This window comes from Streptomyces sp. MMCC 100 (assembly GCF_041538145.2).
GTDB lineage: Bacteria > Actinomycetota > Actinomycetes > Streptomycetales > Streptomycetaceae > Streptomyces.
The window spans coordinates 5027252-5083902 of sequence record NZ_JBGORK020000001.1 but is presented as its reverse complement, the minus strand read 5'-3'; the positions used below and the strand labels follow the sequence as shown (position 1 = coordinate 5083902).

Below are 56651 nucleotides of genomic sequence, written 5' to 3'. Positions count from 1 at the left end.
TCCCGCCGGAGGATCCCGTCGCGCTCGCCGCGGAGCTGCGCGGCTGGTTCGGCGAGGCGGACGTACGACGCCGGCTGAAGGCCGCCGCCCGCGGTCGCCGCGCCGCCCTGAACGGCTGGGCGAGCACGGCCCAGAGCCTGGCCGGCGTACTGCAGCGGCTGCCGGGGGAACCGAGGAGGGCCGCATGAGCACGAGGAAGCCCTCCGCACCGACCGCGGGCGTCATCCCGGCCCGGCCCGGCCGCCAGGACGCCCCCGACTCCGTGGACGCCGTCGTCCCCGGTGCCGGCCCGGCAGGGCGGTCCTCCGCCGAGCGGGCCACCGTCCGCCTCCGTGGCGCAACGGCGCGGGAGGACACCGACGACCCCCCGCGCTACGCCCCCGAGTGGCTGCGCCTGCGGGAGCCCGCCGACGCCGCCGCGCGGGCGCACGACCTGCTCGACCCGTTGCGGATCAGGCTCGCCAACCTGCCGAGGCGGGCGGACGGGCTCGTGGTGCACGACCTGGGCTGCGGTACCGGGTCGATGGGACGCTGGCTCGCCCCGCTGCTCGACGGCTCCCAGCACTGGGTGCTGCACGACCGCGACCCCTACCTCCTGCACTTCGCCGCCGTCGCCGCCCCGCGCACCGCCGCCGACGGCAGCCGCGTCACCGTCGAGACGCGGCGCGCCGACCTCGCCCGCCTCACCCCGGACGCCCTGACCGGCGCCGCGCTGGTGACCGCCTCCGCGCTGCTCGACGTCCTCACCACCGAGGAGGTCGGCAAGCTCGCCGCCGCCTGTGCCGCGGCCGGCTGTCCGGCGCTGCTGAGCCTCTCCGTCGCCGGGCGCGTCGACCTCGCCCCCGCCCACGCCCTGGACGCCGAGATCACCGAGGCGTTCAACGACCACCAGCGGCGCACCGGCATGCTCGGCCCGGACGCGGTCACCGCGGCGGCCGAGGCCTTCGCCGGGTACGGCGCCACCGTACGGGCGCACCCCAGCCCCTGGCGGCTGGGCCCCGACGAGGCCGACCTCACCGCCCAGTGGCTGCGGGGCTGGGTCGGCGCGGCCGTCGAACAGCGCCCGGCACTGCGGGAGCGGGCCGACCGGTACCTGGACGAGCGCCTCGCGGCCTGCGCGGCCGGGGAGTTGCGCGTGGTCGTCCACCACACCGACCTGCTGGCGCTGTGCCGGCCGACGGGCGGGGCCTCGTGAGCGCGCCGACGGTTTCGACCGTCCCGACCGTACCGTCCGCACCGGCGCGGGAACTGCCGACGGACGTACGCCAGGACACCCGCGTCGTCGGCGGCGCGACCCCCCGCCGCCGCGCCCTGCGCACCCACCTCGGCACCCTCGCCGGGACCGCCGTCCTCGCCGTGCTCCTGTGGCGGCTGGGCACCGGCGCCTTCCTGGACGGACTGCGCCGGATCGACGCGGTCGCGGTGCTGGCGGCACTCGGGATCGGGCTGGTCACCACGGTGTTCAGCGCCTGGCGCTGGGCTCTGGTGGCCCGGGGCCTGCGCATCCGGCTGCCGCTCGGACCGGCCGTCGCCGACTACTACCGCGCGCTCTTCCTCAACGCCGCCCTTCCCGGCGGCGTCCTCGGTGACGTGCACCGCGCGGTGCGGCACGGGCGGAGCGCCGGCGACCTCGGGCGCGGCGTGCGGGCCGTCGTCCTCGAACGGGTCGCCGGGCAGCTCGCGTTGTTCGGTGCCGGGGCCGGCGTACTGCTCACGATGCCGTCCCCGGTACTGGCCGAGGCCCGGCACCTCGCACCGCTCGTGGCCCTGGCCCTGCTCGGTGCGCTCGCCGTCGTCCTCCCCCTGCGCATGAACCGGGCGCCCGCACGCCGGGGGCGGGCCCTGCGGGCGGCGCTCGGCGAGGCACGCGAGGGGCTGCTGTCCCGGCGGAACCTGCCGGGCGTCGCCGGCTCCTCCGTCGTCGTACTCGCCGGGCACCTCACGATGTTCGTGCTCGCCGCCCGGGTGGCCGGCAGCGGGGCCTCCGTCGCCGTGCTCACGCCGCTGGCCGTGCTGGCCCTGCTCGCCATGGGGCTGCCGCTGAACGTCGGCGGCTGGGGCCCCCGGGAGGGCGTCACCGCCTGGGCGTTCGGCGCGGCGGGGCTCGGCGCGGGCACCGGGCTGGGCGTGGCGGTGGTGTACGGGGTGCTCAGCCTCGCGGCGAGTCTGCCCGGCGCCGTCGTCCTCGTCGCCCGCCGGCGCACCGTGCGCTATGCGCGCTCGTCGTCGGAGTCGCCAGGGTCGCCGGACACGCCGGACACGCCGGACACGCCGGACACGCCGGACTCGGCGGACGCGGTCACCGTCACCGCCGTATCGGTCACCGGCGTATCGGTCACCACCGTCTCGGCCGTCAGCAGCGCGAAATACTCCCCGAAGGAATCCGCCAGGCTCGCCAGCAGTTCCTTCCCCTTTTCCGCCGATCCCAGTGAAGGACGCCCGATGACACCGGAATCGGTATAGGCGGACATACCGAGGGAGAGCAGATGACGCCGGTCGTCCGCGACGAAATCGGCGGCCTCGTAACCGGGCCGGACCAATTCGGGGTGCGTGTGCAGCAGAATGGAGGTCTCGATTTCCCCCGCGTGCATGTCGGTGAGCAACGAGGTGACCACTCCCGCCCGTTGCCGCGCCGTCTCCCAGTCCTCCGCGGCCGGGAACAGCGCCAGCCGCTCACCACGTGCCGAGGACTCCTGAACGATGTTGCCCAGCACGTAGTTCCCGCCGTGTCCGTTGACCACGACCAGGGACTCGACACCCGAGCGACGCAGGGAGTCCGCTATGTCCCGCACCACGGCGTGCAGGGTCACGGAGGAGATGCTGACGGTCCCGGGCCAGTCCGCGTGCTCGTGCGAGCAGCCGATCGTCACCGGCGGCAGCAGGTGCACCGGATACGCGGCGGCCAGATGCCGGGCGACGGCGCACGCGACGAGCGTGTCGGTCGCCAGCGGCAGGTACGGGCCGTGCTGCTCGTAACTGCCGACCGGCAGTACCGCGACCTGCCGCGGAATCCCCGAGGCCCGTTCGCACACGTCCGCGCTCGTGTCCGCCGGCACCAGTGAAACGTCCATTTCCGCACGGCCTTTCGTCTCTGTTGAGCAATCTGTTGAGCAATCCTTTGAGGAACGCGAGAATCATGACAGAAAAAATCGGTGTACTCGGCAAGAAGGCATCACAGCGTACGGACGTGGAGCGGATCGTGGTGACACCGCTGCCCACCGTCTACGGAGAATTCCGGGCGTACGGCTATTTCGACCACGAACGCGGCGACGAGCAGGTGGCCCTCGTGCACGGCGACCTGGACGCCACAGGCGTGCTCACCCGGCTCCACTCCGAGTGCCTGACCGGCGACGCCTTCGGCTCCCAGCACTGCGAGTGCGGCGCCCAACTCGCCACCGCGCTGCGGCAGGTGGCCGACGCGGGCAGCGGCGTCGTGGTCTACCTGCGCGGCCACGAGGGGCGCGGCATCGGGCTGCTCGCCAAGCTGCGCGCGATGGCGTTGCAGGCGGAGGGACTGGACACGGTGGAGGCGAACCTCGCCCTCGGCCTGCCCGTGGACGCCCGCGACTACGGCGTCGCCGCCCGCATCCTCGACGACCTCGGGGTGCGGTCCGTGCGGCTGATGTCCAACAACCCGCGCAAGCGGGAGGCGTTGGTGCGGCACGGCATCCAGGTCGCCGAGCAGGTGCCGCTGCTGATACCGCCGTGCGAGTCCAACATCACCTACCTGCGCACCAAGCGGGAACGGCTCGACCACCACCTGCCCCACCTGGACGCGATGGCGCACGTGCCGTAGTGACCGCCGAGGCCGTCGGGATCAGTCCGCGACGGCCTCGTGCACGAGCCTCTTCAGGTCCGGGTAGACCGTGTGCGAGGACCTGGGCCGCACCTGGGTCATGAACTGCACCGTCAGATCACGGCCCGGGTCGACCCAGAAGGTGGTCGTCGCCACTCCGCTCCAGCCGTACGTGCCGAGCCCGGAGGGCGACCGCGTGCGGCTCGGGTCGGTCACCACGGAGACGCCGAGGCCGAAGCCGACGCCGTCGTTGCCGGGTTCGTCGTGCGCGGGGCGGCTGCCGAAGGAGCGCAGGTCGGCGTCGCCGGGGAGGTGGTTGCGGGTCATGAGGTCCACCGTCGCCGGGGCGAGCAGCCGCACCCCGTCGAGTTCGCCGCGGCGTCGCAGCAACTCCGCGAAGCGGTGCACGTCGTACGCGGACGAGACCAGGCCGCCGCTGCCCGACAGGAACCGCGGCCGCCCCCGCAGCGGCAGCCCGGGGACCGGTGCGATGCCGCCGTCCTCCGTCTCGCCGTACAGTTCGGCCAGCCGGCCCGCCTGCGCGTCGGTGACGTGGAACCCGGTGTCCGTCATGCCGAGCGGCCCGAAGATCCGCTCGGCGCAGAACACGTCGAGCGGCTGCCCCGACACCACCTCCACCAGCCGTCCGAGCACATTGCTGGCGACCGAGTAGTTCCACTCGGTACCCGGCTCGAACTGCAGGGGCAGACTCGCGTACAGGTCGACCGTCTCGGCCAGGTCCGCACCCGGCCGTACCGACGACTCCACACCGGCCGCCCGGTACAGCGCGTCGACGGGGTGGGAGCGGTAGAAGCCGAACGTCAGCCCCGCGGTGTGGGTCATCAGGTGCCGGACGCGGACCGGGCCGGCGGCCGGCCGGGTGACGACGTCCTCCCCGGTCCCCTCGACGTACACCCGCGGCTCGGCGAAGGCCGGCAGATACCGGTCCACGGGGTCGTCCAGCGACAGCCGGCCCTCCTCCACCAGAGTCAGTACGGCCACGGAGGTGACCGGCTTGGTCATGGAGTAGATCCGCCACAGGGTGTCGGCCGTCACCGGGAGCCCGGCCGCGACGTCCCGCAGCCCGTGCACGGTCAGATGGGCGACGCGGCCGCCGCGCGCGACGGCCACCAGGAACCCGGGCAGCCGGCCCTCGTCGACCTGCCGGGCGAAGTGCAGGTCGAGCCGGTCCAGCGCCTCGGGGTCCAGCCCGGCCGCACCCGCGTCGACCTCCTGCCGCAGGGGTGGCATCACCATCGTTCTCCTTGATCGTTCGTCGGACGGGTCCGGCATACCCCGAGCGGACCTCGTCGGAACTCACGGTCGTCCTCGTCGGAACTCACGGTCGTCCGAGTTCCGCGGTGCGCGCCTCCAATGCGCGGAGCACCGCCACCATGTCCTCGCCGCCGTGCCCCAGGGACACCGTCTCCTCGAACAGGGCGTGGGCGGCGTCGAGGAGGGGAGAGGCGAGGCCGGTGGCGCGGGCCGCCTCGGCGATCAGGCGGTTGTTCTTCAGTACGTCCGACGCCGCCGCCTGCGCCGTGAAGTCGCCGGCCAGCAGTTTGGGGGCCTTCATGCGGGAGACGGCACTGGCCATCGGGCCGGCGTCGAGGACGTCGAGGAACCGGCGCCGGTCGATCCCGTGGCGTTCGGCGAAGTGGAACGCCTCGGTCAGGCCGGTCACCAGGGTGATCAGGAAGAGGTTCACGGCCAGCTTGGTCACCAGCGCGTTCGGTACCGGACCGCAGCCGAACGTCTCCCGGCACAGCGGGGCCAGCACCGGACGCACCCGGGCCACGGCGCTCTCCTCCCCGGCCAGCATCGCCACCAGCCCACCGGTCTCCGCCGGCACCCGCGAACCGGAGACCGGGGCCTCCACGTACCGCCCGCCCGCCGCTCGGACGTCGGCCTCCAGGACGCGCGAGTAACCGGGCGAGGTGGTGCCCATGTGGACGACCGTGTGCCGGGCGACCCGGGCGGCGAACTCCGGGGTGCCGCGGGCCAGCACGGCGTCGATCGCCGGGCCGTCGGCCAGCATGAGGATCACCGTGTCCGCCCGGTCGAAGACCTCGCCGGGGCCGCCCGCCACCTTGGCCCCGGCGGCGCGCAGGGGAGCGGCGCGGTCGGGGGTGCGGTTGAACACCACGAGCGGGGTGCCCGCGCGGGCCAGGCGCAGTGCCATCGGCTGGCCCATGATGCCGAGACCGATGAAGCCGACGAGCCGCATGATGCACCGTCCGTCCGGGAGCGCGTGTCCGGGAGCGGGACACGCCGCAGGGGGCAGGGGGTATGACGGTCGTCATAGTAGCCCGGATCATGACGACCGTCATAGAGTTGGCCGGGCAAGTGACGGCCGGGCAAGTGACGGCCGGGCAAGTGACGGCCGGGCAAACGACGGCCGGCCAAACGACGGCCGGGCAAGCGAGGGAGCGGCGATGGCAGCGTCCGGACGAGGACCGCGCGAGCGGATGGTCTTCAGCGCCGCCCAGCTCATCCGCCGGGACGGTGTGGACGCCACCGGTATGCGGGACGTCGCCGCCCACGCCGGGGCTCCCCGGGGGTCGCTCCAGCACTACTTCCCGGGCGGCAAGGAACAGCTCGTCGGCGAGGCCCTCCAGTGGGCGGGGCGCTACGCGGCCGGGCGCGTAGCGCGTTTCCTCGAAGGCATGGACCGTCCGACGCCGAGCGGACTGTTCGCCGGGATGGTCAAGCAGTGGACCGACGAGTACGAGGCGATCGGCTTCGCCGCGGGCTGTCCCGTGGCCGCGGCGACGGTGGACTGCGCCGAGAGTTCCGAGGCCACGCGGAAGGCGGCAGCCGACGCCTTCGCCGCCTGGACGCGGCCGGTCGCGGAGGCGCTGGTCGGCATGGGTGTGCCCGAGGCGCGGTCCGAACCGCTGGCCACGTTGATGATCAGCTCCCTCGAAGGAGCGATCCTCATCGCCCGGGCCGAATGCGATGTGCGGGCCCTGACGACAGTCGCCCGCGAACTCGGACCGCTCCTGGACGCCGCCGCCCCCGGGTCCTGATCCGCGGCGCGCCGGATCACCGGCGGCTGACCGTGCGGGTCAGGCCGATGATCACCGTCGTGGCCCCTCGGCGTCCGGCGCCTCGATGCGGGCGCTCTCCAGGTACAGGCCGCCGGTGACCTCCGCGCCGCCGAGCCGCACCGTCCCGCCGAGCCGCACCGTCCCGCCGAACCGGGCCCTCCAGAAGCAGGAACCGCAGTACACGCGCGCGCACGGTCCGTTCGGGCCCCCAGGCGTCGCCGTCGGCGGGGTCCTCGTCGTCCGCGGCACGGAAGCCCACGGCCGTGCCGGAGGCGAACGCCCGCCGGACGCGCGACTCGGCCGGTGTCAGGTCGTCGATCTCCATCAGGGTGGGGGACTCTGACCCGAACCGGCCGATCACGTCAACGCGCTCTCGGCGCCGCCTACTTCTTGGCCGACTCCACGGCGTGCCCGCCGAACTGGTTGCGCAGCGCGGCGATCATTTTCATCTGCGGCGAGTCGTCCTGCCGGGACGCGAACCGCGCGAAGAGGGAGGCCGTGATCGCGGGCAGCGGCACCGCGTTGTCGATCGCGGCCTCCACCGTCCAGCGGCCCTCGCCGGAGTCCTCCGCGTACCCGCGCAGCTTCTCCAGGTGGTGGTCCTCGTCCAGGGCGTTGACCGCCAGGTCGAGCAGCCAGGACCGGATGACCGTGCCCTCCTGCCAGGAGCGGAAGACCTCGCGGACGTTGTCCACGGAGTCGACCTTCTCCAGCAGCTCCCAGCCCTCGGCGTAGGCCTGCATCATGGCGTACTCGATGCCGTTGTGGACCATCTTGGAGAAGTGCCCGGCGCCGACCTTGCCCGCGTGGACGTAGCCGTAGGGGCCGTCGGGCTTGAGAGCGTCGAAGATCGGCTTGAGGTCGTCGACGTGCTCCTTCTCGCCGCCGACCATCAGCGCGTAGCCGTTCTTCAGGCCCCACACGCCGCCCGAGACACCCGCGTCGACGAAGTTGATGCCGCGCTTGCCCAGCTCCTCGGCGTGCTTCTCGTCGTCGGTCCAGCGGGAGTTGCCGCCGTCGATCACGGTGTCGCCGGGCTTGAGCAGCGTCGCCAGCTGGTCGATGACGTGCTGGGTGGCGCCGCCGGCCGGGACCATCACCCAGACCGCGCGCGGCCGGTCCAGCCGGTCGACGAGCTCGACCAGGCTGTCGACGTCGGCCCGCTCGGGATTGGTGTCGTATCCGACGACGGTGTGGCCGGCGTTGCGCAGGCGCTCGCGCATGTTGCCGCCCATCTTGCCGAGACCAACCAGACCGATCTGCATGTCAGTGCACTTCCTTCAGTTCACGGTAGGCGGCCACCAGCGCGGCCGTGGACGGATCGAGGCCGGGCACGTCGGCGCCTTCGGTGAGGGCCGGTTCGACGCGCTTGGCGAGCACCTTGCCGAGCTCGACGCCCCACTGGTCGAAGGAGTCGATGTTCCAGATCGCGCCCTGGACGAACACCTTGTGCTCGTACAGCGCGATCAGCTGGCCGAGGACGGACGGGGTCAGCTCGGCGGCCAGCACGGTCGTGGTGGGGTGGTTGCCGCGGAAGGTCTTGTGCGGNCCTCGATCACCGCGTCCCGCGGGGCGCGCAGCGCGGTGTGCAGCACGGCCCGGTCCTCGGTGATGTTGATGCGCTCACCGCGGAACATGGCGTCGCGCAGCCCGAACACGTCGGTGGCGGCGGCCAGCTCCTGCAGCAGGGCGAGCGTCTCGTCGGTGACGAGGTTCTTCGAGTAGTCGATGCGCAGGTCGCCGACGCGCACGACGTACCGCTCCGCCCGCCCGGGGTCCTCGGCGAACAGCTCGCGCAGGTCCGGGTGGGGCAGCGTGCCCTTGGCGTGGTCCGCGAGCGCGGTCCACTGAGGCCGCTGGTCGAGCTTCGGGGTGTCAGACATGGACAGGGGTCTCCTTGCCGGCCTCGCCGCGCAGGGCGACGGCGTACATCTCGTCGGCGTCGAGGCGCCTGAGCTCCTCGGCGATGAGTTCGGAGGTGGGGCGCACCTTCAGCGCGAGGGAGCGCGGGGGCTGCCCGGGCAGGGTCATCGTCGCGAGGGGGCCCTCCGGACGGTCGATGACGATCTCGCCGTTCGCCGTGCCCAGGCGGACGGCGGTGACGACCGGCCCGTCGGTGATCACGCGGTCCACGCGGACCGCGAGCCGGGCCTCCAGCCAGCGGGCCAGCAGCTCGGCGGCCGGGTTGTCCGCCTCGGCCTCCACCACCGCCGAGGTCACCGGCACCCGGGCCTGGTCCAGGGCCGCCGCCAGCATCGAGCGCCACAGCGTCAGCCGGGTCCAGGCGAGGTCGGTGTCGCCGGGCGCGTAGGCGCGGACCCGGCGCTCCAGGACCTCCATGGGCCGCTCGACCGTGTAGAGGTCGGTGATCCGGCGCTGGGCCAGCGCGCCCAGCGGGTCCTTCGCCGGGTTGTCCGGCGCCTCCACCGGCCACCACACGACGACCGGCGCGTCCGGCAGCAGCAGCGGCAGGACCACCGAGTCGGCGTGCTCGGACACCTCCCCGTACATGCGCAGGACGACGGTCTCGCCGGTTCCGGCCTCCGAGCCGACCCGGACCTCGGCGTCCAGGTGCGAGCGGGTGCGGTCGCGCAGGTTGCGGGGGTGGCGCTTGATGACGACCAGGGTGCGCGAGGGGTGCTCGTGCGAGGCCTCCTCGGCCGCCTTGATCGCGTCGTAGGCGTTCTCCTCGTCCGTGACGATGACCAGCGTGAGCACCATGCCCACGGCCGGGGTGCCGATGGCCCGGCGGCCCTGCACCAGCGCCTTGTTGACCTTGCTTGCCGTGGTGTCGGTCAGGTCGATCCTCATGGCCTGCGCCAGCTCCGTCCGTCTCGTGCGAGCATCTCGTCGGCTTCCCGCGGTCCCCAGCCGCCCGACGCGTACTGCGCCGGCTTGTCGTGCGAGGCCCAGTACTCCTCGATCGGGTCGAGGATCCGCCAGGACTCTTCCACTTCCTGATGGCGCGGGAACAGGTTGGCGTCACCCAGAAGGACATCCAGGATCAGCCGTTCGTACGCCTCCGGGCTGGACTCCGTGAACGACTCGCCGTAGGCGAAGTCCATGGACACGTCCCGGATCTCCATCGACGTGCCCGGCACCTTGGAGCCGAAGCGCACCGTCATGCCCTCGTCCGGCTGGACGCGGATGACGATCGCGTTCTCGCCCAGCTCCTCGGTCGCGGTGGAGTCGAAGGGGGAGTGCGGGGCCCGCTGGAAGACCACCGCGATCTCCGTGACCCGGCGGCCCAGGCGCTTGCCGGTGCGCAGGTAGAAGGGGACGCCCGCCCAGCGGCGGTTGTCGATCCCCAGCTTGATGGCCGCGTAGGTGTCGGTGGTGGAGGCCGGGTCGATGCCCTCCTCCTCCAGGTAGCCGGGCACCTGCGCGCCGCCCTGCCAGCCGCCCGCGTACTGCCCGCGCACCGTGTGCTCGCCCAGCTCCTCCGGCAGCCGCACGGCCCGCAGCACCTTCAGCTTCTCGGTGAGCAGCGACCGCGCGTCGAAGGCGGCCGGCTCCTCCATGGCGGTGAGCGCCATCAGCTGGAGCAGGTGGTTCTGGATGACGTCGCGGGCGGCGCCGATGCCGTCGTAGTAGCCGGCCCGGCCCCCGATGCCGATGTCCTCGGCCATCGTGATCTGCACGTGGTCCACGTAGGACCGGTTCCAGATCGGCTCGTACATCTGGTTGGCGAAGCGCAGCGCCAGGATGTTCTGGACGGTCTCCTTGCCCAGGTAGTGGTCGATGCGGAAGACCTGGTCCGGATCGAAGACCTCGTGCACCAGCGCGTTCAGGTCCCGGGCGCTGTCCAGGTCGTGACCGAACGGCTTCTCGATGACCGCGCGGCGCCAGGAGCCGTCCGGTGCGTCGGTCAGCCCGTGCTTCTTGAGCTGCTGCACGACCTTCGGGAAGAACTTCGGCGGCACGGAGAGGTAGAAGGCGTAGTTGCCACTGGTGCCGCGGGAGGAGTCCAGCTCCTCGACGGCCTTGCGCAGCTGTTCGAACGCGTTGTCGTCGTCGAAGTCGCCGGGGATGAACCGCATGCCCTCGGAGAGCTGCTGCCAGACCTCCTCGCGGAACGGCGTGCGCGCGTGCTCCTTGACCGCGTCGTGCACGACCTCGGCGAAGTCCTGGTCCTCCCAGTCCCGGCGGGCGAAGCCGACCAGAGAGAAGCCCGGCGGCAGCAGACCGCGGTTGGCCAGGTCGTACACGGCCGGCATCAGCTTGCGGCGGGACAGGTCGCCGGTGACGCCGAAGATGACCAGACCGGACGGACCCGCGATACGGGGCAGACGGCGGTCCTGGGGATCGCGCAGCGGGTTGCTCCAGTCGAGCGGTGCCACCGGCTCGACGCCCTCCGCGGCCGCGCCCTTGCCCTTCGCTCCCTTGGCGGCGCGGTCCGTCGCGGACTTCTTCGCGCCCCTGGGAGCCTTCGCCCGCCCGGCCGCCTTCGCCGCCTCGGCGGCGCGGTCCTCCTCGGCCTCCTCGGCGTGCAGCGGACCCGCCGCCTCCTGGGCCGTCCGGGCCTCCTTGGCTTCCTTCGTCGCCTTGTTCTCCTGGACCGCCGTAGCGGGAAGCTCCTCGCTCATTCCCCGTCAACTCCCTTGCTGTCGAGGGACTTCGTCACGGCGGCGAGCAGGTCCTGCCAGGCCGCCTCGAACTTCGCCACGCCCTCTCGCTCCAACTGCTCCACCACTTCGTCGTACGACACGCCGAGCCGCTCCACTGCCGCGAGGTCGGCCCGGGCCTGGGCGTACCCGCCGGTGACCGTGTCACCCCGTACGTCTCCGTGATCGGCGGCGGCGTCCAGGGTGGCCTCCGGCATCGTGTTCACGGTGCCGGGAGCGACCAGCTCCTCCACGTACAGGGTGTCCCGGAATGCCGGGTCCTTCACCCCGGTGGACGCCCACAGGGGACGTTGCGGGTTGGCGCGGGCCCCCGCGAGGGCGGTGAAGCGGTCGCCCGCGAAGACGTTCTCGTACGCCTCGTAGGCCAGTCGCGCGTTGGCCAGCGCCGCCCTGCCGCGCAGCGCGAGCGCTTCGTCCGTCCCCAGCAGCGTCAGGCGCTTGTCGATCTCGCTGTCGACGCGGGAGACGAAGAACGAGGCGACCGAGTGGGTGCCGGCCAGGTCGATCCCGGCCGCCCGGGCCTTCTCGAGGCCGGCGAGGTAGGCGTCCATGACCTCGCGGTAGCGCTCCAGCGAGAAGATCAGCGTGACGTTGACGCTGATGCCGGCGCCGATGACCTCGGTGATCGCCGGGAGGCCGGCCTTCGTCGCCGGGATCTTGATCATCACGTTGGGGCGGTCGACCAGCCAGGCCAGCTGACGCGCCTCGGCGACGGTGGCCCGCGTGTCGTGGGCGAGACGGGGGTCGACCTCGATGGAGACCCGGCCGTCGCGCCCGCCGGTGGCGTCGTACACCTCGCGCAGCACGTCGGCGGCGGCGCGGACGTCGGCGGTGGTCATCATGCGGACCGCCTCGTCGACGGTGACGCCCCGGGTCGCCAGGTCGGCGAGCTGCTCCTCGTAGCCCTCGCCGGAGCCGATGGCGGCCTGGAAGATCGACGGGTTGGTGGTGACGCCGACGACGTTCTTCGTCCTGATCAGCTCGGCGAGGTTGCCGGAGTCGATCCGCCGCCGCGACAGGTCGTCCAGCCAGACGGACACGCCCTGGTCGGCCAGGCGCTGCAGTGCTCCCGCGGTGGCGGTTGCTTCGGTCACAGTGATCATCTTCTCTTTCTGCGCTCGGATCGAGGTCGGATCGCGATCGGCTCGGGTCCGGATCGGGGTGGGATCCGGTGGGGTCAGCCGCGGGCGGCGGCCAGGGATTCCCTGGCGGCCGCGGCCACGTGCTCGGCGGTGAAGCCGAACTCGGTGAACAGGGTCTTCGCGTCGGCGGAGGCGCCGAAGTGCTCCAGGGAGACGATGCGGCCCGCGTCTCCGACGTACTTGTGCCAGGTCAGGCCGATCCCGGCCTCCACGGCCACCCGGGCCCGCACGGAGGGCGGCAGCACGCTCTCGCGGTACGCGCGGGGCTGCTCCTCGAACCACTCCACGGACGGCATCGACACCACCCGCGTGGCGGTGCCCTCGGCCTCCAGCGCCTCCCGTGCGGCCATCGCGAGCTGCACCTCGGAGCCGGTGGCGATCAGGACGACGTCCGGGGCGCCGGTGGAGGCGTCGGCCAGGACGTACCCGCCGCGCGCCGCGTCCGGGTTCGGCGCGTAGGCCGGCACACCCTGGCGGGTGAGGGCGAGGCCGTGCGGCGCCGGGTCGGTGGAGTGGCGCCTGAGGATCTCGGCCCACACGGTCGCCGTCTCGTTGGCGTCGGCCGGGCGGACGACGTTGAGGCCGGGGATGGCGCGCAGGGCGGCGAGGTGCTCGACCGGCTGGTGGGTCGGGCCGTCCTCGCCGAGGCCGATCGAGTCGTGCGTCCACACGTACGTCACCGGCAGCTGCATCAGCGCGGACATGCGCACCGCGTTGCGCATGTAGTCGGAGAAGACCAGGAAGGTGCCGCCGTAGATCCGCGTGTTGCCGTGCAGGGCGATGCCGTTCATCTCCGCGGCCATCGAGAACTCGCGGATGCCGAAATGCACGGTGCGGCCGTACGGGTCGGCCCCGGGGAGCGGGTTGCCCGCCGGGAGGAAGGACGACGTCTTGTCGATGGTCGTGTTGTTCGAGCCGGCCAGGTCGGCCGAGCCGCCCCACAGCTCGGGCAGGACCGGGCCGAGCGCCTGGAGGACCTTGCCCGAGGCGGCGCGGGTGGCGACCGCCTTGCCGGTCTCGAACACCGGCAGGGCGTCCTGCCAGCCCTCGGGCAGCCGGCCGGCGAGCACACGGTCGAACAGCGCCGCGCGCTCGGGGTCGGCGTCGCGCCAGGCGGCGATTTGCTTGTCCCAGGCGGCGTGCGCCTCGGCGCCCCGGTCCAGGGCCCGGCGGGTGTGGGCGAGGACCTCGCCGGCGACCTCGAAGGACTGCTCCGGGTCGAAGCCGAGGACGCGCTTGGTGGCGGCGACCTCCTCCGCGCCGAGGGCGGAGCCGTGGGAGGCCTCGGTGTTCCGCGCGTTCGGGGCGGGCCAGGCGATGATCGTGCGCATGGCGATGATGGACGGGCGCCCCGTCTCGGCCTTCGCCGCCGTCAGCGCCGCGTACAGCGCGTGCACGTCGACGTCGCCGCTGTCGGCGGGCTCGATGCGCTGCACGTGCCAGCCGTAGGCCTCGTACCGCCTGAGCACGTCCTCGGAGAACGCGGTCGCGGTGTCGCCCTCGATGGAGATGTGGTTGTCGTCGTAGAGGAAGACCAGGTTGCCGAGGCGCTGGTGGCCGGCCATCGACGACGCCTCGGCGGAGACGCCCTCCTGGAGGTCGCCGTCGGAGACGACCGCCCAGATCGTGTGGTCGAAGGGCGACTCGCCCTCGGGGGCCCCGGGGTCGAACAGGCCGCGCTCGTAGCGGGCCGCCATCGCCATGCCCACCGCGTTGGCCACGCCCTGGCCCAGCGGTCCCGTGGTGGTCTCCACGCCCGCCGTGTGTCCGTACTCGGGGTGGCCCGGCGTCTTGGAGCCGTGTGTGCGGAAGGCCTTGAGGTCGTCCAGCTCCACCTCGTACCCGGCGAGGAAGAGCTGGGTGTAGAGGGTCAGCGAGGTGTGGCCGGGGGAGAGGACGAAGCGGTCACGGCCGGTCCACTCGGGATCGGCGGGGTCGTGACGCATCATCTTCTGAAAGATCGTGTACGCCGCCGGGGCGAGGGCCATCGCCGTACCCGGGTGCCCGTTCCCCACCTTCTGCACGGCGTCGGCCGCGAGGACACGGGCGGTGTCGACGGCACGCCGGTCGAGTTCGGTCCATTCGAAGCGGTCCGCGCTGTCCACTGTCTGCTTGCTCGACTGCGTGCTCATCTTCAAGAAATCCTCGATCGGAGCGGAGTGCCTGGTCTGACGCGTTCAAACTTAAAAGTCTGACTTTTGGGAGTGAAGGTCGTGGTGTGCCAGCCTGTGGTGAAACTGGGACACGCCCCGGCCACGGGGCACACGGGGCACACGGGCGGGACGGTACGAGAAGGACATGGCGGACGAAAGAAACCAAGGCGGCGGCGACGGGATCAGAACGTTCCCCTTCCCGGTCGATCTCAGCCTCCTCGGAGTCGGTATGCAGGTCGGGCCCATGGGCGCCGGCCGCACCTGGCACGCGCACGCCCCGCTGCACCGCGTACACCGCATCGACTTCCACATCGTCATGCTCTTCACGGGCGGCCCGGTCCGTCACATGATCGACTTCGCCGAGTACGAGGCGTCGGCCGGCGATCTGCTGTGGATCCGTCCCGGCCAGGTCCACCGCTTCGCGCCGGAGACCGAGTACCGCGGAACGGTGGTCACCATGCAGCCCGGCTTCCTGCCCCGCGCCACCGTCGAGGCCACCGGCCTCTACCGCTACGACCTGCCGCCCCTGCTCCATCCCGACGAGGCACGCCTCGCCGGACTGACGGCGGCGCTCGACCAGTTGCGGCGCGAGTACGAGGATGCGACCACCCTGCCGCTGAGCCTGCACACCGCCGTACTGCGCCACACGCTGTCGGCGTTCCTGCTGCGCCTGGCGCACCTGGCGGCGAGCTCCGCGCGGGCGGCGCGGGAGGGGCGGGCGGACACGCCGGGGGACAGCACCTTCACCCTCTTCCGGGACGCGGTCGAGCGGGGCTTCGCCGCCAACCACAGCGTCAGCGCCTACGCCGACGCGCTCGGTTACTCCCGCCGCACCCTGGTCCGCGCGGTGCGCGCCGCCACCGGCGAGACGCCCAAGGGCTTCATCGACAAGCGCGTCGTCCTGGAGGCCAAGCGGCTCCTCGCCCACACCGAGATGCCGATCGGACGGGTCGGCGCGGCGGTCGGCTTCCCGGACGCGGCGAACTTCTCCAAGTTCTTCCAGCAGCACACGGACCAGACACCGGCGGCGTTCCGGGCGGAGCTGCGCTGAGCGGACCGGCACCGGACACGACGAAGGGGCCCCACGGTGAGTGGAGCCCCTTCGCCTCTCCTGCGGGGGGTCGGTTGCCGGTCAGTGGCCGAAGCTGAACCAGTTCACGTTCACGAAGTCGGCGCTCTGGCCGCTGGTGAAGGTCAGGTACACGTCGTGGGTGCCCGTCACCGAGGCGATGTTCGCCGGTATCGTCCGCCACGACTGCCAGCCGCCCGTGTTGCCCACGGCGAAGCTGCCGATCGGCGTGCCGGAACGGCTGTCCAGGCGCACCTCGACCAGTCCGCTGACCCCGGCGGCCGCACCGCTCGCCACCCGCGCCTTGAACTGGGTCGCCGCGCTCGAACCGAACTTCACGCCCTTGTACTGCACCCAGTCGCCGTTCGCGAGGGCGCCGAGGTTGCTCCCGCCGCCCGAGTCCGAGCTGCCCTCGGTCATCGTGCCGGACTGGGCGTCGTACGACTCGGCCTCGATGGTGCTGTAGGCGTCACGGTCGCCGCCGGTCGGTGGCGGTGTGGTACCGCTCCCACCGGCCGACAGCACCTGGACGTAGTCCACGAGCATGGAGTGGCCGGGCTGGGTGCCGCCGTCCGGGCCGCCGCCGAAGGCGTCCGGGAAGCCGCCGCCCATCGCGACGTTGAGAATGATGAAGTAGCCGTGGTTCGTGGCGTTCGCCCACGTCGTCGCGTCGACCTGGTTGGCGCGGACGGTGTGGAAGTTGTTGCCGTCGACGGAGAAGCGGATCTCCTCGACGCTCGTCGAGCGGTCCCACTCCACCCGGTAGGTGTGGAAGCCCGCCTGGCAGGTGGCGCCGGGACACGGGGTGTTGCCGCCGATGCCGCTGGTCTCGTTGCAGGGGCCGCCGGGAGAGGTGCCGCAGTGCAGCGTGGACCAGACCGTGTTGAGTCCCTGGGTGTTCTCCATGATGTCGATCTCGCCGACGCCGGGCCAGTTCCAGTAGTTGCCCCGGTAGGGCGCGCCCAGCATCCAGAACGCCGGCCAGTAGCCCTTGGCCGCCGCCCCCGTGACGTTCGGGACCTGGATGCGGGCCTCGACGCGCAGCTTGCCGCCGGCCGGGGGCTCGAAGTCGGCGCGCTTGGTCTCGATGCGGCCCGAGGTCCAGTTGCCGGCGCCGTCGCGCTGCGGGGTGATGCGCAGGTTGCCGCTGCCGTCCAGTGAGACGTTGCTCGGGGAGGAGGTCATCGTCTCGATCTCGCCGGTGCCCCAGTTGGCGGCGCCGCCGGGGTACGAGGTGCCGGTGTCGTACTGCCAGTTGCCGGTGTTCACGCCGGAGCCGGCCGCGCCGTCGAAGTCGTCGGCGAAGACCTGCGTCCAGCCGGACGGGGGCGGGGGCACGGCCGCGCCCGCCGACGGACCCGTCACGGCCGTCGCCGCCGCGGCGAGGCCGAGTGTGCCGACGACGGCCACCAACGCCCGGCGCAGCGGCCGGCGTCTGGGCGGGTTGCCGGATGTGTGACTCATGTGGGGGTCGCCTCTCGATGCGGGAGTGGGAAGCGGTACGCCCGAGCGCGCTCCGCGGGGAGACGGGTGAGAGCGCTCTCAGAGTGCGGCCAATGTGCTCCCGGCCGCTGCCGCCGTCAAGAGGTGAAGCCGAGAAACTCCTTGCGGGGCAGGGGAGTTCAGCCCATGAACGTCGTGAACGTCACGAAAGTGCCGGGCGGGGGCGACCGGTGCGAAGTTCTTCTCACCACCGTCGCCGCGACGGCACGCAGTGGGCTCGGGAACGCGTGCATCACGCGCCCTGCCCTTTTGTTCAGGCGACGCGGGTGTCGTAGGTCTCGCGGTTGGCGAGTACGTCGTCCATGTGCGTCTCGGCCCAGGACTTGAGGCCGCGCACCATGGCGTACAGCGACAGGCCGAGATCGGTCAGCTCGTAGGAGACCGTGACCGGCACGGTCGGCGTCACGGTGCGGGTCACCAGGCCGTCGCGCTCCAGGGAGCGCAGCGTCTGGGTGAGCATCTTCTGGCTGATCCCGGCCAGGAGGCGGGCAAGCTCCGAGTAACGCATCGCCCGGGGCTCGCCGGCGCAGTCGGTGCCCGGCCGTTGGGGACCGCCGTTGCCGAGCGCGGCCAGGACCAGCGTGACCCACTTGTCGGATATCCGGTCGAGCAACTGCCGGCTGGGGCACACCGCCAGGAACGCGTCGTACTCCACCTTGGCCTGCGCCCGCCGCTGGGCAGCCGTCGTCGTCGCCATCGAACCACTCCTCACACCCCTTCGGGTGCCTTACGCACTCCGAAGTGCCTACTTCCCCCGAGAGAGTTGCCTGTCAATGATGGCGCAAGAAACCATCAGGAACCAGCAGGTGGTTCGACATGAAAGGCAGAGCAGCGGTATGAGCACGCTTCTCGTTCCACTTCCCGGCGGCACCTGGACCCTGGGCGACCTGACCGTCACCCGGTTCGGCTACGGAGCCATGCAACTCGCCGGTCCCTGGGTCATGGGCCCGCCCGCCGACCGCGACGGCGCCCTCGCCGTTCTCCGCGAGGCCGTCGACCTCGGCATCACCCACATCGACACGGCCGACGCCTACGGCCCGCACATCACCAACCAGTTGATCCGCGAAGCGCTGCACCCCTACCGTGACTCGCTGCACATCGTGACCAAGGTCGGAGCGACCCGGGACCAGGAGGGAGGCTGGCCCCCGGCCCGGCGACCCGAAGACCTGACCCGGGCCGTCCGGGAGAACCTGGAGAACCTCGGCCTCGAAACGCTGGACGTGGTCAACCTCCGGCTCGGCGACGCCCAGGGGCCCGTGCCCGGCTCGCTCGCCGAGGCGTTCGAGACACTCGCCGAACTCCAGCAGCGGGGCCTGATCCGGCACCTCGGCGTGAGCAACGCGACGGCGGAGCAGGTCGCCGAGGCACGCTCGATCGCACCGATCGTGTGCGTACAGAACATGTACAACCTCGCCCACCGCCAGGACGACGGCCTGATCGACGAGCTCGCCGAGCAGGGCATCGCCTACGTGCCCTTCTTCCCGCTCGGCGGCTTCACCCCGCTGCAGTCCTCGGCGCTGACGGCCGTAGCCGCCCGGCTGGACGCGACGCCGATGTCGGTCGCCCTGTCCTGGCTGCTGCGCCGCTCGCCGAACATCCTGCTGATCCCCGGCACCTCGTCGGTGGCGCACCTGCGCGAGAACGTCGCGGGTGCGGAACTTCCGCTCTCCGACGAGGATCTCACCGAGCTGGACAAGATCGGCGGCTGAGCTCCTCGCGTCGGCAGGCGGGGCGTACGGGACGGGCGTCGGAGCATGGGCGGAGCGGCCGCGGTGGCGGCCCGCGCGTACAGCGCCTGGGCCGGGGTCGCCACCGACACGGCACAGGCGGTCGCGAAGGGCGCCGCACGCCGCCACACCAACGGCACGGCGGTCGCGGCGCCGAGCAGCCGGCCCCGCCAGGACAGGGGGTCGCCCCCCCTCGTCCGGGAACAGCCACTGCAGCGAGACGGCGAACAGCACCAGCGCGGCGACGTGGCGTCCACGGCGTACGGGTGGGTCGTAGGCGGCCGTGCGACGACGGAGGCGAGCGAGGAGGACAAGGGGGACCGGGCGGACATGGGCGGCTCCTCCGGGAAGGGCCGTCCCAGTATCGACAGCCGCGCGGGGCCCGTCCTCACCGGTGAGAGGGATATGCGGGCGGCGGTGCGCCCTCGCGCCCGTGTTCGGGGCGCCAGCCCAGCGCCCGTGAGATGCCGCGCGCCGCCAGCCGTACCGCGGGGACCAGCGTCGGCACCTGTGCGCCGGCGTACGGCACGACGACCGACACGGCCGCCGCCACGGTGCCGTCCCGGCCGTGCACCGGGGCGGCCACCGACAGGGCGTCGTCGGTGATCTGACGGCCGCTCACCGCCGCCCCGGTGCGCCGCACCTCGGCCAGCACCCGGCGCAGTCGTACCGGGTCGGTGATCGTGTAGGGCGTGAAGGAGGCGAGCGGGCCGGTGCGGTACGCCTCCTGGAACTCCGGCTCGCCGTGCGCGAGCAGGGCGAGCCCGACCCCGGTGGCGTGCAGCGGCCAGCGGGCGCCGACGCGGATGTGCACGCCGACCGACGACCGCGCCGCCAGCCACTCGATGTAGACGACCTCGTCGCCGTCCCGCACCGCCAGCTGCACGTTCTCGTGGGTCGCCTCGTACAGGTCCTCCAGGTACGGCAGGGCGACCTGCCGCAGTGCGAGGCCGCGCGGGGCGAGTGCGGCGATCTCCCACAGCCGCAGGCCGACGTGGTAGACGCCCGACTCGTCCCGCTCCAGGGCGCCCCACCGGGTCAGGGCGCCCACCAGCCGGTGCGCGGTGGTCAGGCTCAGCCCGGCCCGGCGGCTGATGTCCGTCAGGGACAGGGCCGGGTGCGTGTGGTCGAACGCGGCGAGCACGGAGAGCAGCCGGTCGGGGGCGGTGGACGTGGTCACCGGGCCGAGGGTAGGGCGCCGGCCCGGCTCTGGACAGGGGGAAGGGAAGGTGCACGCGAGTCGGCACCCGACCGTGCCATGATCGGCGCCGGACGGAAGTGCGGCCGGCGACGGAAGGGTGCGGACGTGAGGCTGACGATGCTGGGCGGCGGCGGGTTCCGCGTGCCGCTCGTGTACGGGGCGCTGCTCGGGGACCGCGCCGAGGGGCGCGTGACCGACGTCGTCCTGCACGACACGGACGCGTCCCGGCTGGCGGCGACGACCCGGGTACTGGCCGAACAGGCGGCCTCGGTGCCCGACGCGCCGACGGTGACCGCGACGACCGACCTGGACGAGGCGCTGCGCGGCGCCGACTTCGTGTTCTCCGCGATCCGCGTCGGCGGCCTCCAGGGACGGGCCGACGACGAACGGGTGGCGCTCGCCGAGGGCGTCCTCGGACAGGAGACGGTCGGCGCGGGCGGGATCGCCTACGGGCTGCGGACCGTCCCGGTCGCCGTCGACATCGCCCGCCGGGTGGCCCGGCTGGCGCCGCACGCCTGGGTCATCAACTTCACCAACCCGGCCGGCCTGGTCACCGAGGCCATGTCCCGGGACCTCGGCGACCGGGTCATCGGCATCTGCGACTCGCCGGTCGGCCTCGGCCGCCGCGTGGCCCGCGTGCTGGGCGCCGACCCGGACCGCGCCTTCGTCGACTACGTCGGCCTCAACCACCTCGGCTGGCTGCGCGGCCTGCGCGTCGCCGGACGCGACGAACTCCCGCGGCTGCTCGCCGACCCGGAGCTGCTCGGCTCCTTCGAGGAGGGCCGGCTCTTCGGCCCCGAGTGGCTGCGGTCCCTCGGCGCGATCCCCAACGAGTACCTGCACTACTACTACTTCAACCGGGAGACCGTCCGCGCCTACCAGGAGGCCGACCTCACCCGCGGCGCGTTCCTGCGCGACCAGCAGGCCCGCTTCTACGACGAGATGCGCCGCCCCGACGCCCCGGCCCTGGCCACCTGGGACCGCACCCGCGCCGAACGCGAGGCCACCTACATGGCGGAGAACCGCGAGACGGCGGGCGCGGGCGAGCGCGAGGCCGAGGACCTGTCCGGCGGCTACGAGAAGGTGGCGCTGGCGCTGATGCGCGCCGTCGCCCGCGACGAACGCGCCACCCTGATCCTCAACGTCCGCAACCGCGGCACGCTCTCCGTCCTCGACCGCGACGCGGTGATCGAGGTCCCCTGCCTGGTCGACGCGAACGGCGCCCACCCGATGGCCGTCGACCCGCTGCCGGGCCACGCCACCGGCCTGGTCTGCGCGGTCAAGGCCGTCGAGCGCGACGTCCTGACCGCGGCCGAGACCGGCTCCCGCGCGGCGGCGGTACGGGCCTTCGCCCTGCACCCCCTCGTCGACTCGGTCGACGTCGCCCGCCGCCTCGTCGACGGCTACCGGGCGGTGCACCCGGGGCTTGCCTACCTCAGGTGAGCCCCGCCGGCGCGGACGTCGCCGGTGCCGGCGCGGTCGCCGCCGGCTGCGCCGGTCCCGGTGCGGGCGGCGGGGCCGGAACGGCGGGGAGGTCCGGGCGCTGGTTGGGCAGGGACACCGGGCGCACGGGGCGCGGTCCGGACACCACCGCGTAGTCCTGCCCCAGGAACGGCGGCTCCAGCTCACCCGGGTCGTCCCCGAGGGCCAGCCGGACCGCCGCCCACGGCACGTTGACACCGCACAGCGCCAGCTGGTGCAGCCCGCCGGCCGGGCGGGTGTTGACGTCCATCAGGACCGGCCGGTCGCCGTACATCCGGAACTGCACGTTGGACAGGTGGTGCAGCCCGAACGCCTCGGCGATCCGCCGCGCCGGTGCCAGCCACTGCTCGTGCAGGGTGAACCCCCGGCGGCGGCCGTTCTTGGTGCGGCCCACGGCCAGCCGGACCCGGCTGTCGGGCCCGGTGAGGCAGTCCACCGAGACCTCCGGCTGCTCCAGGCGGGGCATCACCAGCCAGTCCACGGGCTCCTCTGCCGCCCGCAGCGCCTCGACGACCAGGGGCAGCGGCACGGACGGGCTCGGGAAGCCGTTCAGATGCGCGAGCGAGAAGGGGTCCCGGGTGACCATCCGGAAGCCCACGCCGCCCGCGCCGGACGCCGGCTTGAAGCACGCCCGGTGTCCGCCCGCCTCCAGTTCCTCCACCGCGAGGACGAGCTCCTCGGCGGTGCGGACCCGCCACCACGGCGGCACCGGCACGCCGATGGCCCGGACCGCCTCGTAGGCGATCACCTTGTCGCTGAACAGGGCCACGGCCTCCGGCGGCGGAGCCAGCAGTGCCGTACCGGCCGCCTCGAACTCGGTGCGGTGCGCCACGATCGCCGACTGGTGCAGCCGGGGCACGAACACGTCGATGGCGCGCCGCACGCACTGGTCCAGCGCGTACTCGACGTACCCGGCGGGGGACAGGCCCTCCGGCTCCAGGTCGGCGGTGTCCGCGGCGGCCAGCACGGGGGAGTCCGGGTCGCCGTGCGTGGCATGGATCTCGACGGCCCGGTCGGCGGGATTTCTCCGCAGCTGATCCATGAAGAAGACGTTCTCCGCGTACGTGCGGTTGAGCCAGACGCGTACGGGAGAAGCCATGCAAGCCGCCTTCCAGGGTTCGCGGGCAGGGCGAAGCGGGCCGTGCCCGGCCAGGGGTTCGGAGGGTCACCGAGCCGCTCTGCGCGAAGAGTGAGGCGTGGCGGTGGTGTTGGGGCGATCATAGGGGTACGCGCGGCCCCGAGTGCAACGAGCGTCACACGGATGCGCCGGCCCGGCCGTGCACCGGCCTTCGGACCCGCCGGGGCGGGCGCCGCTGGGCCGCCTTGTGACCGGGGCGGCGATGTGATCTCGTGGCGTCGAACGCGTGTCCGGGGAGGGGTGGGGGATGACGTCGAGGGCCGGTGCTCCGGGGAAGCTTTGGGCGATCAGCGACCTGCACATCGGTTACGAGGAGAACCGGGCCCTGGTCGAGCGGATGCACCCCGAGTCCGGGGACGACTGGCTCCTGGTGGCCGGCGACGTGGCGGAGACCGTCGCCGACGTCCGCTGGGCGCTCGGGACCCTCGCGGGCCGCTTCCGCCGGGTCGTCTGGGCCCCGGGGAACCACGAACTGTGGACGCACCCCAAGGACCCGGTCGGCCTGCGCGGCGTCGCCCGCTACGAACACCTCGTCGAGATGTGCCGCGAGCTGGGCGTGACCACACCCGAGGACCCCTACCCCGTGTGGGAGGGTGCGGGCGGCCCGGCGGTCGTCGCGCCGCTCTTCCTGCTCTACGACTACTCGTTCCTGCCCCCGGGGTGCGCGACCAAGGCCGAGGGTCTGGAGTACGCCCACGGCACCGGCGTCGTGTGCAGCGACGAGTACCTGCTGCACCCCGACCCCTGGCCCAGCCGCGAGGCCTGGTGCCGGGCGCGGGTCGCCGAGACAGAGCGCAGGCTCGCCGGGATCCCCGCGGACCTGCCGACGATCCCGGTCAACCACTACCCCCTGGACCGGCATCCCACGGACGTGCTGTGGTATCCCGAGTTCGCCATGTGGTGCGGCACCTCGCTCACCGCGGACTGGCACCGCAGGTTCCGGGTCGACACCATGGTCTACGGGCATCTGCACATCCCGCGCACCACCTGGCACGAGGGGGTCCGCTTCGAGGAGGTCTCGGTGGGCTATCCGCGCGAATGGCGCAAGCGACCAGGGCCGCCCGGGCGGCTGCGCCCCATCCTGCCCGCGACGGCGACTTCGGCGCCCGTGGGGCCGTCGCGCCCGGAGGTGACCCGGTGATCGAGGAACTGCTGCCCGACACCGTCGTCGCGGTGGAGGCGTTCGGCCACGACGACACCGGACACCTGCCCCTCTACCCGGAGGAGGAGGAGATCGTCGCACGGGCGGTCGCCAAGCGGCGCCGGGAGTTCACCGTCGTGCGGTCCTGCGCCCGCCGGGCCATGGAGAAACTCGGTGTGCCCCCGCAGCCCGTGCCGACCGGCGAACGCGGCGCCCCGCGCTGGCCGGCCGGCCTCACCGGCAGCATGACCCACTGCGACGGCTACTGCGCCGCCGCCCTGGTCCGCCTGACCGACCTGGCCTCCCTCGGCATCGACGCCGAACCAGACGGGCCCCTCCCGGACGGCGTCCTGAAGACCATCGCCCTGCCCGCCGAGGCGGCCCGGCTGCGGCGGCTCGACGAGGAGCGGCCCGGCGTCCACTGGGACCGGCTGCTGTTCAGCGCCAAGGAGTCGGTCTACAAGGCGTGGTTCCCCCTCACCGGGCAGTGGCTGGACTTCGCGGAGGCGGACATCGAGGTTTCCGTGGATCCGGTCGACCCCCGCCGCGGCACCCTGCACGCCGCCCTGCTGGTGCCGGGACCGACCGTGGGCGGCAGGCGCCTGAGCCGCTTCGACGGCCGCTGGAGCGCGCGGAACGGCCTGGTCACCACGGCGATCACGGTCCCGCACGCCTGAACGGCGGCCCGGCCGCCCGCCCCCGTCAGGGACGCGGGCACCAGTCCCGCAGCAGCCGGAAGAACGCCTCCTCGTTCCCCGTCAGTCCCGCCGCCTCGAGGGCCTGCTCCGCCTCTGCCAGCACGGAGGGCGGGACGACGGGCGGCCGGGGAGGAGCGCCGGGAACCGCCCCGGTGTCGAAACCGGCCCGCACGGTGTGCAGGAGCCGCAGGTAGGCCTGAACGGCGGTGCGTTCGTGGTCGGTCAGTACGGCGGTGGTCATCGGTCGGCACTCCCCACAACGACGTCAGCGGTCACGCGCCCCCGCACGGCGGCGGCACCCTCCCAGCTTGCCGCCCACCACTGACAATCCCCTCCAGCCGCGCCCGGTGCCCCGCTCCGACCACACCGATCGGGCCATCGGCCCGTGGCCGCCGACTTCGGCGGCCCTCAGCCCAGATAGCCCAGCGACGCCTCGATCCGGCCCGCCAGGTGGTCCCGCTGCACGGGCCCGCGCAGCGACGAACCGGCCAGCCAGGTCCGGCACTTGCTCGCCAGCAGCAGGCCGAAGGCCTCCGCCTCCCGCTCGTCGGCGAGGTCGAAGCGGGAACGCGCGGCCACGGTGCGCACGGTGGCGCGCAGCGCCTCCTCGTCCCGGTCCGCGCCGTCCGTGGCCGACAGGCGGGCCGCGACCGTGGCCCCCTCGACGTCATGTCCGCCGTGTCCCGCCTGCATGTGCCACAGCTCGTGCCCCAGGATGACCAACTGGTGGCCAGGCGCGGTGCGTTCCTCGACGACGACCAGGTCCCGGTCGGTCATGTCCAGCCACAGGCCGCTGGCGGTGCCGGGTGGGAAGGCGGCCATGCGGAACAGTACGGGGCGGCCCCGCCGCCGGCTCATCGTCTCGCACAGCGCCGTGTACAACTCGGTGGGCGGCGCCGGTGCGGGGAGCGTCAGTTCCCCGACCAACTCGCCGCACAGGCGGCGCATCTCCTTGGCGATCGCCACGTCTCTCCCCAGGCTCACGACAGGCTCACGACTCGGGCCGCTTCACGCTCTCCAGGAGCATGTCCAGCCACTCGGCGACCTTGTCGCGGTGCTGGTCGGTGGGCAGTTGCGCGGCCCGCCAGGCGATGCCGCGCACGCCGTGGTCCTGGAGCAGCCGCTCCAGCGGGTCGGCGGCGGCGGCCGCCGCCTCCCGCTCCCGGTCGGCGAGCTGCTGGAGCAGTTCCTGCTCGGTGCGCTGGAGGGCGCCCGAGAGCGCCTCGGGGTCCTCGGCGGTGAGGAATCCGGCGTGCACCCGGAAGAAGCGCTGAATGGCGTCGCAGTGCTCCATGGTGGGGCGCCGGTCGCCGTTGATGAGCGCGCCGGCCTGCTGCCGCGACATTCCCGCGCCGTCGGCTATCTCCTGCTGGGTGTACTTGCGGCCGTTCGGTTTCAGCCGGGTGCGGCGCAGCAGGTCCAGGCGCTGTACGAACCTGGTCTGGACGTCGGGCTCGCCCGCCGGCCGGCCGCCGAGCAGGGCCCCGACGACGGGCTCGGGGACGCCGCAGGCGGCGGAGAGCCGGCCGACGTCGAACACCTCGGTGTGCGGCACGCCGAGCCGGTCCGCGAGTGCGCCGACCCGGGCGACGACGGCGGTCAGCGTGGTGGTCGGCATGGTGCCCGGACCTTCGAAGCCACCCGTCACCGACAGCTCTCCTACGTCTCTCACAAGCCCCACAGGCTTCTCACAAGCAGTTGCCGTGAACTTCCCGGAGAGTAGCCTGCCGCTCGAACTCACATCCATACATCGCCACAACTGTGGCCTATTTCAGCCGTCAACAGGCACGAAATGCCACGATAGTTGACACGCCTGGCATCGGGGCGCCAGGATGCGGGACGCCGCGAGAAGGCCGCATAGGCAAGAGGGGTGACCTCCCGATGGCATTTCAGGCAGGAGGGCAGCGGTCGGCGCCGCGGCCCGCCCCCGCGACCCCCGAGGCCCAGGCATATCTCCAGGACTACACCGCGCTCCTGGAGGCCGTCCCCTTTCCCTCTCTCGTCGTCGACCACCGCTGGGACGTGGTGCTGGCCAACGGCGCCTTCCGGACACTCTTCCAGGGTGCCGGACCGCATCCGACGGCCATGCCGGACGACAACTTCCTCAGGTTCGTCCTCTTCCACCCGGACGCCTCCACGGTCCTCGGCGAGCACGAGTCGAGCTGGTGCCTGCCCATGCTGGCGCACTTCGCCGCCGCCCTGGAACGGTACGGCCACGATCCCGGCCTGCAGGCCGTCCGCCGGGACATCGCCCAGGACCCGATCATGGAGGCCGCCTACCGTCAGGGCCTGCCGCACTGGATCCGCGCCGTCGGAGTCCGGGCCGTCGAACACGACGGTGCCGTACGGCCGCTGCACCACCCCGACCCGCGCCGGGGCACCACCGAATGCCGCGTCGTGGTCGAGACGCCCAGGGCGCTCCAGGAGCTCGGCTACACCAGGCTGACGCTGGTCCTGCGGGAGCCGCGCCGCACCGCGCACCGGACGCCGCGTGCCCGCCGAGCCACCTCCCACCTGAGAGTCGTGCCCGCCGCCGAGTGACCGGTGGTCACAGGCGGGGCGGAGCGTCCGTCCCGAACTGCTCCTTGAGCGGCTCCTTGAGGGGCTCCTTGAGCGGCGTGCCCGCCGCCGCGCGCTTCGCCGCCTGGATCTGCTCGTACACGTGGGTGCGCAGCTCCGCGAAACGCGGGGCCACCCGGGTGTGCACCTGGTCCCGCCCGCCCGGCAGGTCGACCACGAGCTGCTCCCGTACGACGGTGGGGGAGGCGGACAGCACGATCACCCGTTCCCCGAGGTAGACGGCCTCGTCGATGTCATGGGTGACGAACAGGACCGTGATGCCGCGCCGGTGCCACAGCCGCCGTACCAGGTCCTCCAGGTCGGCGCGGGTCTGCGCGTCCACCGCCGCGAAGGGCTCGTCCATCAGCAGCACCTCGGGCTCGTACGCCAGCGCCCGCGCGATGGCCACCCGCTGCTGCATGCCGCCGGACAGCTGCCACGGATAGGCCCCGGCGGCGTCCGACAGCCCGACCGACGCGAGGGCATCCGCGACCAGCTCTCCGCGCCGCGCTCTGGTCAGGCCCTTCTGTCTCAGGGGCAGCTCGACGTTCTGGCCGACCCGCATCCACGGGAACAGGCTGCGTCCGTACTCCTGGAAGACGAACGCCATCCCGGGCGGCGGACCGGCCACCCTGCGGCCGGCCAGGAACACCTCGCCGGCCGTCGGTTCGAGCAGCCCGCCCACGCACTTCAGCAGCGTCGTCTTGCCGCAGCCCGACGGGCCGACCAGGCAGACCAGTTCACCGGCCGCCACACTGAACGTGAGGTCGCGCACCGCCTCGACGCGCCGCCCCGAACCCTCGTACACCTTCTTCAGGCCGCGTACGTCGAGCATGGACCGCCCTTTCACGAGTCACGAGTCACGAGTCACGCGAGCTTCACCGGGACCGCCGGGCGGCGGCGCGCAGGCCGTGGTACCAGCCGAGCGCCCGCCGCTCGACCAACCGGAAGAGGACCGACAGGACGAAGCCGAGCAGCCCGAGCAGCAGGATGCCGGTCCACATGCCGGGGATCGCGAAGGAACGCTGGAACTGCACGATGGTGAAGCCCAGCCCGTTGCTGGCCGCGAACATCTCGCTGATGACCATCAGGATGATGCCGATGGACAACGCCTGGCGCAGCCCCGCGAAGATCTGCGGGCTCGCCGAGCGCAGCACCACGTGCCGCAGCCGTGCCACGCCCGTGATGCCGTAGGAGCGGGCCGTCTCGGCCGTCACGGCGTCCACCGCCCGTACCCCCTCGACCGTGTTGAGCAGCACCGGCCAGACGCAGCCGGTGGCGATGACGACGATCTTCATCGTGTCGCCGATCCCCGCGAACAGCATGATCACCGGCACCAGCACCGGCGGCGGCACCGCGCGCAGGAACTCCAGCACCGGCTCGCACACCGCCCGCACCCGCCGGTAGGAGCCGATCAGCGTGCCGAGCGCGACGCCGACGACGGCCGCGAGCGCGTAACCGGCGGCCAGCCGCAGCACGCTGGGCAGCACGTCACCGCGCCACCGCTCACCCGTCCACACGTCCGGGAACGTCTCCACGATCGTGCCGAGCGGCGGCCGGTACACGTCCTCGCTGCCGGCCGAGGACACCCACCAGACGGCCACGAGGACCACCGGCAGCGCGAGCACGAACACCAGCCGCAGCAACAGGCGCCTCACACCACCACCTCCCCGCGCACCGACTGGTGCCAGGCCAGCGCCCGCCGCTCCACCGACCGCGCGCCGACGTTGATCAACAGCCCCAGCAGACCGGTGACGACGATCAGCGCGTACATCTCGGGCACCGCCTGCGAGGTCTGCGCCACCGCGATCCGCGCACCCAGACCCGGAGCCCCGATGACGAGTTCGGCCGTGACGGCGAGGATCAGCGCCACGGCCGCCGCCAGCCGCACCCCCGTCATGACGTACGGCAGCGCGGTCGGCCACAGCACGTGCCGGACCCGCGCCCAGGTGCCCAGACCGTACGAGCGTGCCGTCTCCTCGGCGACCGGGTCGACGTCCTGGACGCCGTACAGGACCTGGATCAGCACCTGCCAGAAGGAGGCGTACACGACCAGGAGCAGCACCGACCTCAGCCCGGTGCCGTACAGCAGCACCGCCAGCGGGATCAGCGCGACCGACGGGATCGGGCGCAGGAACTCGACCGTGGACGCCGTCGCCTCGCGCAGGTACGGCACCACGGACAGCAGCACGCCCACGACGATTCCCGCGCCGACCGCGACGGCCAGGCCCAGCGCCCAGCCGGTGAGGGTGTCGCCGAGCGCGCTCCAGAAGGCGCCGTCGGCGATCTCCGTGCCGAGCGCGTCGGCGATGCGGCTGGTGGGAGGGAAGTACTCCTCCTCGACGAGGCCGAGCCTCGGCACCGCCTCACCCAGGGCGAGGAAGGCCGCGAGCCCGGCCGTACCCAGTGCGGCGTCGGCTCCCCTCACGGCAGCAGCTTGTCCAGGTCCGGCGTCCGCTTGAACAGGCCGTCGGCCTCGCCGAGCTTCGCCAGCTCCTCGATGGCGGCACGGTCGGGCTCCGCGGGCCACTTCGGCAGGGTCACCTTCGCCAGCACGTCCGCCGGGATCTTCGTGTACGTGGTGACGATCTCGCGGACCTCGTCGGGGTGCGCGTCGGCGTACGCGAGGGACTCGGCGGTGGCGTCCTGGAACTTCTTCACCACCTCCGGGTGCTCCTGCGCGTACCGGGTGGAGGTGAAGTACATGGCGACCGTCAGCTTCGGCGCCACGTCGATCATGGGGGAGGATATCTCCCGGCCGCCCTGGCTCTTGATCGTGGCCAGCGCCGGCTCCACCACCATCGCCGCGTCGATCCGCCCGGCGTCGAGCGCGGCCGGCATCTGGTCGAAGGCGAGCTCGACCAGCTCCACCTCGTCCGGGTCGCCGCCCGCCTCGCGCACCGAGGCCCGCACCGCCGTCTCGTTGATGTTCTTGAGCGTGTTGATGGCGACCTTCTTGCCCTCCAGCTCCTTCGGCGACCTGACGGGGCTGTCGCCCTTCACGGTGAGCGCCTCGAAGTCCTTGCCCACCTCGCCCGTCGAGGCGATGCCGTTGGCCACCGCCTTCACGGGCACGTCGTTCGACTGGGCGATCATCAGCGACGTCATGTTGCTGAAGCCGAACTGGAACTGCCCGCTGACCACGCCCGGCACGATCGCCGCGCCGCCCTGCGCGCTGGAGAAGGACAGCTTCAGCCCCTGCTTGTCGAAGAAGCCCTTCTTCTGCCCCAGGTACAGGGGCGCGACGTCGACGATGGGGATGAGACCCACCTCGACCTCCGTGGTGCCGCCGGACGAGCCGGACCCGTCCGACCCTCCGGAGTCGTCGGACGAGCCGCACGCCGTCGCGGCGGCCAGGACGGACACGGCCGTGAGGCCGACGAGCAGACGACGCATGACTCCCCCTGGAGGAACGTGCTCAGTGGGAACGTGCTCAGCGGGAACGTAGGGCCGGTGCGGAGCCGTGGTCAATGCTCCTGCCGATATGGGCCGTTGGGGTTTCAACCGGGCTTGCGTCGCCGCGGAGTCACAGGTCCAGCACGAGCCGCCGGCCGCGGCACCGGGACACACAGATCAGCATCGTCTCCCCGGCGGCCCGCTCCTCCTGCGTGAGCACGGAGTCCCGGTGGTCCGGTTCACCCTCGACGACCTCGGTCTCGCAGGTCCCGCAGGTGCCCTCCGTGCAGGAGTAGAGCACCTCCACGCCGGCCTCCCGGACCGCGTCCAGGACCGAGACGCCGGGCGGGACGGCGACCGTACGACCGCTGCGCGCGAGCACGACCTCGAACTCCGTCGCCGGGGCCTCGGCGTCGGTCTTCTTCGGGCGGAACCGCTCCACGCGCAGGCTCCCGGCCGGGCAGCGCGCCTCGACGGCGTCCAGCAGCGGGCCCGGTCCGCAGCAGTAGACGAGGGTGTCCGGGGACACGTCGTCGAGCACGGGGGCGAGGTCGAGCAGTCCCGACTCGTCCTCGGGGACGATCGTGACCCGGTCGCCGTACCGCCCCAACTCGTCCGTGAACGCCATGCCGGCACGGGTCCGCCCGCCGTACAGCAGGGTCCACTCGGCCCCCTCCTCCTCGGCGGCGGCCAGCATCGGCAGGATCGGGGTGATGCCGATACCGCCGGCGACGAAGCGGTAGCGGGGCGCGCGCTCCAGCCGGAAGTTGTTGCGCGGGCCACGCACCCCGACCTTGTCGCCGGTCCGCAACTCCTCGTGGACGTAGGCCGACCCGCCCCTCCCGTCGGTCTCGCGCAGTACCGCGATCCGCCACACCGCCCGGTCGGCCGGGTCGCCGCACAGCGAGTACTGCCGCTCCAGCTCCGGGCCGAGGACGACGTCGACGTGGGCGCCGGGTTCCCAGGCCGGAAGCGGCTCGTGCAGTGGATGGCGCAGGGTGAGGACGAGCACGCCGTCGGCCGCGGTCTCCCGGCGGTCGACGACGAGTTCGGCTTCGTGCCGGGTCATGAGCCGTTCCTCGAGAGGTCGTGTCCCTGCGGGTGGGCGAGCATCCAGTCCCACATCGCGACGGGGTCCTCGGCCGTGTGCTCGGCGCCGCAGTGGCAGGTGCCGTACAGGACGTCGGTGCCGGGCAGCCAGTCGATGCGGTAGACCTCGCCGGTACGGCCGCTCACCGGGCCACCTGCGGCTCGCTCCCGGCGCCCTCCTCGACCAGCCGGGCCAGGATGCGGCGGGCGGCCAGGCCACCGGTGTCGATGTTGATGCTCAGCTCCTGGTAGCCGGTGCGCTCGCTGCCGAGCGTGCGCTGGAGCAGGTTGAGCGCGTCGACGTCCTGCATGACGACCGTGCGGTTGTTCTTGTACAGGAACTCGGTGACCTCGGCGTCGTCCGTCGCCCAGTCCCGGGAGACCGCCCAGAAGTCGTACACCTTTCCGTCACCGGACGGCGTGATGGCGTAGGTGATCTCGGTGTGGAAGCCGTCGGGATCGCTGCCGTCGGGCGCGGGCACCGCCCCGGTCGGAGCGACCCTGCTGTGCAGTACATACAGACAGGGCGCGTGGTACTCGATGTCCTGCCAGCGGTCGATGCGCCCGCTGATGCCCGTGGACCTGGCGTAGAACGGCGGGCACTCGGCGTCGTCCATGTGCCGGCTCACCCGGACGATCCCGGCGCCCTCGTCGACCTCGGTGGTGATCGGCGTCTCGGCGACCTCGGGCGTGCCGATGTAACCGCCGTGCAGATACGTCTCGTGGGACAGGTCGAGGAGGTTGTCGACCAGCAGCCCGTAGTCCGCGTCGATCGGCTCCATGCCCCGGACCGTGACCCAGCCCGGCGCGTCCAGGTGCCGGGCGCGCGGCACCGCCCCGGGGTCGGCCAGCGCGGGGTCGCCGATCCACACCCACACCAGGGAGTCCCGTTCGGCCACCGGGTAGGAGGCCACGCGGGCGGTGCGCGGGACGCGTTTCTGGCCCGGGACGTACACACAGGTGCCGGTCGTGTCGTACGTGAACCCGTGGTACCCGCACACGAGCCGGTCCCCGTCCAGCCGGGTCGGCGCCTCGGACAGCGGATAACGGCGGTGCACGCAGCGGTCGTGCAGGACGACCGGGCTCCCGTCCTCCTCGGTGCGGTAGAGCACGAGCGGCTCGCCGAGGATCGTACGGCCCAGCAACTCGCGCCCCACCTCCTGGCTGTAGGCGGCGACGTACCACTGGTTCCTGGCGAAGGCGGTCATGTGCGGCATCGTTGCGGCTCCTGTCCGTCGTGGGTGGTGGCATCGTCCGGGAGGGCCGCGCGGGGTGGCAACGCCTCTTCCGTCCCACGGAAGGGGAGGCGGAGCGGGACTGTCGGTGGGTGCCCCTAGTCTTTCGCCAACGTCACGGCGTGGCGCGCCGATCCGGTCCGCGCCGCGCGCCGTGCCGTGTACCTGGTGGTGGGGAGAGGCGAAGAACTGATGGGTTGGCTGGCAGCGGGCGGCACGTACGAAGTCGCTCTGGTGGAGGGCCGGGTGGTGGCGCGGTCGGCGTCGGCGAAGTCCCCGGCGCAGGGGAAGCGGGAGCGAACCCTGCCCGCGGAGATACGGGACCGCCCCGAGGTGATCGAACTCCAGCGCTTCGCCGAGTGGCTGGACCGGCACGCCGCCGAGTGCGCGGCGCAGGTCGACAACTGGATGGTGTCCTCGCTGCCGGTGCCGACCGGGCTGCTGGCCCAGGTGTGGCCCGACGAGGCCTGGCAGGCGGCACTGCGTGACGTCGTGGTGGTCGGGGAGGGCCCCGACGAGGCCGGCTTCCTGCGCGACGCCGACGAGTCGGACGGACTGCGGGTGGTGAACCTGGACGGCGAGACCGTCCGCCTGACCGCGCCCACGGTGACCATGCCGCACCCGGTCCTCCTGCCCGACCTGGAGGAACTCCGCACCTTCGCCGCCGAGCTGGGGGTGGTCCAGGGCGTGGAGCAGATCCACCGCGCCACCTGGCCGAAGCCCGCCGGCACCGACGGCCGCGCCGACAGGGTCACCGAGTTCGCGGGCGCCGAGTACCGCTCGTGGTTCCACCTCTCCTCACGTGCCACGTCCCTCGGCTACACGATCTCCGGGAGCAGCATCGTCCACCGCGTCCGGGACGCCGGACGCGTCTTCACCGCCTCCGTCGGCATGAGCGACCCCTACACCGAGGAGAAGGCCTGGACCGGCGGCCTCACCTGGAGCCACGAGGACGCGTACCGGCGCCTCCCGCTGAGCGAGGTCGGCCCCGTCGCCTGGTCCGAGGGCATGCGCATGGCCGCGGCCCTGCACGCCGGCCGCACCGTGCCCACGGACGACGCCCGGTGAACGCCGCAGCCATACGCACACCCACGAAAGGCATCCGATCATGAGCGACGGCACGACCCGGGGCGGGGCGACGGCAGAGGTGGAGGAGCTGCTGCGCGCCGGTGCGGTACTGCCGCCGGGCACCACCGGGGGAGGCGACCGCGCCGTGCCCGTGTACACCCGGGCCTACCGGCATCCGGGCCTCGACGACCGGATCGTCGTACGCCTGACGCCCGCGGACCCGGCCGCCGCAGGCTCGGCCGCCGACGATCCCGCCCCCGGAGACCCGGCAAACGGGGACGACGGCGGCGGATTCCTCGGACTGCTGCCCCTGGGCGATCCGGTCGAGGTCGGTGTCGGACAGCACCGGGCCATGGGCTTCCCCGAATGGGTGCTGGTCCGCCACCCCTCCGACGGCCATCTCGCGATGTCCCTGGTCGAGGAGATGGACAAGGTCGCGCGGACGGTGCGCTCCCGGGCGAAGAAGGCCCGCGCCACCTACGAGTCGATCGGCGAGCGCCTCGCGGGCTCCGTGCCGCACTTCCTGCCCACCTTCTACGAGGAGGCCGGCCGGGTGTTCCTGGCCGCCGGGCACAAGGCGTACGCCTCCCAGATGTTCGTCAACGCGCGCAAGGCCGAGACGGCCCACGCCCTGCCGTTCGACGAGGCCCGCATGGACGCGGTGTTCCTGGAGTTCGCCCTCGCCGACGCCATGCCCACCAAGGTGCTCTCCAGCTACGCCAAGGGACTGGCGACCCGGGTGCCGGCCGCCACCGCCTTCCGGCACCTGCGCGGGCTCTTCGTCCGGCTCGCCGCGCACGGCGTGGCCCCGTCGAGCCCCGGCGCGGGTGATCTGCGCAGGCTGGCGAAGGCCGCCGCGGGCAGGAACGCGCTCGCCGAGGAGATGGCCTACCTGCGCGAGGTGCTGCCGCTGCCCGGCACCCTCAAGGCGCCCCCCGGCTGGTGGAAGGCCCACCGTGCCGCCCTGGTGGAACTGACCCGGCGCGAACCCGCCGCCCGCGGCACCCTGCTGGGACTGCTGCCCTCGGGGTGGGAGCACGAGGAGCTGGGACAGTGGCTGGAGGTGCTGGAGAAGACCGGTGCCACCGAGGGGCTGTGCGACGCCGCGCTGCCCGCCGAGGCACGGTCCCCCGACGGGACGGCCGGCTGGACGCGCAGGTTCCTCGCCCTGTGCCGCACCGACGACCGGCACCTCGCACCGCCGGAGCTGTACCCGCTCGTCGACCGCATGGCCGACACCCTCCGCACCGAACTGACCTCGCAGGGCGGCACGTTGCGGCCCCCGGTCAGCGACGTCGACCTCCTCGACCAGCTCCTCGCCCTGCGCATACCGGTCGGGGACCCCGAGCAGAGCCCCGGGCTGGGCCTGCAGGACTGGGCGGCCCGCGACGAGCGGCGCGACCTCGTCGCCCTGGAGGCCGACCCGCGATTCCGCGGGGTCTTCCGGAGCGGCTGCCCCAGCTACGAGCGCGAGGGCATCGACAGGCGCACCGTGACCCGGCTGGCCGAGTCGCCGGGCGGGCGCCCGATGCTCGCGGAATGGGTGGCCGACGTCAGCCGCAGGTACAGCCGCAGCGAGCTGGGTGAGTTCGCCCTGTACAGCGGCCCGTTCGAGACGCTGAAGTGGCTGCCGGGCGAGATCCTGGCGACCGCCGAGCAGGAGGTGCGGGACGCCCTGGACATCGGCATGGCCCCGGTGCTCACCCGCACCCTGCGGGGCGGGATACTCGACGAACTGGGCTGGCCCGCCTGGGAGGAGGCGGTCGGCTCGCCCGCGTCGCCCGAGGAGGCGCGGAGCACGTGCGTGGGCGAGGCCTGGCCGCACCTGATCGTCTTCCGCGACGGTCGCGCCCGGGTGGTCGGAGCGGAGGGCACGGTCCTCAGTCACGAGATGCGCCTCCCGGACGCGTCGGAGCGCTCGGGTGCCGACGTCCGTTACGTGAACGGCGGGCTCCTCGTCTTCTGGAAGAGTCACTCCCCCTCCAGCTCCTACGGCTACTGGTACGACGCCGACACCGGCGCCTCCTCGCCCACGGAGCTCGACGGCGACGTCCGCTCCCCCTACGCCTGCCACGCGAACGGGAGAGGCGGGAGCAACGGCATGCCTCCCACCTCCCTCCCGCTCCCCGGGGGCGGCCGGACCACCGGCGACGGTGTGCTGCGGCGCGGGGACGCCCACATCCCGCACCGGCGGCAGGTGATCGGGGACGGCACGTCGTACTGGGTCTGGATCAGGGACTGGTCCGACCAGGGGAACAGCGCCTGGTTCGCGTACGACCCGGTCGGCGGCACGGTGGGGGAGCGCGACGTGCCGGACTGGTTCACCGAGGGGCTGCGCGCCGCGCCGGACGGCAGCACCCTCGACACCGCCTGGCTGCTGCCCGCACCCTCCGCCGCACCGGGGCCGATGTGTGCCCCGGTGGACGGAGTGCTCGGCTGGCGTGTGATCACGCTGCCCGACGGCACGCGGTGCGGCGAGGACCTGGCCGGCCGTTCGGTCCGCGTGCCGCGGCGGGTGGGCGGGTACCCGGAGAACGTGCTGGTCTTCCCCGGCACCGACCGGCCGGTGACCGTGATGCGATGGTCGAGCGACCTCCAACTGCGCGACTCCGAAAGCGCGGTGCTGGCCCACATCGGTGGCGATCAGACGGCCGGTCCCTTCTCCGCCGGCACCCCCCTGCTGCCGCCCGTGCGCTACTGGCACCTGCTCCAGCCCCGTGACCCGCAGGGTTCCACGGCGCTCCGCGAGGTCGGCGACGACGTGGCGTCGGCCCTCCTGGCGGCGGCCGCGGCCGAGGCGGCCGGGGACGAGTCGACCGGCGCCGAGGCGGAGGACCGGGACGCGGTGCTCGGGGCCGTCCGCGCCCTGCTGCCGCAGATCGGCCACGAGGCGCTGCTCAAGGGCATCACCGGAGTGGTGCGGTACGCCGCCGAGCAGCAGCGCGTCCTGGACGCGGCGCTCGCCCGGCTGGACTCGGCGGTCCAGGGCGTCACCCCGGAGGAACCGAGGCCCGCGATCGGCGACCGCCTGCTCGCCTCCGCGCTGAACGGTGTGGGCCTGACCGAACGTGACGAGCGCGGGTACTACGACTTCCGGCACGACCTGTTCGACTTGCCGCAACTCCTCGCCCGGTCGATGAAGGGCCTGGCCGAGCCGGCGCCCGCGGGCATCCTGCACCTGTCGATCGACAGACTGGGGCCGTTGGAGCACCTGAACGCGCTGGCCCTGCCCGAACTGCCCGCCGTACTGGCGCTGCGGGCGGCCTCACAGGCCACCGTGGAGGAGCACCGGCGGGCCCTGGACGCCTTCCTCGGCGAACTGGACGCGCAGGGGCTGACGGAGCTGGACCCCGGCCACTGGCGCCGGGTCCACCTGGCCTTCGACCCCGACACCTTCGACGGGCCGGGCGCCACGCACGGGTACACGCGGGGGACCGTGCTCGACCTGGACGGCGGCGCGTTCCTCGTCTTCCCCGACGACTGGTACCAGTTCGTCCGCGAATACGGGCCCTACGAGATCAAGGGCAAGCACTACGGCGCGGTCTACCACGACCCGTCCGGCCGCTTCGCGACACCGGCCCCCTACACACCGGTGTCCGAGGAGCCGTTCGTGCCTCGGCCGACCCGGGCGACCGGCTGGGTCGCCGCCTTCCAGGCCGAACTGGCCGAGCGCGGTCCGGTGCCCTGGCGCCCCGAGGCCGCCGAGGAGTTCGCCCGGCTCACCGGCGTCACCCCGACCACGGCCCGGCTGGTGCTCGCCGGAATGCCGCAGACCGACGACAAGCGCGTGGGCGTGCCCTCCGCGACCCTCAAGGTCATCGGGGTCAAGTCCGCCGACGCCAGCGTGGCCAAGGACGAGCTGAGGTCCCTCGACAGCGGCGCCCTGCGGGCCGTCGTGGCGGCACTGCTGCCCACCGAGCCCTCCCGGCTCTGGACGCACGGCCCCGACACCGCCCGCGCGGCCGAGGTCTGGAACGAGCGTCTCGGCCGGCGGACCCCGCTGCCCGAAGAGGTGCTGCACGACGCCGTCCGCACCGTCGAGTCCGTCGGCTGGGCACCCGCCGACGCCCTGCGGGGTTTCGTGGACCTGGCCACCGAGCCCCGGTTGACGAAGGACCTGACCTGGAGCTTCGGCCGCTACTACCTGGAGACCGCCGAGAAGACGCCCGGCTTCGACGGCCCGGTGCTCAAGGGGGCGGTGACCATGGCCGCGTGGCTCGCCCACCGGCTCCCGTCCGGCGACCCGCTGCGCGCCACCCTGCCCGGCGTCCTGACCGCGCTGCGCGAGCGCCTGGCCCACCCCGGCCTGCTGCTCGCCCTCGACCGGCGGGGCGTCGACTGGGAGGCGTTCCGGCGCGCCGCCTCGGACCCCACGGAGACCGGCGACGGCTTCGAACGCCACGGCGCGGTCGTGCTGGGCACCGAGCGGACGGAACCGCTCCCCGCCATCCGGCCGGCGCTGCTGGACGCCGCCGGTCACGACCCCCACCTGGCGGCGCTGTTCACCGGTGAGCGGCCGAACGCCCAGGAGACGGCACTGCGCCTGGTCCACGACCGGCCGTTCGCCGAGCTGCTCGCCGATCCGGGGAACCCGATGGCCGGCGAGCGCGACGCGGACGGGCAGTGGTGGCCCCAGGACCCCGCCCGTTCCGTGCCCGACCTGGTCGGTGAGGCCGCCAAGCGGTACGGCATCGGCGAGGACGCCGCCGTCCTCTACCTGATGCTGCTCGCCATGCCGGATCCCACCGACCGCAACACCGCCCGCTGGACCGGCTGGGGCGGGCAGCGCGGCGGCACCGCCCGGCTGCGTGCCGCCCGCGCCGAACTGGCCGCCACGGACCTCGTGGTCGAGGGCAGCCGTTCCAAGGCCGGACGCTCGCTGTTCCTGCCCGGCGGCTGGACCCGGCAGCCGAACCCGCACCTCCCGCTGGAGCGGTGGAAGCTGCCGATGTACGGCCTGTCGGAGGGCGAGGCACCCGTCCTGGGAGTGATCGTGCCCACCCGTCCCGTCGCCGGTCTGTACCGCGAGGCCTGGCAACGCGTCCAGGACGGGGACGCGCCGCGCCTGGAGGAACTGGAGGTGCCGCGACCGCGGAAGCGTCGCCGCTGACGTCCGCCGGGGCAGGGGGGCGGCCGTCGCACGCGGCCGCCCCCTTGCCGCACCCTGCCTCCACTGTCCGAGCACTCACCTGGACCCATGACCGCACGTGAAGAGACTGCCGCCCGGCCGGCCGCGGCGGCGGCCCGCGCAGAGCCCTGCCTGATCGGCGTACGCCACCACAGTCCCGCACTGGCCGCCGTCGTCCCCCGGCTGCTGGACGCCGCGGACGCCGAGGTCGTCTGCGTGGAACTGCCGGCCGACTTCCAGCCGTGGCTGCCGTACCTCGCCGATCCGCGGACCGTGGCGCCGGTGGCCCTGAGCGGTGCGTACGAGGACGGACGGCTGCACTTCCACCCGCTCGCCGACTTCTCGCCGGAACTGGCGGCGATCCGCTGGGCGCGGGAGCGGGGTGCGGAGGTGATCTGCTGCGATCTGCCGCTGGCGGACCCGGTGTGGTCCTCCGGGCCGCCGCACGGCGCCACCGGGACGCCCGGTGCCGACGTCGACGAGCTGTGGGACCGCACCGTCGAGGCACTGGCGCCCGGCAGCGCACCCGAGGCCGTGCGCCGCGCCGCCCTCGCCTTCGGGCGGGCGGTGCGCCGGGACGGCGCGGACCACGAGGGCCTCGCGGCCGGTGACCTCGCCCGCGAGGCACACATGCGCCGGGTCCTCGCCGCGCAGGGACAGCGCCGGGTCGCGGCGGTGGTCGGCGCCTTCCACGTGCCCGGGCTGTCCGAGGAGGGGGAGCCGGGGACGGTGGCGCAGGCCGAGCCCGGCGCGACGCCCGGAGCGGGCTCCCCGGTCGTCACGTCCCTCGTGCCGTACGCCTTCGCCCTGCTGGACCCCCGTTCCGGCTACCCGGCCGGCATCCGCGACCCGCGCTGGCGGCAGGCGGTGCTCGACGCCGGTGGCGACCCCCACCGCATCCGCGACGCCGCCGCCCGGTTCATCACCGAACTGTGCCGGGAGATCCGCGCGTCCGGCGACACGGCGGGCACCGGCGAGGCCGTCGAGACCCTGCGACTGGCCTGCGACCTCGGCACCCTGCGCGGTCTGCCCGCACCGGGCCGCGCCGAACTCCATGAGGCGGTGACGTCCGTACTCGGCCGGGGCCGGCCCCTCGGCCGGGAACTGGGCGCCGTCCTGGTCGGCACGGGCCATGGCCACCTCGCGCCCGGTACGCCCCGTTCCGGCCTCGGACCCTGGGTGGAGGCGGAACTGGCCGCACTGCGGCTGCCCGGACCGGCCGACCCGGGCAGCCGGGACCTCCGGCTCACGCCGCTGCGCTCCGCGCTCGACGCCCGCCGCGAGATCCTGCTCCAGCGCCTGAGGGAATGCGGGGCGGGCTACGCGGAGCCCGTCGAGGTGACCGCGGGAAGGCAGGGCAGCGCGCTCACCACCCGCTGGCGGGCCGCGTGGACCCCGGCGGTCGCCGCCCGCCTCGACCTCGTGGGCGTCCGCGGCGTCACCGCCGCCCAGGCGGCCGACGGCACCCTCCGGGAGAACCACCGCAGGGCGTCCGAGTCCGGCCGGGTCACCCCGGCCAGGGTTGTCGCCCTCCTGGGGGCCGCGGCCCGGTGTGCCCTCCCCACCCTGCTCCACGACGGCCTGACGGAGGCCGAGCGCGTCCTGCCGGGCGCCGCCCGACTGCCCGAACTGCTCGACGCCCTGGACCTGTTGGAGGCGCTGCGCCGACGGCACCTGCCGGGCACCACCGAAAGCGTCCGCGCCCGGGCGGCCCGGCTCGCCGGCCTGCTGCTGGAAGCCGCCGTCCGGGTCCTGCCGGGACTGGCCGGCAGCGACGACACGAAGGACGCCGTCGCGGTCGTGACCCTCGCCGTCCGCAGCGCCGAGGACCGGCTCGGACTGCGGCTGGACGGCGAGTTGTACGCGCTCTCCCGCACCGGCTCCCCGCTTCTTCAGGGCGCGGCGCAGGCCGCCCGAGTACTGCTGGACCTCGACGGCTCGGACCTGCTGGGCGCGAGGCTCGCCGACTGGGTGGACACGGCGACGGGACCGGACGGCCGGCACCGGCTGGAACGCCGGCTCACCGGGGTACTCGTCGCGGCCGGACCGCTGATCGAGTCCGCGTCCACCGCTCTCGGCCCGCTGTTCGAGCGCCTGGAGACCATGAGCGACCGCGCCTTCCTCGACCGGCTGTACGCGTTGCGCGGCGGCTTCAGGGCGCTCACACCGCAGGGGCGGACCCGGGTGCTCGCGGCCGTCTCCGGCCGCCTGGGCGACCGGCCCGACCTCCAGCTCCCCGCGCCGGCCGAGCTGGTCGGGCGGTGGGCCGCGGCCGACGACGAGGGGTACGCCCTGCTGCGGGACCTGGGCCTGGGGGACCTGGTGAGCGACCCCGCGCGGGCACACGCCGGAGCCGCGCCCGGTTCCGCGCCGCCGACGGAGCGTTCCGCCGCCGGCGAGGCCGTGCACGGAGCCCTACGGGTCGGCCCGGCCGACCGGTGGCGGCTGCTGCTGGGCCGCGACACCGCGCAACTGCCCCCGGCCCTGCGGCCGTACGCCCGGGCCCTCGACGAACTGTTCGGCCAGGACGGAACCGAAGCGGACGGGGAGAGCGGGGAGATCGGGGACGGCGGTGAGCAGGAGCCCGGCGCGACCGGCCCCGCCGGAGCCGGCGCCGCCACCGACGACGACCGGGCCGGTGGCCGGACCCGCGCCCGGCCCGGCGTCCGGCAGTGGGCCGAGGACCTCCGGGTGCTCTTCGGCACGGAGATCCGGGAGGAGATCCTCGGGCGTGCCGTCGCCGACGGCCGCACGGACGCCGTCGAGCTCCTCGACGCGGCCTCCGTACGCCCCTCCGTGGAACTGCTGACCACCGTGCTGTCCCTGGCCAGGGGGATGCCCGAGCAGCGGGTGGCGCAGCTGAGGCCGCTCGTGAAGCGGCTGGTCGAGGAACTCACCCGGGAACTCGCCACCCGGCTGCGCCCCACGCTGACGGGCCTGACCACCCCCCGCCCCACCCGGCGTCCCGGTGGCCCGCTCGACCTGCCCCGCACGCTGCGGGCCAACCTCGCGTACACCCGCCGGCGGGACGACGGGCGCGTCGAGGTCGTCCCCGAACGGCCGGTGTTCAGGACCCGTACCGCGCGGCAGAACGACTGGCGGCTCGTCCTCGTCGTCGACGTCTCGGCATCCATGGAGAACTCGGTGGTGTGGTCGGCGCTCACCGCCGCAGTCCTGGGCGGAGCGCCCATGCTCTCCACCCACTTCCTCACCTTCAGCACCGAGGTCGTCGACCTCACCGGCCTGGTCACCGACCCCCTCTCGCTGCTGCTGGAGGTGAAGGTCGGCGGCGGCACGCACGTCACGGCCGGTCTCGCCCACGCCCGATCGCTGGTGACGGTGCCCGACCGGACCCTGGTGGTGGTCGTCAGCGACTTCGAGGAGGGCGCCGCCGTCGAGGGGCTGCTGGCCGAGACCAGGGCCCTCGTGTCCTCCGGCGTCCGGCTGCTGGGCTGCGCCGCGCTGGACGGCGAGGGAACGCCCCGCTACTCCGTGCCGATCACCCGGCAACTCGTCGCCGCCGGAATGCCGGTGGCCGCCCTCAGTCCGCTCTCGCTCGCCCGCTGGGTCGGCGAACAGGTCCGTGGAGCCTCCCGATGACCCGACCCCGCCCGGACACCGGCCCCTCGCTCCCGCCGGTGGCACCGGAGGTGCTCGCCGCCGCGGTGGAGAGCCTGACCACCCGGCTGCGCGGCAGACTCGACGCGGCCGTCGAGGCGCTGGCCGCCACACCCGTCGACGTCACCGAGGACGGCACGTACGGCGTCCGCTGCGGTGAGGACGCGTGGGTGACCCTGACCCCCGGCCCGTCCGGCACGATCACCGCCCCCGACCAGGCACGCTGCACCTGCCTCCTGTCCCCGCGCTGCCTCCACCGCGCCGCGGCCCTGGGCACGGCCCCGGCCGCGAACGCGACCCCGCCCGCCGGCCTGGTCCGGCCCGCCGGTCCGGTCGTGGACGCGAGCCAGCCCGCCGAGCTGGACCGGCCCGCCGATCCGGCCCCGCCCGCCGGCCTGGTCCGGCCCGCCGGTCGGGTCGTGGATGCGAGCCTGCCTGCTGACCTGGACCGGCCCGCTCATCCGACCTCGCCCGCCGGTCGGGTCGTGGACGGGAGCCAGCCCGCCGAGCTGGACCGGCCCGCCGATCCGGCCCCGCCCGCCGGCCTGGTCCGGCCCGCCGGTCGGGTCGTGGACGCGAGCCTGCCTGCTGACCTGGACCGGCCCGCCGGTCGGGTCGTGGACGCGAGCCTGCCTGCTGACCTGGACCGGCCCGCCGGTCGGGTCGTGGATGCGAGCCTGCCTGCTGACCTGGACCGGCCCGCTCATCCGACCCCGCCCGCTGGTCCGGTCGCGGACGTGAGCCAGCCCGCCGAGCTGGACCGGCCCGCCGATCCGGTCCCGCCCGTCGGTCTGGACCGGCCCACCGAACCGGCCTCGTCCGCCGTGAGTCCAGCGCCCACCGCGGAACCGGCGTTCCCCACCGCGGAACCGGCGTCCCCCACCACGGAACCGGCCTCCCCCGCGGCGCAGGGGCGGCGCCCCTCCGCCGACCAGGTCCGTGCCGCCGCGGACCTCTGGACGGCGGCCGCGGCGGTCCTGGCCGCCGGAGTGACCGCCGCGGGCGCGGTTCTGCGGGCCGAGTTGCTCCGGGCGGCGCACACGGCCCGCCTGGCGGGCCTGCACCGCGCGGAGGGCGCGGCCCTCGACGTCGTACGCCGGGTGCGCGAGGCGCACGACCCGCACGGCGCTCACGACGGCCACCGGCCCTCCGAGTTGGTGGCCGCCCTGCGTGAACTCCTCCTCGTCACCCACCGTCTGAAGGCGGCCGACCCCGACCCGGAGCTGATCGGCGCCGTCCACCACAACCACCGCCCCGACGGGCCCCTGCGCCTCTACGGCGTCTGCCGTGAACCGGTGGTCGGACCCGGCGGCCTGGGCGGCGTCGTCACCCATCTCGTCGGCGACGACGGCCGCTGGTACACGCTCCGCGACGTCCGGCCGGGCGGCGCGGAGCGAGCCCGCCGCGCCGGTTCCGCCCATGTCGCCGTCCGCTCCTTCCTGAGCGACCACGAGCGGCTGTCCCGCGGCGGTCTGATCGTCACCGGGGCGGTCGTCGCCCCGGACGGCCGCCTGCTCGCCGAGCCCGGCGTCCGGGCCACCTTCGCCGCCGGACGCCCATGGACCCGCGCCGTGCGGTCTCCGGCGTCCGCGGCCGCCGCCCCCGGCGGGACCGGGCACGCCCCGCCGCTGACCGGCTGCGACGTGGAGATCCTCGCCGCCGACGGTGAGGAGGTGCTGGTCCGGGTCCTCACCGGCGACGTTCCCGGGCCGGCCGTCCGGCTCGCCCCCGCCCACCGGCATCCCGCCCTCGCGCACACCGTCAACCTGCGGCGGCTGGGCGCGTGTCCGGGGCTGCGGGTCCGGGTCCTCGGCCGCGTCGACCCCGACCGGGTCACGGTCCTGCGTCCACTGGCCGTCGGGCCGGTGTCCGGCACCGGGGCGACGACCCTGCGCCTGCCCGAGGAGTGGCGGGACCGCGCCGACCTCGGCTACGACCAGTTGGGCGACGGCCACTTCCCGTCCGAGGCCCCCTGCCCGGCCCCGCCGGTACGTCCCGACGCGGTCGCCCGCCCGGCCGACTCGCCGCTCCGGCGCGTGCGCGACCTGGTCGAACTGGCGGTCACGGGAGGACGCCGCGCCGCCGCGGAACCCGCGCGCGACAGCGACCGCCACGGCCATGCAGCCGCGTTGCGCCGCGGCGGGTTCGGCACCGGCGCGGACCTGTTCACCGCGCTCGGCGCGGTGGCCGCCCGGCGTCCCCGCGACGCCTTCGGACGCCTGGCCCGGGACGACCAGGACCACTACGCGGCCCAGTGGCTGGCCACGGCCGTCTACCTCGCCGGCACGGAGGCGGCCCTGGGACGCGGCCTGTGGCGCGGGTGAACCGCGGGCCCCCGGGCGGCCCGCGTCAGCGCTCCAGTTCCCTGTGCGCCGTCTCCGGCAGCCGCAGGTACACCAGCGAGGACAGCAGGCACAGCACGGCGACGTACCAAGGGAAGAGACCGGAATGCCCCAGGTCCTTGAAGAGCGTGCCCACGTACGGTGCCGTACCGCCGAACAGCGCCACCGTGAGCGAGTAGGGGAAGCCGATGCCGGCCGCCCGCACCCGGGGCGGGAAGACCTCGGCGTTCACGGCGGCGCTGATGGAGGTGAAGCCGGTCAGCAGGACCATCCCGGCGCACTGCACGAGCAGCAGCACGGCGAAGGAGTCGTGCAGGGAATGCAGCAGCGGCACGCTCAGCAGCGCGAACCCCACGCCGAAGAAGAGGAGCAGGGGCCGGCGCCCGAACCGGTCGGAGAGCATGCCGCCGAGCGGCTGGAGCAGCCCGAAGAAGGCCAGCGAGATCGTCCCCGCGAGCAGCGCGTCCGACTTGGCGACGCCCGCGTTGAGTTCGGCGTACGTCGGCAGGTACGACGTCCAGGTGTAGTAGGCGATGGTGCCGCCCGCCGTGATGCCGCAGATCAGCAGGGACTCGCGCGGATGGCGGCGCAGCGCCTCGAACAGGGCCGGCCGCGGCGCCCGTTGCTGTTCGGCGCTGCGGGTCTCCTGGGCGCCCTGCCTGATCCAGAAGCCGACCAGGCTGAGGACGGCGCCGAACACGAAGGGGACCCGCCATCCCCAGCCGTTCATCCGGTCCTCGCTCAGCGTGTCCACCAGCAGTGTCGCGATCCCGGAGGCCACCAGCTGCCCCGCCGTGGTCGAGACGTACTGGAAGCTGGAGAACAGGCCGCGCCGGCCCGGCCCCGCCGACTCGACCAGGAACGTCGTGGAGGCCGCGAACTCGCCGCCCACCGAAAGCCCCTGGAGCAGCCGCGCCAGGACCAGCACCACCGGGGCCAGCACGCCGGCCGCCGCGTATGTCGGGGTCAGCCCGACCAGCAGACTGCTGCCGCCCATCAGCAAAATGGTGACGGTCAGCGCGGCCCGCCGCCCCCGCCGGTCCGCGATCGCGCCCATCAGCAGCCCGCCGACGGGCCGCATGAAGAAGCCCACCGCGAACACGGCGAACGTCGACAGCAGCGGCACCAGCGAGTTGTCGGCGCTCTTCGGGAAGACCTGGTCCGCGATGTAGGTGGCCAGGAAGGTGTAGGCGTACCAGTCGTACCACTCCACGGCGTTGCCGACGGAGGCGGCGAGGAGCTGGCGCAGAGGGTGAGCAGGGCGGGTCGTGGTCGTGATGGTCTCTGTCATGATCCTGACCCATTCCCAGGAAAATCCCTGCTCACGCGCGGGTCGAGGCACTCGACCCGCAGCCGCTGGCCACCTTGAGCCGCCGCCGTCGACCGGCGGCGTCGTTTGGTGCGGCCGACATCCAGATCCATAATCACGGGCGCTGAGTCAGCAAAAGGTCAGCATGAGCCCGAGGTCAGTACATTGCCATCCACCTTCAAGCAGCTCGCTCGCGGTATGGGCACGTTCGACAAGACGTGCAGCTGCAAGCGCCCCACCCAATGCCAACACCCCTACTTCATCCGGTACCGCGACGCCGGCGGCCACCAGCGCGAAGAGAGCGGCTTCCGAACCCAGGACGACGCCAAGGACCGACTCGTCGCGCTGTACGCGCAGAAGTCGAAGACACCCGCGTCCAAAGCCGAGCTCATCCGCCACTACGGGCAGATGCGGTTCGAGAACTTCGTCGGGGATTACATGGGGCGGCAGCGTCGGCTGTCGTACGGCACGGTGTACGAGTACGAGCGCCTTGCCCGCAACCACCTGATTCCGGAGCTTGGAACAAGGCGCGTAGAGACCTTCACTCCGCTGGTGGTGGAGAACTTTTTGACGACCATGGACCGCCTGGGCACACCGGACCCCACGCAGTTCAAGGTCTTCGTCCTCTTGAAGACGCTATTGCTCGACGCCCACCGGAAGGGTGCGATCGAGGGGCACCCGCTCCAGGACGTCGACGCGCCGCAGTACGAGGCCGAGCGGGCGGTCGTTCCCACCAAGGAGCAGGTGATCGCGATAAAGACGGCGGCCGCCAGCGATCGCTTCTCGATGTTCATCGACATGATGGCGGGCTGCGGACTGCGCAATGGCGAGGCGCTGGCGCTGAACGTGAACAACATCGTGGCCGACGATGTCTACCGCGTCACGGAGCAGGTCCACTACCGCACGAAGAAGCTCGAAAAGCTCAAGCATCGCAAGCCGGGGGAGTTCCGTGAAGTCCCGCTGCCCCGGAGCATCAGGGAGTCGATCGAGCGCTTCGTTGAGAAGCACGGTACGACCGAGGACGGCTACGTCCTGCAGGGGACTCGGGGGAAGCACATGAACCACGGCACGATCAACGCCATCTGGTACCGCAAGCTGCCGGGCAAGAAGGTGTTCATCCCAAGGGGCATGACGATCTACGGGAACCGGCACTTCTTCGCGTCGAACTGCCTGGCGCACAACATCCCCATCACTGATGTCGCGGACTGGATGGGCCACAAGAGCATCGAGGTCACGTTCCGGATTTACCGGCATCTGATGCCGGCCTCGATCGGCAGGGCGGCAAGGCTCCTTGACCGGGGGCTGCACGACCTCGCTGCCTGAGAGTGTGACGAGTCGAGGACCGACCACAGGCTTCAGGCCCGAACCCCGCGCGGGGTTCGGGCCTGTGAGGGGCTTTGCAGGTCATTCGAGTCGCTGTTGCAGCACCCAGGACTTCACCTCTGACCGCTTGTACTGAACCTTGGCGTTGCGTCCGCGCCCGAACTTGTACGGCGACAGCCCTTGTTTCGGTGCTTCGCGGTAGACCCACGTCACAGACATGTTCAGGTAGTCGGCAGTCTCTTTGACGTTCATGAACTCGGCAGTCATCTGGCGTCTCCCAGTTGTCGACGTCGGCCCGCGATAAGCGGGCCGGTGCGCAACAGTGCCGAATGAGGGCGGCTTGGGTCGGCCGGAGAAAGCTGCTACAGAGCTTCAGTGTCTCGATGACCTTGCTGAAGTTCCCTTGGGTCTCGGCCACCTGTGGGCGGACCAGCCGGGCCGGGATGAGGAGGGCTAATAGGGTAGCGAGGGGTGACTCTCCGTGGCGCCCGCCCGGGCGGGCGGCAGATCAACGCCAGGACACTCACGGAGTCAGTCATAAGCATAAGTCACACCGCCTCAGTCGGGGCTACCCGATCCTTGCGGAATCCGCTACGAAAAGACTGGCAGTCGTAGCTGGAGCCGACGCGGCCCATGCTGCGGCGGATGCCATGCCGGCGTCACACCTCGAAGCCCGGCTTTACGTCAACGCCCTGGAACGCGCGCCCTGTAGGAGCTGAAGGACAGACTACCTGCTGGTCATCATCCGCATCCGGCCATGAGCCTCAACACACCGTGTTGGGGCCCACGCCCTGCGAAGAGTGAGGATCTCCCATGCGGTACGTACGTTTTATCAAGGGCGCCGTCACTGTCGTTGTCGCCACAGCAGCCTGTCACACCCTCATGTCCGCCGGCTTCGCTTCGGCAGGCGACGAGGCGGCCGGAAGCGACGACGCGTTCGCCGGCATCTTCGAGTTCCTGCTCACCACCGCCGCTTCCTGGGCTCTCATGCCGCTACTGCTGTGGGCCGGCATGCGGATGATGGGCGAGACCAGTAACGTCGCACTGGTGATCGTCGATGGGCTGGTCTGGCTAGGACTGTCCGGGTACTACATCGATGACATCGACCGCGCGGGCGGGCACATGCCAGCCCTGGCCCTCGCCGCATACATCCTTCTCGGGACGGGGCTGGCCGGGTCCGGCCCGGACCGGCGCACCTGAAATCCGAGCCGTGTCCCCGCTCTGGGAGATCACCCGCCGCGCACGCCGCCCGGACACGTGCGGATCGCGGTCCCGTGGTGTTGCCGACCACACCGGGCGCAGCCCGGCACCATTCGTTGACCACCGCTCCTTCGGCAAGGAGCAGGCCGGAGGTGCGCAGCCATTCGGTGTTGGGGATGTCGCCGACGGCGGAGACGACGACTTCGGCGGTGAGGGCGTGGCCGTCAGGCGTGGTGACGCCACTGACCGGGCTGCTGGTCAGGGTGACTCCGTGGGGGCGAGGACGAAGTCGACACCGGCCTTGGTGGCGGCTGCCGTGATGATGTCGGCCCGGTCGTTGGCGTACTGCTCCCGGTTGCCCGGGGTGCCCGCCACCAACAGGCCGCCGTTCCAGCGGTCGGGCAGCCGGATGACGAATTGGGCGTCGTGATTCCAGCCGTGGTTGGTGTTGGTGGTGGAGCTGTCGGGGAAGTAGCCGTCGACCTGGATGCCGGGCACGCCCTCCGGCACGGACAGGTCCTTGGGAGTCAGGCCGGACCAGTCGGCCGGGTCCGTGTGACCGGAGGCCACGGTGCCCGCCGTGGTCAGCTCGTTCAAGCAGTCGGCCTGCTGGTGGGCGGCGCCCGGCACCCGCAGGCGGGACTGCTGGGCGCAGTGCCGGTCCGCGTCGTCGGAGGCGGCCGGATGGGCGGTGGCCGACGAGGGGAGCAGGGCCGCGGCGGCGGCCAGAGCGAGGGCACCGACCGCGGTGCGTCGTCTCGGGCGCCGGGGGACGCCGTCGGGCAGGGGCATGGAGATCCTTCAGAGTCGTCGGGTGGACGGCCTGGAGGCTAGGCGGGGAGCGGTGCCAAGGAGCATGTGCGCGCCCGCCATGACGGACGGGCCGTTCGAGTGGCCTGCCGCCATGGCGGGCGTTCAGCCGCGGGCGCCGCGTCAGGGGGAGGTTCCGTCCGCGACGGTGAAGTAGCCGGCGGGCGACTCCTTCAGAATGTGAGTGACGAAGGTGTTGTACAGAGACTTGCTCTGCCCCATGCTCTGGCCAGAGCCACCGGCATGGATGCAGCCGCCTCTGGGCGTGGCCCGACCCGCCCGCACATGGGCGCAGTTACTGGCGGTCCTGCAGGTGGCCGAGGCGTCGGTGGTGGCCAGCCCGGTCGGAGCGGGCAGCGCACGGGCTGGGGCTCGGAGTCCTCCAGGCCGAAGAACTTCGTGATCCGGTAGCTGGAGCAGATCGATTCCAGGAAGTAGGCGGCGCCGGTGCTGCCGCACTGCTGGGGGCCGCTGTCCGGATCGACCGGGATGCCGTGCCGATGTCGGGGACGCGGCAGACCTCGACGGCCACCGAGCCGTCCCCGGCCAGGTACTCCGCGTGCAACTGGCCCGGGTGGCACCGAAGCCCGTGACTCTGGTCAGGCCGACCGCCGCGTGCGCGCTCGGCACCGGGCGCACGCCGCTGCGAGCGCGAGGGCCACGACGGCCATCAGACGGGACAGCAGGGTACGCCACACTCGTCCTGGCGGGCGTGGCAACGGACCGGCGGGCGACGCGCAAGTGAGCGGGTCGGCGGGGAGTCGGCTCCCGTGCTGGCCCATGGCGCCGCCCATGCCCTTGACCGTCGCTCCTCGGATCGTCCAGTAGGGCAGCGCGGAATCGGACAACGAAGCTCCGGGCAGGACCGTCACCGCCTCCTGGTCCGCGGCCGGTCCTGGTCGGCCGGATTCGAGGTCAGGATCGGAAGCCGCGTATCCGGTGCTGCATGACGCGGTAGGGCCATCCGGCGTCCGTCTTCCACTGGCTGACCGACAGATGCAGGTCGTCCAACGTGGAGCCCGGAATGATGTAGCCGCCGTACAGTTGAGCGACGTGGGACGGGTCCTCCTGGCCCCACTGCCCTCCGTGGATCAGGGTGCGGCGGTGCGCGGTGTGGAGGTTGGACGTGGGGTAGTCCAGCGGCCACCGCCGACCGGGAGCTGCGCGCCAAGGCCGCCCTTTTCGCCGAGCTGGGCGTCGAGGTGCACCTGTGCGGGGACGTGACGCTGTAGTGCGTGCGAGGACCGCGAGTCGGGGCTGCTCCCGCGTTGTCCCCGGTGCACACTTTGCGGCCGGAGAGCTGTGAGCTGACAAGCGTACGGAGCGCGCTCATCCTGCCCTGTCCTGCAGGAATTCGGTGAGCGCCGTGCCTGGACGGAAGGTGGCCGTTTCACCGTCCATACGGAAGCTGCCGAAGCTGCCGAGAAGAACGGTCTCGCGTCTGTTCAGCGCCTCAGCGATCGAGCCCGGGTGTTCCACGGTGCCGAAGAGCGAGTCGAGGACTCGCTCGACGTCGGCGGAGGTCAGCTGCCCGCCCTCGTCCCCGTTCGCCGCTGCGTTGGTGGTTGTCTCGACCAGCTGCTTCTTGTCCATGCGTCCTGCCCGGCAGTCGGAAATGGGGGTTGGTGACGCCACGATGGCGGCAGTCGGCGGTTGGCGCACCTCTTGATCGGTGAACGGAGGAACGAGGGCCGGGCGCCGGCGCGGGGGCCGCAGCTTCGCGGACCCGTTGACCGTTTGGCCGCGCACGGCTCGCTGACCCGCAGCAGCGGGAATGCAATGAGGGTGAGCCAACCCCCACAGCAGAAGGTGAGTCGGTCATGCTGGTCAAGAAGCTCCATGAGTCAGGGATCCGCGCCGAGCACGCGTATGCGGCCGGTTTCGCCTCCATCGGCCTGTCAGTGATCACCTGGTGCACCTCTCTGCGCGTGGAGAAGAAGGGAGAAGAGCGCGCCGACCGCTGGGGCATCTTCGTGGGGGAATGGGCTCCCACCTTCTTCGCCATCGGTCTGGCTCTGTCGACTTACGAGGACTAACGCCCGTAACCGCCCTCACAGCAGGCGCGGCGGCACCGGCTCACGTATTGAGCAGCCAGATGGAGAGGTTGAGCGCGGCGGCGAACACGACCCACGCCGTGTACGGCAGGAGCAGAACGGCGGCGGCACGCTGCCGCCGGCCGAAGGCGGCGACGGTGGCCGTCAGGGCCACGAGCAGGAGACAGATGTCGACGAAGGCGAGTCCGTAGGCGTCGGCAGCGAAGAACAAGGGAGTCCAGGCGAGGTTCAGGGCGAGCTGGACGGACCACAACGTCATCGCCACCGCATGCCCGCCTGCCGAGCGACGCAGTACGAGCCAGCCGGCGACGGCGATCGTGCCGTAGAGCACGGTCCACACAGGCCCGAAGAGCCATCCCGGGGGAGCCCAGGACGGTTTGGCGAGCGCCCGGTAGGTCTGGCCGGCGTCGGCGGCGGCGAGGCCACCTACCGCGGCCACCGCGTAACACGCCGCGAGCAGCAGGACCAGCGTCGGCCAGCCCGCGCGCGGTGGGCCGGTCGCCTCGTTCACGTGGTCGCCCGACGGTTCGGCCATGGTTTCCCTCCGGAGGTCTGGGTTGAGCCACACCGGTGACATCTGATGCGAAGGGTCCCGTCGAAGGACCCTGGAAGAACAAGAGGCTGCTTGTCTGAAGGTCCCAACATCAGACCGCAAGGAGCACCAGCGTGCCGTCAGAGCGTTCGGACCTCACCTACACCGTGCCCGGAATGAGCACGCGGGACAGTCAGCAGATCATCGGGATGCTGCAGATGCGTCTGCACTCCCTCAACGACCTCCACCTCACTCTCAAGCACATTCACTGGAACGTCGTCGGACCGCACTTCATCGCCGTGCACGAGATGCTCGACCCGCAGGTCGACAAGGTGCGTGGCATGACCGACGACATCGCCGAGCGGATCTCGACCCTGGGCGGCGAGCCGAATGGCACTCCTGGCGCGCTGGTGAACGAGCGGACGTGGAACGACTACTCCATCGGCCGCGCCGAGTCGATCGAGCATCTCGGTGCTCTCGACCTGGTGTACACGGCCGTGATCCAGGACCACCGCGAGGCCATGCAGGCCACCGAAACCTCCGACCCCGTCACCCAGGACATGCTCATCGAGCAGCTGCGCGGACTGGAACTCTTCCAGTGGTTCGTCCGCGCCCACCTCGAGTCCAGCGGAGGCAGGCTCAGCACGCGCGGCGCCACCACGGAGACCGCGGCCGCCGGTCAGGCCGCCGATCAGGCTCGCGATCAGCCCTGACCTGCAACCACCGGACGAGCAGGAGGCCGGCGACCAGAACGAGTACGAGGAAGACCTCGCGCGTTCTGGTGCCGGCCGTCCGCTTGCGCCGGGCGCCGCAGATCCTCCCGGCGCCGGACCGGCGGTCAGCCTGCACTCTGGGGTGTGGAAGCCTGCCGGCCTCAGGAGACAGTTCCTGGTGGATGCGCTGCCATACCCGCTCGGGCGGAGGTGTCGGCAGATCCGACGCCTCGGTGCCTCGCGCGGCAGCCACGACGCGGGTCATCAGTGTGAGTTCCTCGCGGCAGCGCGGGCACGACGCGACGTGCCCGAGGGCGCTGACGTCCTCGTCGCTGCTTGCGTGGCCGAGTGCCAGTTCCACGAGGTGTGACGGCTCCACGTGGGTCACGGTGCCCTCCTGCATCTCGGGCTTTGTCGTCTCTGCGGATACGAGCCGGGTTCAGGGGACGGAGTGCCGTCACTTCCGCACCGGCTCGGCCGTGACGACGAGGTTCGCGAGGTAGCCTCCCGCCTCGGGTTCGAACGGGGGCGCACAAGTGATCAGCGTGAGGACCGGGTCGCCGGTCCCTCGGAACACGGAGGCGGGCAGCTCGTCCTTGGGCACGGTGGTGCGGGAGACGACGCGGTAGACCACCGGCGCTGCCTCCTGTCGGCGCACCTCGACGCGGTTGCCGCGCTGTACCTCGTAGAGTGCGGCGAATTCGCCGAGAGCACCCGTTTCGCTGTCCACGTGTCCGACGAGCACGGCCGATCCCCGGGGGCTTCCCGGGGCCGGGCCGTAGCGGTACCAGCCGGCCACGGAGGGGTCGTCGGGGATGGTCACGGCTCCCCGTTCGGTCACGCCGACCGGCCGCACGCGGGCGTCGAGACCCGCATCGCGGACCTGCACCTGTTCGGGAGGTGCATCCGGAGCCGGGTCGACCCGTGACTCCGGTCTGCCGGAGGCAGGGGCTGTGGCCGCCCGTCGTTCCGACGGCGCGCTTCCGAAGTCGGTCGGTGCCGAGGTGGACTCGGACGGCTGCTCCGCAATGCCGAGGACGGCTGCCAGAGCGGCAGCCGCCATCGTCAGTCCGGTCAGTCGCCGTGCCGTCTCAGCCACGCCGGCCTGCGACTCGACGGGCCACCAGGACGCCGGTCACCGTGATGGCTCCGGCCGCGGCGGCCCAGGCCAGCCACTGGTCGGAGGAGTTCTGGGTGACTGCGGCACCGCTGCCGCCCGCGTGTACGGCGTTGGGCATGGATTCCATGCCGCTGAACGTCTGGGTGGCCAGGGCCAGGTTCTTGTCCTCGGCGCTGCCCCAGGCGTAGACGACGTTGCTCGTTCCTTCCTTGAGGTTCAGGTCCGTCGGACCGATGGCCACGGTGTCCGTGCCGGCGAGGACGACATCGGCGTTCACGGTGCTCGCGTCGACAGTGGCGCTGTCCTGGTCGGGGTTGGTCAGGCCGGTGAAGACAGGCTGTCCTCCGGCCCGTACGTCCACGGCGGGCGCGGCCGCGACATGGCGGACCGTCAGGCGTGCCTTGCCGGCGTCCACCTTGGAGACGTCGTTGGTGAACGCCGTCAGCTGGGGATCGCCGTCGGCGGAGAGATGGGCGGCGACCGTGGCGTTGCCGCCTTCGGGTACCTTCACCTCCTTCTCGAGGGCCGGTGTGCCGTCAGGGCCCTGGCCCGCTTCGAAGATCTGGATGTCGTAGGTACCGGCGTCCAGGGACTGCGGGTCGGTCACCGTGCCGGGCTCGAAGTCGCTGAGCAGCTCGTCGCCGTTGGCGTAGACGTCGACCGTCATTCCGGGGATGCCGTGGAAGACGGAGACCATGGCTTTGTCCTGCGCCTGGGCGGGAGCCGCCATGACGGGTGCGGTGACACCGAGTGCCAGGGCGCAGGCGCCGGCCGACGCGGCGACGGCGATGTGGGTGCGGGAGGTCATGGGGATCATCCCTTCGACTGGAGCCTTCGCGGACTGCGAAGCCTCGGTTGTGTTTCGGAGGTCCGGGGTGCCATGGATGCGCGCTCGTGAGATCGGTCCATCGGTGCGGTCACGTGTCCGCGCCGTGCGCGCTTCCCTGGTCGATCACCAGACGCAGCCGGTGCAGGCCCCGGCGGGCGTGGCTCTTGACCGTCCCCAGCGGGACACCGGTGCGTTCCGAGATCTGGACCTGGGTGAGGTCCTCGTAGAAGGCCATGCACAGCACTTCCCGCTGGGCGTGCGGCAGCTGGGACAGGGCTTTGACGAGCAGTACGCGGTCCAGTACGTCGTCAGGTGCGGCCTGTACGGAGTGGGTGGGCGTGGCGTCGTGCGCGGCCGAGTCGGCAAGGGCCAGACGCCTTGTCCGGGCGGCCAGAGCGTCGACGATCTTGCGGCGGGTGATCCCGACCAGCCAGGCGCCGAGTGCGCCCCGCTCCGGTCGGAATCCGCGCCGACCGCGCCAGGCACCGACGAAGACCTGCTGGGTCACGTCCTCGGCCTCGTGGGTGTCGCCGAGGGAGCGGGTGGCCATGGTGTGGACGAGTGCGCTCCAGTGCCGGTAGATGGCCGCGAACGCTTCCTCGTCGGCGGCGACGAGGCCACGGGCCAGGGTCTCCTCGTACCGCGTTTCCTCCACGGGCGGGGCGAGGTCGGTGGTCGGTCGCGCGTTTGCGTACATGGCCTGACTCCTTCTGCCGTGCGCGTGCTTTCAGTCTTGGACGCACAAACGACGCAGGCAACATGCATCGTTTGTGCGTCGTACAGTGAAGGTATGAGCGCGAATGCCGAAGAGGGCGAGGACCGTGACGGCGCGGGCGGGCGGCAGGCCGGCGGGCTGTCCACCGGCGAGGTGGCCCGGCGTCTGGGGGTGGCCCCCACCACCGTCCGTACGTGGGACCGCCGCTACGGTCTCGGCCCCGAGGCGCACACGGGCGGTCGGCACCGCCGCTGGACCACGGGGGACGTGGCGCGGCTGGAGCGGATGTGTGCATGGACGGCGGCCGGAGTGCCGCCGGCCGAGGCCGCGCGCCTGGCGCGCAGCGAGGAGCCGCTGTCGGCGGATTCTCGAAGAGAGCCGACCGACGGGGCACCGCAGTCGCCGGCCCCTGCCCGCAGCCGGGCGGGGAGCGGGCTGCGGCTCGGCGACGTACGGCAGGAGTGCAGGGGGATCGCCCGGGCCGCCCTGCGCCTCGACGCCGCCGCACTGGACGAACTGCTGCGCACCGCGATCGCCGAGCACGGACTGGTCGCCGCCTGGACCGAGGTGATGGTGCCGACGCTGCAGGCCGTCGGCCGCAAGTGGGAGACATCGGGGGAGAGGTACGTCGAGGTCGAGCACTTCCTTTCCTGGCACGTCTCCGGAGCGCTGCGGCGCACCGCGCCCACCACGGTCGCCGATCGTCCCGGAGCCACCACGGTGCTCGCCTGCGTGCCGGGGGAGAACCACACACTGCCGCTGGAAGTGCTGTCCGCCGCGCTGACTGAGAGGAGGGTCCCGGTGCGGATGTTCGGCGGTGCCCTGCCCGTAGAGTCGCTCGTCGCCGCGGTGCGCAGGACTGGACCGGCCGTAGTGGGGCTGTGGG

Annotated in this window: 50 protein-coding genes and 3 pseudogenes (2 of these 53 running past the window's edge); 20 read left to right on the top strand and 33 right to left on the bottom strand. The window is 72.6% G+C overall.

Annotated features, from left to right (window positions below):
- The 3 genes in view from ABS735_RS23840 to ABS735_RS23830 are tightly spaced (each overlapping or abutting the next) and all read left to right on the top strand, a layout consistent with a single transcriptional unit that may run on beyond the window.
- Positions 1-188, top strand: partial view of a glycosyltransferase family 4 protein gene (locus tag ABS735_RS23840; RefSeq protein ID WP_373901262.1) — the final stretch only. 1033 nt of this gene lie to the left of the window's left edge; 188 of the gene's 1221 nt are visible here — the last part of the coding sequence; the start codon falls outside the window, past its left edge; its stop codon occupies positions 186-188.
- Entirely contained in the window at positions 185-1195 is a 1011-nt protein-coding gene (locus ABS735_RS23835; protein WP_373900538.1) for an SAM-dependent methyltransferase, read from the top strand. Before ABS735_RS23840 ends, ABS735_RS23835 begins: the two co-directional genes overlap by 4 nt.
- On the top strand, positions 1192-2463 hold the full coding sequence (locus tag ABS735_RS23830; protein WP_373900540.1) for a lysylphosphatidylglycerol synthase transmembrane domain-containing protein: 1272 nt from the start codon (positions 1192-1194) through the stop codon (positions 2461-2463). The genes ABS735_RS23835 and ABS735_RS23830 overlap by 4 nt, the downstream gene beginning before the upstream one ends.
- Here ABS735_RS23830 and ABS735_RS23825 read toward each other — a convergent pair.
- Positions 2430-3071, bottom strand: a pseudogene (locus ABS735_RS23825) (creatininase family protein); the annotation flags it as partial. The gene ABS735_RS23830 and the pseudogene ABS735_RS23825 sit on opposite strands and share 34 nt — an antisense overlap.
- A 65-nt stretch (positions 3072-3136) precedes the next feature.
- On the opposite strand from ABS735_RS23825, the gene ribA reads away from it, so the two are divergent.
- Entirely contained in the window at positions 3137-3796 is a 660-nt protein-coding gene (gene ribA, locus ABS735_RS23820; RefSeq protein WP_373900541.1) for a GTP cyclohydrolase II, read from the top strand.
- A 21-nt stretch (positions 3797-3817) separates the two neighbouring features.
- Here ribA and ABS735_RS23815 read toward each other — a convergent pair whose 3' ends face one another.
- On the bottom strand, positions 3818-5047 hold the full coding sequence (locus ABS735_RS23815; protein WP_373901263.1) for a serine hydrolase domain-containing protein: 1230 nt from the start codon (positions 5045-5047) through the stop codon (positions 3818-3820).
- 88 nt (positions 5048-5135) lie between these two features.
- A complete protein-coding gene (locus tag ABS735_RS23810; protein WP_373900542.1) occupies positions 5136-6023 on the bottom strand; it encodes an NAD(P)-dependent oxidoreductase in 888 nt (295 codons plus the stop codon).
- A gap of 208 nt (positions 6024-6231) precedes the next feature.
- Here ABS735_RS23810 and ABS735_RS23805 point away from each other — a divergent pair, with 208 nt between their 5' ends.
- A complete protein-coding gene (locus ABS735_RS23805) occupies positions 6232-6825 on the top strand; it encodes a TetR/AcrR family transcriptional regulator (protein ID WP_373900544.1) in 594 nt (197 codons plus the stop codon).
- A 51-nt stretch (positions 6826-6876) separates the two neighbouring features.
- Here ABS735_RS23805 and ABS735_RS23800 read toward each other — a convergent pair whose 3' ends face one another.
- From ABS735_RS23800 to tkt, 8 genes and pseudogenes are all read right to left on the bottom strand, one after another.
- Positions 6877-7029 (bottom strand): hypothetical protein, encoded by a 153-nt coding sequence (locus tag ABS735_RS23800; protein WP_373900545.1) that lies wholly within the window; start codon positions 7027-7029, stop codon positions 6877-6879.
- Positions 7030-7229: 200 nt separating this feature from the next.
- Positions 7230-8111, bottom strand: a complete 882-nt coding sequence (gene gnd / locus ABS735_RS23795) for a phosphogluconate dehydrogenase (NAD(+)-dependent, decarboxylating) (RefSeq protein WP_373900546.1) — start codon at positions 8109-8111, stop codon at positions 7230-7232.
- A gap of 1 nt (position 8112) precedes the next feature.
- A pseudogene (locus ABS735_RS23790) lies at positions 8113-8394 on the bottom strand (glucose-6-phosphate isomerase); the annotation flags it as partial.
- Complete coding sequence (locus tag ABS735_RS23785; RefSeq protein ID WP_476755849.1) at positions 8337-8729, bottom strand: hypothetical protein; 393 nt, start codon at positions 8727-8729, stop codon at positions 8337-8339. The gene ABS735_RS23785 and the pseudogene ABS735_RS23790, both read right to left, overlap by 58 nt.
- Positions 8722-9657 carry a glucose-6-phosphate dehydrogenase assembly protein OpcA gene (opcA, locus tag ABS735_RS23780; RefSeq protein ID WP_217166449.1) on the bottom strand — a complete coding sequence of 312 codons (936 nt, stop codon included), beginning with the start codon at positions 9655-9657 and terminating at the stop codon, positions 8722-8724. The genes ABS735_RS23785 and opcA overlap by 8 nt, the downstream gene beginning before the upstream one ends.
- Positions 9654-11432: a glucose-6-phosphate dehydrogenase gene (zwf, locus tag ABS735_RS23775; RefSeq protein ID WP_373900547.1), complete on the bottom strand. Its 1779-nt coding sequence runs from the start codon at positions 11430-11432 to the stop codon at positions 9654-9656. Before zwf ends, opcA begins: the two co-directional genes overlap by 4 nt.
- Positions 11429-12574, bottom strand: coding sequence for a transaldolase (gene tal, locus ABS735_RS23770; protein WP_373900548.1), 1146 nt, complete (start codon positions 12572-12574; stop codon positions 11429-11431). Before tal ends, zwf begins: the two co-directional genes overlap by 4 nt.
- Before the next feature lie 74 nt (positions 12575-12648).
- Complete coding sequence (gene tkt / locus ABS735_RS23765) at positions 12649-14745, bottom strand: transketolase (RefSeq protein ID WP_373900549.1); 2097 nt, start codon at positions 14743-14745, stop codon at positions 12649-12651.
- A gap of 166 nt (positions 14746-14911) precedes the next feature.
- On the opposite strand from tkt, the gene ABS735_RS23760 reads away from it, so the two are divergent.
- Entirely contained in the window at positions 14912-15817 is a 906-nt protein-coding gene (locus tag ABS735_RS23760) for a helix-turn-helix transcriptional regulator (protein WP_373900550.1), read from the top strand.
- Between the two features lie 81 nt (positions 15818-15898).
- Here ABS735_RS23760 and ABS735_RS23755 read toward each other — a convergent pair whose 3' ends face one another.
- Both ABS735_RS23755 and ABS735_RS23750 read right to left on the bottom strand, forming a co-directional pair.
- The gene (locus ABS735_RS23755; RefSeq protein WP_373900551.1) at positions 15899-17299 is read right to left on the bottom strand and encodes a glycoside hydrolase family 16 protein; all 1401 of its coding nucleotides are present in this window, start codon (positions 17297-17299) and stop codon (positions 15899-15901) included.
- A 292-nt stretch (positions 17300-17591) separates the two neighbouring features.
- Positions 17592-18035 carry a winged helix-turn-helix transcriptional regulator gene (locus ABS735_RS23750; RefSeq protein WP_373900552.1) on the bottom strand — a complete coding sequence of 148 codons (444 nt, stop codon included), beginning with the start codon at positions 18033-18035 and terminating at the stop codon, positions 17592-17594.
- A gap of 139 nt (positions 18036-18174) precedes the next feature.
- Between ABS735_RS23750 and ABS735_RS23745 the strand changes: the two genes are divergently transcribed.
- Complete coding sequence (locus ABS735_RS23745) at positions 18175-19047, top strand: aldo/keto reductase family oxidoreductase (RefSeq protein WP_373900553.1); 873 nt, start codon at positions 18175-18177, stop codon at positions 19045-19047.
- Positions 19048-19453: 406 nt separating this feature from the next.
- Here ABS735_RS23745 and ABS735_RS23740 read toward each other — a convergent pair whose 3' ends face one another.
- Positions 19454-20245: an IclR family transcriptional regulator gene (locus ABS735_RS23740; RefSeq protein WP_373900554.1), complete on the bottom strand. Its 792-nt coding sequence runs from the start codon at positions 20243-20245 to the stop codon at positions 19454-19456.
- Between the two features lie 126 nt (positions 20246-20371).
- On the opposite strand from ABS735_RS23740, the gene ABS735_RS23735 reads away from it, so the two are divergent.
- A complete protein-coding gene (locus tag ABS735_RS23735) occupies positions 20372-21709 on the top strand; it encodes a 6-phospho-beta-glucosidase (RefSeq protein WP_373900555.1) in 1338 nt (445 codons plus the stop codon).
- Here ABS735_RS23735 and ABS735_RS23730 read toward each other — a convergent pair.
- Entirely contained in the window at positions 21702-22847 is a 1146-nt protein-coding gene (locus ABS735_RS23730) for an ATP-grasp domain-containing protein (protein WP_373900556.1), read from the bottom strand. The two genes, ABS735_RS23735 and ABS735_RS23730, sit on opposite strands and share 8 nt — an antisense overlap.
- 286 nt (positions 22848-23133) lie before the next feature.
- Here ABS735_RS23730 and ABS735_RS23725 point away from each other — a divergent pair, with 286 nt between their 5' ends.
- Positions 23134-24027 carry a metallophosphoesterase family protein gene (locus tag ABS735_RS23725; protein WP_373900557.1) on the top strand — a complete coding sequence of 298 codons (894 nt, stop codon included), beginning with the start codon at positions 23134-23136 and terminating at the stop codon, positions 24025-24027.
- Entirely contained in the window at positions 24024-24704 is a 681-nt protein-coding gene (locus ABS735_RS23720) for a 4'-phosphopantetheinyl transferase family protein (RefSeq protein WP_373900558.1), read from the top strand. The genes ABS735_RS23725 and ABS735_RS23720 overlap by 4 nt, the downstream gene beginning before the upstream one ends.
- A gap of 25 nt (positions 24705-24729) precedes the next feature.
- On the opposite strand, the gene ABS735_RS23715 is transcribed toward ABS735_RS23720, so the two are convergent.
- The 3 genes from ABS735_RS23715 to ABS735_RS23705 all read right to left on the bottom strand — a co-directional run bounded on the left by ABS735_RS23715 (position 24730) and on the right by ABS735_RS23705 (position 26373).
- A complete protein-coding gene (locus ABS735_RS23715) occupies positions 24730-24966 on the bottom strand; it encodes a hypothetical protein (RefSeq protein WP_373900559.1) in 237 nt (78 codons plus the stop codon).
- Positions 24967-25133: 167 nt separating this feature from the next.
- On the bottom strand, positions 25134-25673 hold the full coding sequence (locus ABS735_RS23710; protein WP_373901264.1) for a toxin-antitoxin system, toxin component: 540 nt from the start codon (positions 25671-25673) through the stop codon (positions 25134-25136).
- Positions 25674-25716: 43 nt separating this feature from the next.
- Positions 25717-26373, bottom strand: a complete 657-nt coding sequence (locus tag ABS735_RS23705; RefSeq protein WP_373900560.1) for a helix-turn-helix domain-containing protein — start codon at positions 26371-26373, stop codon at positions 25717-25719.
- Between the two features lie 233 nt (positions 26374-26606).
- Between ABS735_RS23705 and ABS735_RS23700 the strand changes: the two genes are divergently transcribed.
- Positions 26607-27266 (top strand): MmyB family transcriptional regulator, encoded by a 660-nt coding sequence (locus ABS735_RS23700; RefSeq protein ID WP_373900562.1) that lies wholly within the window; start codon positions 26607-26609, stop codon positions 27264-27266.
- Between the two features lie 7 nt (positions 27267-27273).
- Here the strand turns inward: ABS735_RS23700 and ABS735_RS23695 are convergent, their stop codons facing one another.
- From ABS735_RS23695 to ABS735_RS23665, 7 genes are all read right to left on the bottom strand, one after another.
- The gene (locus ABS735_RS23695; RefSeq protein WP_373900563.1) at positions 27274-28119 is read right to left on the bottom strand and encodes an ABC transporter ATP-binding protein; all 846 of its coding nucleotides are present in this window, start codon (positions 28117-28119) and stop codon (positions 27274-27276) included.
- A 43-nt stretch (positions 28120-28162) separates the two neighbouring features.
- On the bottom strand, positions 28163-28942 hold the full coding sequence (locus ABS735_RS23690) for an ABC transporter permease (RefSeq protein ID WP_373900564.1): 780 nt from the start codon (positions 28940-28942) through the stop codon (positions 28163-28165).
- Positions 28939-29712 carry an ABC transporter permease gene (locus tag ABS735_RS23685; RefSeq protein WP_373900565.1) on the bottom strand — a complete coding sequence of 258 codons (774 nt, stop codon included), beginning with the start codon at positions 29710-29712 and terminating at the stop codon, positions 28939-28941. Before ABS735_RS23685 ends, ABS735_RS23690 begins: the two co-directional genes overlap by 4 nt.
- Positions 29709-30680, bottom strand: a complete 972-nt coding sequence (locus tag ABS735_RS23680; RefSeq protein ID WP_373900566.1) for an ABC transporter substrate-binding protein — start codon at positions 30678-30680, stop codon at positions 29709-29711. The genes ABS735_RS23685 and ABS735_RS23680 overlap by 4 nt, the downstream gene beginning before the upstream one ends.
- Positions 30681-30810: 130 nt before the next feature.
- The gene (locus tag ABS735_RS23675; protein WP_373900567.1) at positions 30811-31749 is read right to left on the bottom strand and encodes a PDR/VanB family oxidoreductase; all 939 of its coding nucleotides are present in this window, start codon (positions 31747-31749) and stop codon (positions 30811-30813) included.
- The gene (locus ABS735_RS23670) at positions 31746-31916 is read right to left on the bottom strand and encodes a hypothetical protein (protein WP_373900568.1); all 171 of its coding nucleotides are present in this window, start codon (positions 31914-31916) and stop codon (positions 31746-31748) included. The genes ABS735_RS23675 and ABS735_RS23670 overlap by 4 nt, the downstream gene beginning before the upstream one ends.
- Positions 31913-32986 carry an aromatic ring-hydroxylating dioxygenase subunit alpha gene (locus ABS735_RS23665; RefSeq protein ID WP_373900569.1) on the bottom strand — a complete coding sequence of 358 codons (1074 nt, stop codon included), beginning with the start codon at positions 32984-32986 and terminating at the stop codon, positions 31913-31915. Before ABS735_RS23665 ends, ABS735_RS23670 begins: the two co-directional genes overlap by 4 nt.
- 210 nt (positions 32987-33196) lie before the next feature.
- Here ABS735_RS23665 and ABS735_RS23660 point away from each other — a divergent pair, with 210 nt between their 5' ends.
- The 4 genes from ABS735_RS23660 to ABS735_RS23645 all read left to right on the top strand — a co-directional run bounded on the left by ABS735_RS23660 (position 33197) and on the right by ABS735_RS23645 (position 45142).
- Positions 33197-34072, top strand: a complete 876-nt coding sequence (locus tag ABS735_RS23660) for a DUF4132 domain-containing protein (protein WP_373900570.1) — start codon at positions 33197-33199, stop codon at positions 34070-34072.
- Positions 34073-34112: 40 nt separating this feature from the next.
- Positions 34113-39182: a DNA-binding protein gene (locus ABS735_RS23655; RefSeq protein ID WP_373900571.1), complete on the top strand. Its 5070-nt coding sequence runs from the start codon at positions 34113-34115 to the stop codon at positions 39180-39182.
- Between the two features lie 87 nt (positions 39183-39269).
- Positions 39270-42800: a DUF5682 family protein gene (locus ABS735_RS23650; RefSeq protein WP_373900572.1), complete on the top strand. Its 3531-nt coding sequence runs from the start codon at positions 39270-39272 to the stop codon at positions 42798-42800.
- The gene (locus tag ABS735_RS23645) at positions 42797-45142 is read left to right on the top strand and encodes a hypothetical protein (protein ID WP_373900573.1); all 2346 of its coding nucleotides are present in this window, start codon (positions 42797-42799) and stop codon (positions 45140-45142) included. Before ABS735_RS23650 ends, ABS735_RS23645 begins: the two co-directional genes overlap by 4 nt.
- Positions 45143-45167: 25 nt before the next feature.
- On the opposite strand, the gene ABS735_RS23640 is transcribed toward ABS735_RS23645, so the two are convergent.
- On the bottom strand, positions 45168-46451 hold the full coding sequence (locus ABS735_RS23640; protein ID WP_373900574.1) for an MFS transporter: 1284 nt from the start codon (positions 46449-46451) through the stop codon (positions 45168-45170).
- A gap of 216 nt (positions 46452-46667) precedes the next feature.
- Here ABS735_RS23640 and ABS735_RS23635 point away from each other — a divergent pair, with 216 nt between their 5' ends.
- Positions 46668-47792: a tyrosine-type recombinase/integrase gene (locus tag ABS735_RS23635; protein ID WP_373900575.1), complete on the top strand. Its 1125-nt coding sequence runs from the start codon at positions 46668-46670 to the stop codon at positions 47790-47792.
- An 81-nt stretch (positions 47793-47873) separates the two neighbouring features.
- Here ABS735_RS23635 and ABS735_RS23630 read toward each other — a convergent pair whose 3' ends face one another.
- Entirely contained in the window at positions 47874-48059 is a 186-nt protein-coding gene (locus ABS735_RS23630; RefSeq protein ID WP_373900576.1) for a helix-turn-helix domain-containing protein, read from the bottom strand.
- Positions 48060-48605: 546 nt separating this feature from the next.
- Here ABS735_RS23630 and ABS735_RS23625 point away from each other — a divergent pair.
- Positions 48606-48992: a hypothetical protein gene (locus ABS735_RS23625; protein ID WP_373900577.1), complete on the top strand. Its 387-nt coding sequence runs from the start codon at positions 48606-48608 to the stop codon at positions 48990-48992.
- Between the two features lie 327 nt (positions 48993-49319).
- Here ABS735_RS23625 and ABS735_RS23620 read toward each other — a convergent pair.
- Both ABS735_RS23620 and ABS735_RS23615 read right to left on the bottom strand, forming a co-directional pair.
- Positions 49320-49784: pseudogene (locus ABS735_RS23620) on the bottom strand (tannase/feruloyl esterase family alpha/beta hydrolase); the annotation flags it as partial.
- 1347 nt (positions 49785-51131) lie between these two features.
- Complete coding sequence (locus tag ABS735_RS23615) at positions 51132-51395, bottom strand: HU family DNA-binding protein (RefSeq protein WP_373900578.1); 264 nt, start codon at positions 51393-51395, stop codon at positions 51132-51134.
- Positions 51396-51622: 227 nt separating this feature from the next.
- On the opposite strand from ABS735_RS23615, the gene ABS735_RS23610 reads away from it, so the two are divergent.
- Positions 51623-51838: a hypothetical protein gene (locus ABS735_RS23610; protein WP_373900579.1), complete on the top strand. Its 216-nt coding sequence runs from the start codon at positions 51623-51625 to the stop codon at positions 51836-51838.
- A 40-nt stretch (positions 51839-51878) separates the two neighbouring features.
- On the opposite strand, the gene ABS735_RS23605 is transcribed toward ABS735_RS23610, so the two are convergent.
- Positions 51879-52391: a TspO/MBR family protein gene (locus ABS735_RS23605; protein ID WP_373900580.1), complete on the bottom strand. Its 513-nt coding sequence runs from the start codon at positions 52389-52391 to the stop codon at positions 51879-51881.
- Between the two features lie 131 nt (positions 52392-52522).
- On the opposite strand from ABS735_RS23605, the gene ABS735_RS23600 reads away from it, so the two are divergent.
- Positions 52523-53101, top strand: coding sequence for a Dps family protein (locus ABS735_RS23600; protein WP_373900582.1), 579 nt, complete (start codon positions 52523-52525; stop codon positions 53099-53101).
- Positions 53102-53558: 457 nt separating this feature from the next.
- Here ABS735_RS23600 and ABS735_RS23595 read toward each other — a convergent pair whose 3' ends face one another.
- The 3 genes from ABS735_RS23595 to ABS735_RS23585 all read right to left on the bottom strand — a co-directional run bounded on the left by ABS735_RS23595 (position 53559) and on the right by ABS735_RS23585 (position 55747).
- Complete coding sequence (locus ABS735_RS23595; protein ID WP_476755848.1) at positions 53559-53924, bottom strand: class F sortase; 366 nt, start codon at positions 53922-53924, stop codon at positions 53559-53561.
- Positions 53925-54192: 268 nt separating this feature from the next.
- Entirely contained in the window at positions 54193-55029 is an 837-nt protein-coding gene (locus ABS735_RS23590; RefSeq protein ID WP_373900584.1) for a DUF4397 domain-containing protein, read from the bottom strand.
- A gap of 109 nt (positions 55030-55138) precedes the next feature.
- Positions 55139-55747, bottom strand: a complete 609-nt coding sequence (locus tag ABS735_RS23585) for an RNA polymerase sigma factor (RefSeq protein ID WP_373900585.1) — start codon at positions 55745-55747, stop codon at positions 55139-55141.
- A gap of 93 nt (positions 55748-55840) precedes the next feature.
- Between ABS735_RS23585 and ABS735_RS23580 the strand changes: the two genes are divergently transcribed.
- Positions 55841-56651: the 5' portion of a MerR family transcriptional regulator gene (locus tag ABS735_RS23580; RefSeq protein ID WP_373900586.1), read on the top strand. The gene runs 197 nt beyond the window's last position; 811 of the gene's 1008 nt are visible here — the first part of the coding sequence; its start codon is at positions 55841-55843; its stop codon lies beyond the right edge, outside the window.

Coding starts and splice junctions, on each gene's coding strand:
- ABS735_RS23835 (WP_373900538.1), top strand. CDS start 185: ATGAGCACGAGGAAGCCCTCCGCACCGACCGCGGGCGTCATCCCGGCC.
- ribA (WP_373900541.1), top strand. CDS start 3,137: ATGACAGAAAAAATCGGTGTACTCGGCAAGAAGGCATCACAGCGTACG.
- ABS735_RS23815 (WP_373901263.1), bottom strand. CDS start 5,047: ATGCCACCCCTGCGGCAGGAGGTCGACGCGGGTGCGGCCGGGCTGGAC.
- ABS735_RS23810 (WP_373900542.1), bottom strand. CDS start 6,023: ATGCGGCTCGTCGGCTTCATCGGTCTCGGCATCATGGGCCAGCCGATG.
- ABS735_RS23805 (WP_373900544.1), top strand. CDS start 6,232: ATGGCAGCGTCCGGACGAGGACCGCGCGAGCGGATGGTCTTCAGCGCC.
- gnd (WP_373900546.1), bottom strand. CDS start 8,111: ATGCAGATCGGTCTGGTTGGTCTCGGCAAGATGGGCGGCAACATGCGC.
- opcA (WP_217166449.1), bottom strand. CDS start 9,657: ATGAGGATCGACCTGACCGACACCACGGCAAGCAAGGTCAACAAGGCG.
- zwf (WP_373900547.1), bottom strand. CDS start 11,432: ATGAGCGAGGAGCTTCCCGCTACGGCGGTCCAGGAGAACAAGGCGACG.
- tal (WP_373900548.1), bottom strand. CDS start 12,574: ATGATCACTGTGACCGAAGCAACCGCCACCGCGGGAGCACTGCAGCGC.
- tkt (WP_373900549.1), bottom strand. CDS start 14,745: ATGAGCACGCAGTCGAGCAAGCAGACAGTGGACAGCGCGGACCGCTTC.
- ABS735_RS23760 (WP_373900550.1), top strand. CDS start 14,912: ATGGCGGACGAAAGAAACCAAGGCGGCGGCGACGGGATCAGAACGTTC.
- ABS735_RS23755 (WP_373900551.1), bottom strand. CDS start 17,299: ATGAGTCACACATCCGGCAACCCGCCCAGACGCCGGCCGCTGCGCCGG.
- ABS735_RS23750 (WP_373900552.1), bottom strand. CDS start 18,035: ATGGCGACGACGACGGCTGCCCAGCGGCGGGCGCAGGCCAAGGTGGAG.
- ABS735_RS23745 (WP_373900553.1), top strand. CDS start 18,175: ATGAGCACGCTTCTCGTTCCACTTCCCGGCGGCACCTGGACCCTGGGC.
- ABS735_RS23730 (WP_373900556.1), bottom strand. CDS start 22,847: ATGGCTTCTCCCGTACGCGTCTGGCTCAACCGCACGTACGCGGAGAAC.
- ABS735_RS23725 (WP_373900557.1), top strand. CDS start 23,134: ATGACGTCGAGGGCCGGTGCTCCGGGGAAGCTTTGGGCGATCAGCGAC.
- ABS735_RS23715 (WP_373900559.1), bottom strand. CDS start 24,966: ATGACCACCGCCGTACTGACCGACCACGAACGCACCGCCGTTCAGGCC.
- ABS735_RS23710 (WP_373901264.1), bottom strand. CDS start 25,673: ATGCGCCGCCTGTGCGGCGAGTTGGTCGGGGAACTGACGCTCCCCGCA.
- ABS735_RS23700 (WP_373900562.1), top strand. CDS start 26,607: ATGGCATTTCAGGCAGGAGGGCAGCGGTCGGCGCCGCGGCCCGCCCCC.
- ABS735_RS23695 (WP_373900563.1), bottom strand. CDS start 28,119: ATGCTCGACGTACGCGGCCTGAAGAAGGTGTACGAGGGTTCGGGGCGG.
- ABS735_RS23680 (WP_373900566.1), bottom strand. CDS start 30,680: ATGCGTCGTCTGCTCGTCGGCCTCACGGCCGTGTCCGTCCTGGCCGCC.
- ABS735_RS23675 (WP_373900567.1), bottom strand. CDS start 31,749: ATGACCCGGCACGAAGCCGAACTCGTCGTCGACCGCCGGGAGACCGCG.
- ABS735_RS23665 (WP_373900569.1), bottom strand. CDS start 32,986: ATGCCGCACATGACCGCCTTCGCCAGGAACCAGTGGTACGTCGCCGCC.
- ABS735_RS23660 (WP_373900570.1), top strand. CDS start 33,197: ATGGGTTGGCTGGCAGCGGGCGGCACGTACGAAGTCGCTCTGGTGGAG.
- ABS735_RS23655 (WP_373900571.1), top strand. CDS start 34,113: ATGAGCGACGGCACGACCCGGGGCGGGGCGACGGCAGAGGTGGAGGAG.
- ABS735_RS23650 (WP_373900572.1), top strand. CDS start 39,270: ATGACCGCACGTGAAGAGACTGCCGCCCGGCCGGCCGCGGCGGCGGCC.
- ABS735_RS23645 (WP_373900573.1), top strand. CDS start 42,797: ATGACCCGACCCCGCCCGGACACCGGCCCCTCGCTCCCGCCGGTGGCA.
- ABS735_RS23640 (WP_373900574.1), bottom strand. CDS start 46,451: ATGACAGAGACCATCACGACCACGACCCGCCCTGCTCACCCTCTGCGC.
- ABS735_RS23635 (WP_373900575.1), top strand. CDS start 46,668: ATGGGCACGTTCGACAAGACGTGCAGCTGCAAGCGCCCCACCCAATGC.
- ABS735_RS23630 (WP_373900576.1), bottom strand. CDS start 48,059: ATGACTGCCGAGTTCATGAACGTCAAAGAGACTGCCGACTACCTGAAC.
- ABS735_RS23625 (WP_373900577.1), top strand. CDS start 48,606: ATGCGGTACGTACGTTTTATCAAGGGCGCCGTCACTGTCGTTGTCGCC.
- ABS735_RS23615 (WP_373900578.1), bottom strand. CDS start 51,395: ATGGACAAGAAGCAGCTGGTCGAGACAACCACCAACGCAGCGGCGAAC.
- ABS735_RS23610 (WP_373900579.1), top strand. CDS start 51,623: ATGCTGGTCAAGAAGCTCCATGAGTCAGGGATCCGCGCCGAGCACGCG.
- ABS735_RS23605 (WP_373900580.1), bottom strand. CDS start 52,391: ATGGCCGAACCGTCGGGCGACCACGTGAACGAGGCGACCGGCCCACCG.
- ABS735_RS23590 (WP_373900584.1), bottom strand. CDS start 55,029: ATGACCTCCCGCACCCACATCGCCGTCGCCGCGTCGGCCGGCGCCTGC.
- ABS735_RS23585 (WP_373900585.1), bottom strand. CDS start 55,747: ATGTACGCAAACGCGCGACCGACCACCGACCTCGCCCCGCCCGTGGAG.